Below are 57671 nucleotides of genomic sequence, written 5' to 3'. Positions count from 1 at the left end.
GAAAAAGAAGGTTATAAAACCTATATGGTAACACCAGATAAAGACTTTGCACAATTAGTAACCGATAATATTTTCATGTACCGCCCTGTTTTTGGAGGTGGTTATGAAACGTGGGGGATTCCTGAAGTTCAGAAAAAGTTTGAAGTAACAGACCCTCTTCAAGTTATTGACTTCTTAGGCATGATGGGAGACTCTAGTGATAATATCCCAGGACTTCCGGGAGTTGGAGAAAAAACTGCTAAAAAATTCATTGCTCAATTTGGTTCTATGGAAGGTTTACTAGCCAATACTGATCAGCTAAAAGGAAAAATGAAGGAGAAGGTTGAAGCCAATGGCGAATTAGGATTGCTTTCAAAAAAGCTAGCAACTATTATGCTAGATGTTCCAGTGACTTTTGACGCAAAAGATTTTGAATTGGATCACCCAAATATAGAGGCTGTAAAACAAATATTTCAAGATTTAGAATTTAGACGTTTAACCGAAAATTTCTTAAAAACTTTTGCAGGTAATGGAGAAACTGCGCCAACTGAAACTTCAGTTGCGCCAGCGGAAACCAAAACTACGCCAAAACCAACTTCTTCTGCAGGAGCAGGACAATTTTCCCTATTTGGGAATGAGGAAGAAGACACTGCAGAAGTTGTTTCAGAATACACAAGAAAAACATCAGAAACAGCACCTCATTTTTATCAATATATTAATACTCCATCCTCCAAAAGGTTGTTTATTAAAAGTCTTTTACAACAACCTAGCGTTTGTTTCGATACCGAAACTACGGGTCTAAATCCTTTAACTGCTGAATTGGTTGGCATAGCATTTTCATGGGAAACTGGTAAAGGGTTTTACCTGCCTTTTCCAGAGGATAAAAATGAATCTCAAAATCTTATAGAGGATTTAAGACCGTTTTTTGAAAACGAAAACATTGAGAAAATTGGTCAGAATTTGAAATATGATATCAAGGTTTTAGCAAAATATAATATTGACGTTAAAGGCAAGTTATTTGACACCATGTTGGCTCATTATCTAATTAATCCTGATATGAGACACAACATGGATGTTTTAGCTGAAACCTATTTGAATTACACACCAATTTCTATAACAGAATTAATTGGCAAAAAAGGGAAAAACCAACTCTCAATGAGGGAAGTAGATTTAGAAAAGCAGACTGAATACGCGGTTGAAGATGCTGATATCACCCTCCAGCTAAAAGAACATTTTCAAAATGAATTAGGCGAAGCCAACACTCAAAAGTTATTTGATGACATTGAAATTCCATTGCTTCGTGTTTTAGCGGCTATGGAAATAGAAGGCATCAATTTGGATAAAAAGTTCTTAAATTCTTTGTCTGAGGATCTAAACAACGACATTACAAATCTTGAAAAAAAGATTTATGATGCAGCTGGTGAGGAATTCAATATTGCCTCACCAAAGCAGTTAGGTGTCATTTTATTTGAAAAACTTAAATTAGTTGACAAACCTAAAAAGACTAAAACAGGACAATACGCAACCTCTGAAGATATCTTATCGTATTTAGCCAAAGAGCACGAGATTATTCAAAATATTTTAGACTTTAGAGGACTCTCAAAACTTAAAAGCACCTATGTAGATGCTTTACCAAAACAGGTAGAAGAAAGTACAGGAAGGGTTCACACAGATTATATGCAAACGGTAGCCGCTACAGGGCGTTTAAGCAGTAACAACCCTAATCTTCAAAATATTCCTATTCGTACTGAACGTGGTCGACAAGTTAGAAAAGCTTTTGTTCCGCGCAATGAAGATTATACGCTATTGGCAGCCGATTATTCTCAAATAGAATTGCGCATTATCGCTGCTTTGAGTAAGGAAAAAACCATGATTGAAGCTTTTAAAAACGGAGAAGACATTCATGCATCTACGGCTTCAAAAGTGTTTAATATTCCCATAAATGAAGTGTCTAGAGAACAACGAAGTAATGCCAAAACTGTGAACTTTGGTATCATCTATGGCGTTTCTGCTTTCGGTTTAAGTAATCAAACTAATCTTTCTCGTTCAGAATCCAAAGAACTGATTGACACCTATTATGCTACTTATCCTCAATTAAGAAATTACATTAGTGAACAAGTTGATTTTGCTCGCGACAATGGTTATGTACAAACTGTTTTAGGCAGACGTAGATATTTAAAAGATATTAATTCTAGAAACGCTGTGGTTCGTGGCGCTGCCGAACGTAATGCTGTAAATGCACCAATACAAGGTAGTGCAGCTGACATTATTAAAATTGCCATGATTAACATTTATAATAAATTGAATGAAGGTGATTTTAAAACTAAAATGCTATTACAAGTGCATGATGAATTGGTATTTGATGTTTACAAACCTGAATTGGAAACCATTAAAACTTTAGTTAAAACCGAAATGGAGAATGCTTATAAATTAGAAGTTCCTTTAGATGTTGATTTAGACATTGGAGATAATTGGTTAGAGGCGCATTAAAATAAATTAAAGATTTATGTTATCCTTTTTCAGAAAAATCAGAAAAAAACTTCTAGAGACAAGTCAAACTTTTAAATATATAAAGTATGCTATTGGTGAAATAATACTAGTTGTTATTGGTATTTTGATTGCTTTACAAATAAACAATTGGAATGAAAAACGCAAGGAGAAACTTGTGGAAACAAACTACCTTGAAAGGCTCTTATCTGATATAAAGAAAGACACTTCTATTTTAAGTGAAAAAATTGAATTATCTAACAATTTGAGTGAGGATTACCTTAATTACATTAAAAACATGTATGTGATTCAAAAAACAATTAAAGAAGTGTCCGAATTAACAACATCAGCCGATTTTTTTTCTGGCAAGGACAATTTGATACTCTCTGACGTTGCCTATTCTGAACTTCTTAATTCTGGAAAGCTAGATATTATATCAAATGAGCATTTAAAAACCCAAATTGTAACTTACTATAGAAACTATACTCTTGTTTCCACAAAAGAAAAGGGATTTAACGAACAAATCAATCAATCTGTTGAAGTTCTTATAGAAAATACTCCTATTTCAAAATATGTATTCAATGCTTCGGAACTATTTCCAAATAACAATAACATGTTTCGAGAATCTGATTGGGAATTTCTAAATAAACCTAGCACAAAAGAATTTAGAAATTGGGAGGAATGCATATATACTTATTATACCAAACATAGAATAATTGTTCCATATTATAAAGAATTAAAAAATAACGCGGAAGCTTTAATTATCTCATTAAAACAGTCCCTTCTTTAATCCCACAATAACTAACAAATTAAATTCTCGCAATAAGGAGGAAAGATAATTTAGATTACACGTCAGTATACTCAAATACCTCAACCGTTATATAATTATCTACCCTTCTTTTTAGACCTAAACTTAGCCTTATTCTTTCTTTGATTAAAAGGCACCGCATCATCAAAAGTATGTTTGGGCTTCCCTGGTTTATTCTTTCGCCATTTATCGTTTTCAGGTAAAAGAATTTTCAATAAATCTTGTCTCCCAAGTTTATTCAAAGTATTTTTTATCCAGTCTTTATTTTCTTGCTTATACCAAAAGAAAAAACGATGTTGTTCATCTTTTTCTTTACGTGTTTTAGGCGTCCTAACTTTTTGAAGTGTGTAAGGGTGATAACCACTATAAAAAATAACAGTTGCAACTGTCATAGGAGTTGGTGTAAAACCCTGAACTTGTTCTAATTGGAAACCTAAATCTTTAGTTTCAGCTGCAAGATTCGCCATGTCCTCAACTTCACATGCAGGATGATTGGATATAAAATATGGAATAAGCTGAAGTTTCAACTTGTGCTTAATATTAATCTTATCAAATCGCTCTTTAAACTTATGGAAGTAGGTAAATGATGGTTTACGCATCAGTTTTAAAACCGGATCACTGGTATGCTCTGGCGCCACTTTAAGGCGTCCAGACACATGTTTTGTCATAACCTCTTCAGTATAATCATCCAATTCTTTAGCATCAGCATTCTTATTGAATTCAGGTACTAACATATCATGACGAATACCGCTACCAATAAAAGATTTTTTAACTTTCGGATGACTATCAACCGCTTGATATAACTTGGTTAAAGGTTTATGCGAAGTATCAAGGTTACTACAAATAACAGGCGAAATACATGAAGGCGCTACACACTTATCGCATATAGATTGAATCTTTCCCTTCATTTTGTACATATTCGCGCTTGGGCCGCCGATATCAGATAAATAGCCCTTAAAATCTGGCATATTTGCAACGGTGTCTACTTCTTTTAAAATAGATTCCTGACTTCTAGAAGCAATAAACTTTCCTTGATGAGCAGATATAGTACAAAAACTACAGCCACCAAAACATCCTCTATGGATATTTATTGAAAACTTAATCATTTCAAACGCCGGAATAGGTCCGCGCTTGTTGTATTTAGGGTGTGGTAATCTGGTATATGGTAAATCAAAAGACGCATCTATTTCATCTTCAGTCATTGTTGGATACGGCGGATTTATCATTAATGTCTTTTCGCCTATCTTTTGAAAAATACGTCTAGCTTCCAGTTTATTACTTTCCTGCTCAATTACCTTAAAATTAGATGCAAAGGTTTTTTTATCTCTAAGGCAGTTTTCATGAGAAGCAATTTCAATATCTTCCCAATTACTATTCTTAGGAATTCTAGCTTCAGGACTTAAAAGAACTGCAGTTTGTTTTATAGTTGTGATACTAGAAAATGGCACACCCTTTTGTAATAACCGCACTACCTCTCTCAAAGGCTGCTCACCCATGCCGTAAACTAACATATCTGCTTTAGAGCTTTCTAAAATTGAAGGCATGAGCTTATCACTCCAATAATCATAATGTGATACTCGTCTTAAAGACGCTTCAATACCACCTATTAATACTGGAACATCAGGCCACTTTTCTTTTAAAATTTTAGAGTAAACCGTAGTTGCATAATCTGGTCTAAATCCAATATCCCCATTTGGCGTATAGGCATCCTTATCTCTACGTTTTTTATTCGCATTATAATTGCTAATCATGGGATCCATACAACCACCAGTAACACCAAAAAATAATTTAGGAGCACCTAGCTTTATAAAATCTTGAAGATTATCATTTACATTAGGCTGAGGCACTATAGCTACACGCAAACCATAGCTTTCTAAAATACGCCCAATTACTGCAGGGCCAAATGAGGGATGATCCACATAAGCATCTCCACTAAAAAGAATTACATCTAATTCTTCCCAACCTCGTATTTTAACCTCTTTGTTTGTGGTAGGTAACCAATTTGAAAGTCTTAACTCCTGCATAAGAGTGCAAAAATAGTCAAAATAAAACGCCCATAGTTTAAATTAAACCTGATGGTTTTGTTAATAGCTCTTTTATATGTTGAAAATCAAATAAAAAAGAAGCCTTAAATAAGTTTAAAAATAAGCATCTTCACTATTTGGTAATCAAATATTTAATCGTAAATTTGCAAACTCTTTTTGAGAGAGGAATGTTTAATAAATAAAAATAATTAGTTTGGACACATTAAGCTACAAAACTATTTCAGCAAACAAAGCTACTGTAAATAAGCAGTGGGTTTTAGTTGACGCTGAAGGTCAAACGCTTGGTCGTTTAGCTTCTAAAGTTGCAAAACTTTTAAGAGGTAAACACAAGCCAAACTTCACACCACATGTTGATTGCGGAGATAACGTAATTGTTATTAATGCAGAAAAAATCAACCTTTCTGGAAACAAATGGACAGATAAATCATATATCCGTCACACAGGTTATCCAGGTGGTCAAAGAAGTTTAACTGCTACTGAATTGTTTGGAAAAAACCCAGCAAGAATAGTAGAAAAATCAGTAAAAGGAATGCTTCCTAAAAACAAATTAGGATCAGCTTTATTCCGTAACCTTACAGTTGTTGTAGGTTCTGAGCACAGTCATGAAGCTCAAAAACCTAAAGCAATTAACTTAAACGAATTCAAATAATGGATGTAATTCACAAAATCGGTCGTAGAAAGACGGCTGTTGCTCGTGTTTATGTTGCCAAAGGAAAAGGTAACATATCAATCAACAAAAAAGACTTAGCGGATTACTTTACTACTGCAACTTTACAGTATAAAGTAAACCAACCTTTAGCTTTGACTAACAATGATGGCAACTTTGATATTACAGTAAATGTATATGGAGGTGGCATCACTGGTCAAGCAGAAGCTGTTCGTTTAGCAATTTCTCGTGCTTTGTGCGAGTTAGATGCTGAAAATAGAGCAATCTTAAAACCAGAAGGCTTATTGACAAGAGATCCAAGAATGGTTGAGCGTAAAAAATTCGGTCAGAAGAAAGCGCGTAAGAAATTCCAGTTCTCTAAACGTTAATGTATCCTCAACACGATTGAGATTTTGTTACGGCGTTATCTCAATCTTGTTGAAATTTAAAAAACAAAATTTTAAACAGTTATTGTTGTCCTAGTGTAAAAACAGGATTTAGTTTAGCATCTAAATGTTTATGGCGATTTGAAAAATGACCACTTAAGCATTGCTAATTCAACAGAACGTAAACTATTACAAAATGGCAGTAGAAGTAAAAGAATTACTTGAAGCAGGTGTACACTTCGGACACCTTACACGTAAGTGGGATCCAAACATGGCTCCTTACGTATATATGGAGCGTAACGGCATCCATATTATTAACCTTTACAAAACAGCAGCTAAAATTGATGAAGCTGGTGCAGCATTAGCAAAAATTGCAGCATCTGGTAGAAAAATTTTATTTGTTGCCACTAAAAAGCAAGCTAAAGATATTGTAGCTGAAAAAGCAGGATCTGTAAACATGCCTTACATCACTGAAAGATGGCCAGGTGGAATGTTAACTAACTTTGTTACTATTAGAAAAGCTGTTAAGAAAATGGCTTCTATTGATAGAATGAAGAAAGACGGAACTTTCATGACTCTTTCTAAGAAAGAGCGCTTACAAGTTGACCGTTTAAGAGCTAAGTTAGAAAAAAACTTAGGTTCTATTAGTGACATGACACGTTTACCAGGTGCATTATTTGTAGTTGATATTAAGCGTGAGCATATTGCAATTAAAGAAGCTCAAAAATTAAACATTCCAATCTTTGCAATGGTAGATACCAACTCAGACCCACGTCAAGTTGACTATGTGATACCATCAAATGATGATGCTTCTAAATCAATAGATAAAATATTATCATACGTATCGGATGCAGTTGCAGGTGGTTTAGCAGAACGTAAAGCTGAAAAAGAAGCGACAAGCGCTGCTAAGGAGGAAGCTCCAAAAGCTGCTGCTGAAGCTGAGGCGAAAGTTGAAGAAGCTGTAGTTGAAAAGGCTGCTCCTAAAGCTAAAGCTGCTCCAGTAAAAGAAGCAGTTTCTGAAGAAGAAGAATAAATAACATTAACACAATACAAATAAGTCGTTTAGTTCTTTTCTTAACAGAAAATTTATTGAACGACTTTTTTAAATTATAATAATTATGAGTACTACAGTAAAAGTAACAGCCGCTGAAGTAAATAAATTAAGACAAGCTACTGGCGCGGGTATGATGGATTGCAAAAAAGCTTTAGTTGAAGCTGAAGGTGATTTTGATAAAGCAATAGAAGTATTACGTAAAAAAGGGCAAAAAGTTGCAGCAAAAAGAGCTGACCGTGAGTCTAGTGAAGGTGCTGCAGTAGCAAAAGTAAACGCAGATAAAACTGCGGGAGTTGCAATTGTATTAGGTTGTGAGACTGACTTTGTTGGTAAAAACGAAAACTTTTTAGCACTTGCTAGCCAATTTGGTGAGATTGCTTTAAACTACGCTACTAAAGAAGAATTTTTAGCTGCCGATTTTGGTGGTATCACAGTTGCTGAAAAATTAGTTGAGCAAACTGGTGTAATTGGAGAGAAATTAGACATTAAAGCTTTTGAAAAAATAGAAGCTGCTTATGTTGGTTCTTATGTACACATTAACAAAATTGCAGCTGTTGTAGGATTCTCTAATGTTGTTGATAATATTGAAACTTTAGGTAAAGATGTAGCAATGCAAATTGCATCAATGGGTGCAACTACATTATCTTATAAAGATTTTGACCCTGCTTATGTTGCTTCTGAAACTGAAGCAAGAATAGCAGTTATTGAAAAAGATAATATTGAATTAGGACGTTTAGGAAAAACACTTAAAAATGTTCCTCAATACATTTCAATGTCTCAATTAACTCCAGAAGTTATTGCTCAAGCTGAAGAAAATGCAAAAGCTGAACTTAAAGCTGAAGGTAAACCAGAGCAAATTTGGGATAGAATTTTACCAGGTAAAATGCAACGTTTTATATCTGATAATACTACTTTAGACCAAGAGCAATGTTTATTAAACCAAAACTTTATTAAAGATGAAAAAGTTACGGTTGAAAAATATGTGTCTTCATACGGTGAAGTAGAAATTACAGGTTTCCAACGTGTAACTTTAGGATAAACAATATTCCTTTTAAAAGGAAATCCAATATATATTTAAACCACTACTCTAATTTAGAGTGGTGGTTTTTTTATTTTATAAACTAAAAAGAAGGTAAGTTGCTTGCTTTTTATCATAAAAAAAAATAAAAAATTTGTGTAGTTTTGCACAACTTCAAACTTTAAGATGAAATATAAAAGAATACTCCTCAAACTATCAGGCGAAGCCTTAATGGGAACCCGCCAATATGGTATAGACCCAGAACGATTAGCAGAATATGCAAATGACATTAAAACCATAACAGACAAAGGTGTTGAAGTGGCAATAGTTATTGGTGGAGGTAATATCTTTAGAGGTCTTTCTGGTGCTAGTAAGGGCATGGACAGAGTACAGGGTGACCATATGGGCATGCTTGCAACTGTTATAAACGGTCTAGCTTTACAAGGTGCTTTGGAAGATGCTGATATTGAAACTAGATTGCAAACAGCAATTAAAATTAATGAGGTAGCAGAACCTTTTATTAGAAGGAGAGCCATGAGGCATCTTGAAAAGGGTCGTGTTGTGATTTTTGGAGGTGGCACAGGAAATCCTTATTTTACAACAGATTCAGCAGCCGTTTTAAGAGCTATTGAAATAGAAGCCGATGTTATTTTAAAAGGAACTAGGGTTGATGGTATTTATAACGCAGACCCTGAGAAAGATGCATCTGCTATTAAGTTTAATTCTATCTCTTTTGATGAAGTTTTACGCAAAGGTTTAAAGGTTATGGATACCACGGCCTTTACTTTAAGTCAAGAAAACAAATTACCTATTATTGTTTTTGATATGAATAAAAAGGGTAATTTATTAAAAGTAGTTTCAGGAGAAGAAATAGGAACCGTAGTTAACGTATAAAACTTGGCGTAATTTTTGAATAATTACTGTCACAAAAATATAATACTATGAACGAAGACATACAGTTTATTTTAGACACAGCTAAAGAAGCCATGGATAATGCTATTAAGCATTTAGAAAAACAACTTTCAAATATTAGAGCAGGAAAAGCAAGTCCTGCTATGCTTGGGAGTGTGATGGTAGATTATTACGGATCTCAAACTCCGCTTAATCAAGTAGCAAATGTTAATACCCCAGATGGACGAACCATTACAGTTCAACCATGGGAAAAAACCATGTTACAAGAAATTGAGCGTGGAATTATGATTGCTAATTTAGGTTTTAATCCAATGAATAATGGCGAAAGCATTATTATTAATGTGCCACCTTTAACGGAAGAGCGTAGGCGTGATTTGTCTAAACAAGCAAAGCATGAAAGTGAAGAATCAAAAATTGGAATTAGAAACGCCAGAAGAGATGCCATGCATGATATTAAGAAATTAGAGGATGCATCAGAAGATCTTAAAGCTAATGCTGAGATAGACATACAAGAAATGACAGATTCTTACGTTAAAAAGTCAGATGAAATTTTCAGTAAGAAAGAAACTGAAATCATGACCGTATAAAACATAAAAAAAGCGACTTCAATTGTCGCTTTTTTTATCAACTCTTACTTCTGTTCAATCTATGCTAAAACAATGCCTTTTAATCGTTTTTGTTTTTTGTTTTAAAATATCAAACGGTCAATCTTCCATTGAAGTTATAAAGGTATCTGCTCAAGATTCTATTAAAAAAAGTTCTTTTGTTAAGCATTTAGGCAACGGATATTTACCAACAAAGTATTTCAACTTTGATCTTAGGTATTTAATAAAATTTAATCAATACGAAGGTGTTAGAACCGGTGTTGGTGGTATAACTAATAATGCTTTTTCAGAAAAGTTTAGAATTAACGCCTATTCAGTTTATGGTTTTAGAGATGATCAATTTAAATTTAGTTTTGGAGGTGGATTTAGAATTGCTCAAAAAACCAACACGTGGATTAATTTATCTTATACCGATGATCTGCAAGAAACGGGAAGTACTAAATTCATAACAGACGGCCGGTTTTTTCAATTTTTTGAACCAAGATTATTAAATATTGATTTGTTTCATAAGCATATAACAAAATCTATTACTTTGGAGCATCAATTACTTGATAACGTTTCTACTAAAGTAGAATTTTTAACAAGTAAAATTAGCCCAACCTATGCATATACCTTTAATTCTGATAATAAGTCATTAAGTGATTTCCGAATAAGCATGGCAATAGCTTCGTTTGATTGGAGTCCTTTTAGCAACTACTCCCCTTCAGAAAAAGGTCTTATAGAAACAAAAGTAGGCTATCCAAAATTTACTCTGCAATATTCAAAAAGTATAAAGGGTGCAATTAAAGGAGATTTCAACTTTTCTAAAATAGATTTTAAAACAATTCATAGAATTATTGTTGAAGAAAACAACTATTCAGAAATAACCCTCGTTTCAGGGCTAGCAAATGGTGATACACCTTTAACTCATATGTATCATGCTTATCCCAATAATATTTCAAAAGAAACGGTAATGCAACGTTTTTCGGTTGCAGGTCTAAATAGTTTTGAAACTATGTACTTCAATGAGTTCTTTTCAGATAAGCTTGTAGCTATTCAACTAAAGCACTACTTAAAACCATTTAATATTTCAACCCGTTATAAACCGCAACTTGTACTTATAACAAGGTATGCAATTGGTGATATGAAACAACCTGAAAAACATGAGAATGTTACTTTTGGATCACTAAATAAAGGGTTTACAGAATCTGGTTTTGAACTTAATAAACTACTGTTTGGTTTTGGTTTGAGCTTTTCTTACCGTTACGGAGGCTACCATTTACCAGAATTCACAGATAACATTGCATTAAAGTTCACATTTAACGTGACTTTATGAGGTAATACAAGTGTTTTTTCTACCTTTGCGCAGCTTTCATAAAAGGGTATGTTTAAACTGTTTAGCAAGGACTTTTGGGATATTACTGCAAGATTGATTTTACGCAATAAAATCATCATTCTTATTGGTATTATTATAGCTACTTATCTTTTAAGCACCCAATGGGATAACATGCGTTTTAGTAATACTGAAGCAAATTTACTTCCGGACGATCACGAAGAAAATATAACCTACAATAATTTTTTAAAAACCTTTGGTGAAGAAGGAAACTTAATTATAATTGGGGTTAAGGATAGCTCTCTTTTCGAAGTAAAAAAACTTAATGCCTGGAACAAGTTTTGCAATGAATTTAATAATTATGATGAAGTTGAATCTGTAATCTCAATCAAGGAACTTCAAAAACTTATAAAGAATACAAGTGAAGAAAAGTTCAATTTAGAGCCTTTTATCAAAGATTCTATTACAAGTATAGCTCAAATTGAAAAGCTTCAAAAAGAGCTATTCAATCAATACCCATTTTACGATAATTTTTTATTCAATAGCAAAACAAAAACTATTCGTACTGCTATATATTTTGAAAAATCTCTTGTAAATACATCGGCCAGAAAAGAATTTGTACTTAATGTTCTTGAGCCAAAAATAAAATCTTTTGAAACTGACTATAATCTTGATGTTCGGGTTTCTGGAATGCCCTACATTAGAACCAAGAATTCAGAAAATATAATTGGAGAAATAAGTAAGTTTGTTTTAGCAGCTCTTATAGTAACATCATTAATTTTCTTTTTCTTTTTCAGGTCTTTTAGAGCTACATTCATTTCGCTTATTGTGGTATGTATTGGTGTCATGTGGACTTTAGGCATCATTGGCATTTTAAATTATGAGATAACCGTTTTAACAGCTTTAATTCCGCCTTTAATTATAGTAATTGGAATTCCAAATTGTATTTTCTTAATTAATAAATATCAACATGAAGTTAAGCTTCATGGGAATAAAGTAAAATCGTTACAACGAGTAATTACTAAAATTGGTAATGCCACTTTAATGACCAATGTAACTACAGCATCTGGTTTTGCAACATTTATTTTAACCGAAAGTAAGTTATTAAAGGAATTTGGTATTGTAGCATCTTTAAGCATATTGGCGATTTTTATTTTGTGTTTGCTCATTATACCTATTATTTATACATTTTTACCTTTTCCAAAAGACCGTCATTTAGAGCATTTAAATAAACGATGGATTGGTGGTTTTGTAAATTGGATGGAATGGATGGTAAAACAAAAACGTATTGCTATTTATGCCACTTCTGTTATTCTTCTTATTGTGAGCATTATTGGAATTTATCAAATTAAAACTTCTGGTAATTTAATTGAAGACATGCCTCAAGAGTCTCCATTCGTAAATGATATTCGGTTTTTTGAAGAAGAATTTAATGGGATTATGCCATTAGAGTTTATGATTGATACTAAGCGTAAAAAAGGAGTTATGAAACTCTCTACGCTTAAACGAATGAATGAATTAGAGGACCTTATAATTGAAATACCGGAATTATCAAGACCAATATCGGTAGTTAGTTTGGTAAAGTATTCAAAACAAGCTTATTATAACGGTAACCCGAAATTTTATCAATTACCATCATCACAAGAAAACAGTTTTATTTTATCATATGCTAAAAACTCATCATCTAACGTAGATTTACTTAACAATTTTGTAGACAGTACTAGTCAATATGCAAGAATTACTACGTTCATGAAAGATGTTGGGACAGATAAAATGGAACGCATAGAAGAGAATCTTCAAAATAAAATAGATAAAGTATTCCCGAAAGAACGCTATAGCGTTACCATGACGGGAAAAGCTTTAATGTTTCAAAAAGGGACCAAGTATCTGGTTAAAAATTTAGCAATATCATTATCTCTCGCTATACTTTTAATCTCTCTTTTCATGGCATATATGTTCAGGTCTGGTAGAATGATCATTGTATCATTAATCCCTAACTTATTGCCATTATTAGTTACCGCTGGGTTAATGGGCTACATAGGCGTGCCTATTAAACCATCCACTATTTTGGTGTTTAGTATTGCCTTTGGTATTTCAGTTGATGATACTATTCACTTTTTGGCAAAATACAGACAAGAATTACAGGCAAATAATTGGAAAATAAAAGTCTCTGTTTATGGTGCTTTACGCGAAACAGGAGTTAGTATGTTTTACACATCTATAGTGTTATTCTTTGGTTTTTCTGTATTTACAATTTCTAGTTTTGGTGGTACTGTAGCATTAGGTGCTCTAGTTTCGGCTACATTACTATTCGCTATGCTATCAAATTTACTTTTACTACCTTCGCTTTTATTGTCTTTAGAACGCAGTATTGCTAACAAAGAAGTACTAAAAGAACCTTCAATAAATATCATTCCGGAAGAGGACGATTCAGAAGAAGATTTCAATAAATAACATTTTCACACTTTTTACTTATAGAATTTGATTTTTTAACTAATTTAATATTGGAAGTCGAAAGGCTTTTTTATATTTACAATCTAAATCCAATATAAATGCAGTCATACACCGTTTCTGAATTATTATCACAAGACATTGCTTTTAATGAAGTAGAAATAAAAGGTTGGGTTAGAACATTTAGAGCTAATAGATTTATAGCTTTAAACGATGGTTCAACCATAAATAATATACAGTGTGTAGTTGATTTTGAAAAATTTGATGAAGACCTATTAAAAAGAATCACAACAGGTGCAGCCATTCATATAATTGGAGATTTAGTAGAAAGCCAAGGAAAAGGACAAAGTGTTGAAATACAAGTCAAATCTTTAGAGATTCTGGGAGATTCTGACCCCGACACTTATCCTATTCAACCAAAAAAGCATTCGTTTGAATTCTTAAGAGAAAACGCCCATTTACGCACCAGAACAAACACTTTTAGTGCTGTTATGCGTTTACGTTCTGCCTTATCATTCGCCATTCATAAATATTTTAATGAACATGGCTTTTATTATATGCATGCTCCAATAATTACAGGTAGTGATGCGGAAGGCGCAGGCGAAATGTTTAAAGTTACAAGCTTAGATCATAATAATTTACCAACTAACGGAAACGGAAAGGTTGATTACTCTAAAGATTTCTTTGGAAAAGAAACTAACTTAACGGTTTCAGGACAATTAGAGGCCGAAACATATGCAATGTCCTTGGGAAAGGTGTATACTTTTGGACCCACATTTAGAGCTGAAAACTCTAACACATCAAGGCATTTGGCAGAATTCTGGATGATAGAACCGGAAGTTGCTTTTATGGATTTGGCGGGTAATATGGATCTAGCGGAAGACTTCATGAAATATGTTATTAAACATATTTTAGATAACAATAGCGAGGATTTAGAGTTTCTTGATAGGCGCCAACAAGATGAGGACAAAAGAAAACCTCAAGCAGAAAGAAACGGGATGACACTTATTGACAAACTTAAGTTTGTAACAGATAATCATTTTAAACGTGTAAGCTACACCGAAGCCATAGATATTTTACGAAACTGCAAACCAAATAAGAAAAAGAAATTTAAGTATTTAATTAATGAATGGGGTACAGATTTACAAAGTGAGCATGAGCGATTTCTTGTAGAAAAACACTTTAAATGCCCTGTGATTTTGTTTGATTATCCGGCCAACATCAAAGCGTTTTATATGCGCTTAAATGAAGACGGAAAAACTGTTCGTGCCATGGATATTTTATTCCCAGGTATTGGCGAAATTGTTGGTGGTGCACAGCGTGAAGAACGTTTAGAAGTTCTTAAAGAAAAAATGGCCGCTATAGATATTCCTGAAGAAGAATTGTGGTGGTACTTAGACCTTCGTAAATTTGGCACAGCGGTGCATTCTGGTTTTGGTTTAGGGTTTGAACGTTTAGTCATGTTTGTTACTGGCATGAATAATATTCGAGACGTAATCCCCTACCCTAGAACACCTCAAAATGCTGAATTTTAATTAAAAAATTGAAATTTTATTAGTTTGGTATGACTTTGGTAAGCTCATTGCTTTTTATATCTTTGATTAACAACCAGTAGCCAAATCATGCTTAAACAGTATCTACAATTTAAACTATCCCAAAAGCTATCACCGCAGCAAATTCAACTAATGAAATTGATTCAGCTGCCAACTCAAGCTTTTGAGCAGCGTTTAAAACAAGAATTGGAAGAAAATCCCGCACTTGAAGGTGGTAAAGAGGATAAGGACGAATTTGATGAATTTGATACTTCTGATGATTTTGATGATAATGAATCTATTAATGCTGAAGACATTAATGTGGATGAATATCTAAGTGATGATGAAATTCCAGATTATCGTACTCAAGCTAATAACTATAGTAGTGATGATGAGGAAAAAACAATGCCCTATGCGGCAGGCACTTCCTTTACACAGCATTTAATAAATCAACTTAACACTTATAGATTAAATGATGATGAACGTGACATTGCCGAATTTTTAGTAGGTAGTGTTGATGAAAGTGGTTACATCCGCAGATCGTTATCAGACATTATGGACGATCTTGCGTTTACACAAAACATCTATACAGAAGAGCATAAAATTGAAGGCGTTTTAAAAATTGTACATCAGTTAGATCCTGCTGGTGTTGGGGCTAGAAATTTACAAGAATGCTTGAGTATTCAATTACACAGAAAAGAAAAAACTCCTGATACAGAATTAGCAATAAATATTATTGATAATGCTTTTGAACAGTTTACAAAAAAACATTACCAAAAGCTCATTCAAAAATTTGACATTTCTGAAATTCAATTAAGAGATGCTATTTCTGAAATTGAACACCTAAACCCTAAACCTGGAGGTTCTTATGCTGGAAACAACAGAATAGTAGAACATATAGTTCCTGATTTTGCTATTAAAATTATTGATGGTGAATTAGAACTTACGCTTAATGGAAGAAATGCTCCGGAACTCCATGTATCAAGAGAGTACAACAATATGCTTAAAGGCTATAAAGACTCTAAAGACAAATCAAAATCGCAAAAAGATGCCGTTATATTTATTAAACAAAAATTAGACGCGGCCAAATGGTTTATTGAAGCTATAAAACAACGTCAACAAACGTTATTTGTAACCATGAGCGCCATAATGCATTACCAAAAAGAGTACTTCTTAACGGGTGATGAGCGTAATTTAAAGCCCATGATTCTAAAAGATATTGCTGATGAAATCAAAATGGATGTATCAACAGTTTCTAGAGTTGCAAATAGCAAATATGTTGATACGCCATATGGAACCAAGTTGATTAAAGAGTTCTTCTCAGAATCTATGAAAAACGATCAGGGTGAAGATGTTTCTACTAGAGAAATTAAAAAGATTTTAGAAACAGTTATTGAAGAAGAAGACAAGAAAAAACCCTTAACTGACGAAACTCTAGCAGGTATATTAAAAGAAAAAGGATATCCAATAGCTAGAAGAACTGTTGCCAAATATAGAGAACAATTAGATATACCGGTTGCAAGACTTCGAAAAAAAATATAGATGAATCATATTTTAAGAAGCATCTCATTTATATTTCACCCTCTATTGATGCCTTTATTAGGTGTTATATTTTATTTCTCCAAATCCCCTAGATATATTCCTATTGAAATAATTTGGGCTAAACTAATATCACTATTTATACTCATGGTGATACTGCCTGTTTTACTTTATTTTTTATTAAAAACTTTAGGGAAAGTAAAATCCATTTACCTTGAAACTACTACAGAACGAATTTTACCCTTAACACTTAACTGTTTGGTTGTTATTATTGTTATTCAACGCATATTAACACCTTCACAAATTATAGAATTATACTATTTTTTTATTGGTATTTTAATTTCTTCAATGGCTTGTTTAATACTTGCCTTTTTCAAGTTTAAGGCTAGTATACATATGATTGCTGTATCAGGAGTGTTTATGTTTTTTATAGCGCTCAGTATTCATTTCAGTATTAACATAAATGGAACCCTTGCCCTAATGTCCATAATAACTGGGTCAGTTGCCACTTCAAGACTTCATGTTAAAGCCCATACTTATAAAGAATTAATTACGGGGATTTTTGTAGGTGTAATTCCTCAAATAATTCTCATTCCTAATTGGTTATAGTAAATAAAAGATAAGTCCTATTTTTATGGCATTTATATTTAATGAATCCTCAACTAAATTGACATTATCAGAAAAAATAGAGTTTAAAGCATAATACAAATGTATATTCCATGTATTATAACCAACACTAAGCGTCACTCCATATTGAAATTTATTAAAATCACCAATGTCTGTATATTTAATACTTCCTAAATCGCCTCTATACTTTGAAGTATGTGCCAACATGTAACTTGCCTTAAATCCAGTGTAAATACGCCAGAAATTATATGAAATAGAGGTTGAAGTTCTCCACCTAAATTCCAACGGAACTTCTACTAGGTGCATAGAAAACTTATTTTTAGTATAGGCATTTGGGTCATCCAATATACTATAAACAAATCTGTTGTTATCACTTTTATCAATAAGAACATTTTGATTAAATGAATTAGCAGAATACCCTAAACCTAAACCAATGGCAAGGTTTCTCCTTTTATTTATAGGCATATCTTTTATAAAGCCTAAATGAAAACCTAGAGAAAATCCATTTTGAGACAATCTTTTAGGTTTATTACCCAAAAAATTATAAGTAATACCTACATACAACTGATCTTCTTTGTAAAGAGAATCTACATCTTTTATCTGCTGTTCTTGTCCAACACCAAAAAAACCAAATAAAAAAAATACGATAACAAGTAATAATCTCATCAAACCATTGTTTAATCTATTAACACAATTTAACTTAAAATTGTTTAGGCTGTAAAAACAAAAAGGCGTTCTGAAATTTCAAAACGCCCTTTATATAAAATTAAGAGTTTTAACTATCTTCCAAACACACTACCCTTTTTAGTAGTGTAATTTATTTTAAGCGCATTTACTTTTCGCAATTCTTGCTTAATATCTCCAATCAATCCCATATTAGCATCACTATCAACCTTTAAAGCTGTAGTTAAAAAAGGAATTAATTCTTCTCTTTTCGATTCTCTTTCGGCATAAATAAATGCAGCGATATCTTTTACATCTGCAAGCTTATCATTTAATTGAATTCTTGCTTCTGTACCATATTGCTTATAATTCTGACTTGGTTTTCCTGCATATATATACATAACCAAATCTTTCTTATCAAGCTTTTCAACTTGATCTGCAAATGGTAAGTTATTATCAATCATTAAGGTATTTTGCCTCATTACTGTAGCCACCATGAAAAAGAATAATAACATGAAAACAATATCTGGTAAAGATGCTGTATTAACAGCTGGCATATCGCCAGATTTTTTCTTTTTAAATTTAGACATATTTATAAATGTTAAATTATTGTACTTCAGAAAGTTTCTGAGGATAGTCCAATTTAATTTGATCTATCTTCTCCTTAAGTCTTTCTTTATTCCCTGGCCAATTTACATCTTTATAGTTAGCTTCCATTTCAGTAAAAGGTTGTCCATACTGAGCGACAGCCCTCGCGTCTCTCAACTCGTTGTAAGCCGCTACTAGTTCATTCTGAACTGCTATATAAGTCTTGTAAGTTGTTTCTCTTTCGTTCTTTAAAGAAATAATTGCTTTATCTGGGTTATCAGATGAGGCAGGATCCTTTCTACCTTTACAGTAGTTACATGAACCATCTCCTCCGTTATCTAAAAATTCCTTAGCCGCTTTCCTTAAATCTTTGAGTTCCATTAATTCGTCCTCTACAAGCAATTGGTCTTTTCCATTTAATAAAACAGTAAAGATGTTTTTTTGCTTGATAATAACATCTTCCTCAGACTCTTCCATTGGCGGAAGTTTACGGTTAATCCCCGAATCTACTTCAATAGTAGTTGTTACCAAGAAAAATATTAATAATAAGAACGCAATGTCGGCCATGGAGCCCGCATTTACTTCTGGTGCTGCTCTTTTTGCCATAGTATATTATTTATTAAATATTTTTTTAACTCCTGAGAAAGCCATTGATGCAATAGCTAAAAATCCTAAGACATAAAACGTATACAGTCCAGCTCCCACTTTTTTAGATGTTGCTTCAGTAACATCAGCACCCTTATCAATAAATGGTTGTAAGTTTAAATCTGTTCCAGAAGACATCGCATAAGATATAAATACAATGGCTAAAAAAGCTCCAACCGATATCAATGTTTTTTTTATGTCACCAGAAAACAATCCTTTTAAAACAAACAACAATACTATAGCTACTATCAAAAATAGTACCACGTATGCTATATACATAAATGTGTTTACAGATCCACCAGCTTCTCCTGCCTTAATGGCGTCATCACCAGCGCTTATTATCATAAACAGGAAAATGGCAGAAAGAACTCCCACGCCTCCTAATATGTAAGTTAATAATTTTTGTACGTTCATAATTCCTTAATTATTTAATTATTACTTTTTATTTCTAATCAATAGATCCATTAATGTAATAGAGGCATCCTCCATATCATTAACTATACTATCAATCTTAGCAATAATGTAATTATAAAAAATTTGAAGTATGATTGCCACAACAAGACCAAATACAGTTGTTAAAAGTGCTACTTTAATACCACCTGCCACAAGTGATGGCTGCATATCTCCTGCTGCTTCAATTTTATCAAATGCTTGAATCATACCAATTACCGTTCCCATGAATCCTAACATTGGAGCCAGAGCGATAAATAATGAAATCCAAGAAACATTTTTCTCTAACTGACCCATTTGAACACCACCGTAAGCTACAACAGCTTTTTCTGCAGCATCAATACCTTCATCAGTTCTATCTAATCCTTGATAGAAAATTGACGCGATAGGTCCTTTTGTGTTTCTACAAACTTCTTTTGCCGCTTCAACACCACCTGATGATAATGCGTCTTCAACATTTTGAGTTAATTTTTTTGTATTTGTCGTAGAAAGGTTTAAAAAGATAATTCTCTCAATAGCAATTGCTAAACCTAGAATTAAACATAACAATACAATACCCATAAATCCAGGGCCTCCTTCAATAAATCTCTTCTTTAATTCTTGATGAAATCCAAGAGTTTCAGCTGGTGCAGCTTCTTCTTCTTGAGTTGTTGTTACTACAGTTGTACTCGCATTTGTTGTAGTTGCAATTGCAGTTGCATTAGCAGTTCCAAATACCATCATTCCTGTAATGGCAAGGATAGAAAATAATCTTTTCATGTCTCGATCTTAATTTTATTAGTTAAAGTGTTAAAGATAAAAAAAAAAAGCAATTAATTAATATAAAATAACAGCAGAGAGGAAGGGATTCGAACCCTCGATACCCTTTTGAGGTATACACACTTTCCAGGCGTGCGCCTTCGACCACTCGGCCACCTCTCTTTAATTTATTTCAATCGTATTAATTACGGGGCATGAAATAACAAAAAAATCTTTAAACCTTAAAATTTTCCAGTGTTAATTTTAGGTCATTTCCCCTCTTAAAGACATTTCGTATGCAGATTTGAACATTTCAGCAGAAATATCTTGTCCAAGAAGGTACATTAATTTACCTATAGCAGCTTCCGTAGTAATATCCTTACCTGAAATTACACCTATTGTTTTTAAGCTATTACTGCTTTCATAATGTCCCATCATTACACTTCCACCAGAACATTGTGTTATATTTATTACATGAATTCCATTAGCAATTTTTTCTTTCACTAAATTAATAAACCAAGATTCAGTGGTGCAATTTCCGGCTCCGTATGTTTCCAAAATAACCGCCTTAAGATTTCTATTACTAAAAATACTTTCGATAACATTTTTAGTTATTCCCGGAAACAACTTTATTAGGGCTATATTATTATCTAAATTTTTATGAACTTTTAAAAGCTTATTCTCATCTGGTTTAAATAAATACTTCTTATTAACCTTCAAGTGCACACCAGATTCTGCCAAATCTGAATAATTTGGGGAGGCAAAAGCCTGAAAATGTTCTGCATTTATTTTAGTTGTTCTATTCCCTCTATATAGTTTATATTCAAAATATAAACAGACCTCTTTAATAATAGATTCATTATTCTTTTGTAATGAGGCTACCTGTATAGAAGTAATAAGGTTTTCTTTGGCATCGGTTCTTAAATCTCCAATGGGTAATTGAGAACCTGTTAAAACAACAGGTTTGGCTAGGTTTTCTAACATAAAGCTTAATGCCGAAGCTGTATAACTCATTGTATCACTACCATGTAATACTACAAATCCATCAAAACCATCGTAATTTGTTTCTATTATTTCCGCAATCTTCACCCAATATTTAGGGTGCATATTACTGGAATCAATGGGATGGCTAAATGACACAGTATCAATTTTACAATCTAACAACTGCAGCTCTGGAATTTTTTCTAAAAGAGTCTTAAAATCGAAAGACTTTAAAGCACCTGTTTCAAAATCTTTGACCATTCCAATAGTTCCGCCAGTATAAATAAGTAATATGTTAGGTTTTGAATGTGCCATCATTTAAATTTTAAAAACGTCTTTAGAGTTTTGTGTGGTTATTTCAGCTATGTCTTCAACAGGTAACCCATATATTTCAGACAACTTTTCTAACACCTTTAATATATAGACGCTTTCATTACGTTTACCCCTATAAGGAACAGGAGATAAATAAGGTGAATCTGTTTCTAAAACTATATGTTTTAAATCAATCTCGTTTAAAAACTTATCAATTTTACCATTTTTAAAAGTAGCTACACCACCAATACCTAACTTCATATTATAAGACATGGCTTGGTGGGCTTGTTCTAAAGTTCCAGTAAAGCAATGAAAAATCCCAAACAACTCATCGTGGTTTACATCTTCTAAAACTTCAAATATTTCATCAAAAGCTTCTCTACAATGAATAACGATTGGCAACTTATATTTTTTAGCCAATTCTATTTGATATTTAAAAGCTTCTTGTTGAATGCTCAATGTTGTTTTATCCCAATATAAATCAATACCAATTTCACCTACAGCATAAAATGATCGTTTTGCTAACATTTCCTCTACATGCTGCAACTCTTCTTTGAAGTTATCTTTTACATGTGTTGGATGCAACCCCATCATTAAAAAAATATTTTCAGGAAAATCTTTTTCTAGTTGAAGCATAGAATCGGTATATGTTGAATCTATAGCGGGAATAAAAAAACGAGATATATTTTCTTTTATAGCGCGCTCAATCATTTCGTGCCTATCTTCATCAAAAGCTTCGCTATATAAATGTGTATGTGTATCTGTTATAACCATTTTGTAAAAATAAAAAAGTCACCTGTAATCAAGTGACTTTCCTTTCTCTATTTTAAAACTGCTTAATCTAGTTTCTTAATAAGCGCCTGTGCATCTTCATAATCATCAGCATGTTCTGGAAGTGTTTTTAAAATATCCACACAAGCTTTATGGTCTTTTTGTTTTAATTTACTTAATCCGTGATACCAAGTGGCCTTATGCTTAAAAGCCGAATTTCCATTTTTTATGTCTTCCAATAAATTATCGGCAACATCAAACTTGTTTAACTCAATACTAGTTATGGCTTGATATAGTTTCAACTCTATATTTTCGACATCCTGTTTAATTAAATCGATTAGAGCTTCTTCGGCATTAATATAGTCCCCTGCATTAAAGGCTTCTTCAGCAATCTTTATTAAATCTTGTTGATTTTGTTCTCCTCTAACTGTTAAACTTATAGCGCCATGATTATCAAAATCACTATATGTTGGATTTGAAAATTGATTAAAGGTGAATAATCCTAAAAAGAAAATCACGCTAGCGGCAACGGCATATTTATAAAATTTGAAAACTTTTGATTTTTGTTTGCCCTCTGAAACTAATTCATCTTTGCTAAAATGTTTATCCGAAATCTTTTTAAGATTAGCTTCAAAAGCTGCCGAAGCCTCCTCATTTTCAAGCTTATTCTCTAAAAAAGAGGACAACTCTTTATAAGTATTGAAGGCTTGATTAAACTCTGGTTCGGTATTTAAGCGTAATTCAAAAGCAGCCACCTCATCAGATGATAATTCACCAGATAAATAAGATTCAAACAGTATGTAATTTTTATCTTCCATGACAATTAACTATTAAGTTGGTTAAATTTAGGTGACCCTTGAACCAGTTCGGTTAACTTACCAATACATAAAGATTTCTTTTTTCTGGCATAGGCATATGTAACACCTAAACTTTTGGCTACTTCTTCCATTGATTTAATCTTAAAAGTTGCCGTTAACAAATCTTTACAGGCTTTCCCCAAATTATTGAACATTTCTGAAAAAAGCGCTTGTTTTTCACCAAAAACTGATGTTTCAAAAGCTAGTTCTTGAGTCCCGTCATCTTTAGATAATACTTCCTCATTAATTGTTACCTCTTTATTAGAAGATTTTTTTAATTCGTTCAACCATTTCCGCTTACACAACAAAAAGAAATAGGCATCAAAAGGACAAGTTAATTGTAACTTCTTTTGACTTGCCTGATTGTAAATAGTTATTAGGGTTTCTTGAATAACATCTTGAGCTTCGTCTGCACTACCACTATTCTGCTTTATATAATTTACCACTTTAGGAACATACTTATCATAAATAGATTGAATAATAAACGAGTTATTCTGTAGTAATCCATCAATGTATTTCTGGTCTTTGTGAATTTTTTTTTCGCTCATTAACCCTTGTATTTGCTACTAAAGTAAAAAAAGTTTGAAATAAAAGGGTAACAAATTTTAAATGGTTTTGATATAAGGGTGTAACAGTCAAAAATTAAGACGAAACAAAATTTAATTAATCCATAAAAATTTAAAATCATGAGAAAATCAATTTTAATTATCGGAACCGTAGTGTTATCAGTATTAAACATAAATGCTACCAATGCAAACAAGAACCTTAACACTTTAAAAGAAGTGGTTGAAATTAAGAAAAACAACATTGCTCAAGTTTTTGAGTGGAAAGTTGAAACTACTAAAAGTACTTACTCTGGAACATCATTGTCTTTAGAACAAGCAAAAAAAATGATTGCATTATCTAGCTCTGGCGAAGTTGTAACCGGAAAAGAAATCAAAAGTTACTTTGTTTTAAAATCTGAAGTTAACAATACCGCAAAAAGAAATTATTTCTGGGAAGTTAAAACTGCAACAGGTTTTGCCAAAGGATATTCATCTACTGAAGCCTATGCACATAAAATGATAGAATTAGTAGCTTCTGGCGATGCTATTGTAGATAAAATAATCATTAGTCAACCTCAACAATAAAAAAATAATTACCAAAACAGGGTAACAAAATAGTTACCCTGTTTATATAACCTTGAATAACAATTAAAAATTAATATTATGAAAACTTATAACACATTTACAAAAAACAGAAAAAGCGTAATTGCTCAATTAAAAACTTTAAGTTATTTATTCGGTACATTTATTATAACAGCTTTATTACTTGCCAGCTGTACAAGCAATGATGATGGAGATGATTTCCCAATTGACCTAGCATCTGCAGAAGAATTCAAAGCTATTCAAGATGAAGTTCTTGAAGATTTAACACAGACTTTTCAATTTAATGCAGAAGATGGTTGGGTTAACCTAACTTCAGAAAAAGGAGTAAATATTGGTATTAATGCTAACTGTTTAACATTAAACGGTATTACAGTCACAGGAGCTATAGACTTAGATTTTGTTGAACTTTTTGACAAAGGAAACATGCTACTAACAAATAAGCCTACTATGGGTGTTTTACCTAACGGAGACAAAGCCTTATTGATTTCTGGTGGAGAATTCTTTATTGAAGCTACTCAAAACGGGCAGGCATTAGACACAAATTGTAATTTACAGTTATCTATTCCTTCTGCACTAACTGGAGGTACAGATAATGATATGATTCTTTGGAATGGTACTTTTGACGAAGATGGAAATTTAGCTTGGGAAGAAGATAAGCGCGACGGAGCTGGTGGACCTCAAGGTGAAGGTGGTCTTTTTGCTGAAGGAAACCAATACTATGCTTTTGTACATGACTTTGGGTGGAGTAATGTTGATAGATTTTACAATGACCCAAGGCCTAAAACAACTATTTTAGTAGATGCACCTGATGGTTATGACAACACAAACTGTGCACTTTATTTATCATATGATGGTGAAGAAACAGGGTTAGCAAATTTAGATACCTATAACACAGAAACTGGTTTGTTCTCTGAGCACTATGGTCAAATCCCAGTTGGTTTAGAATGTCATGTGATTTTTGTAACCGAAGAAAACGGAAACTGGAAATATGCTATTAAAGGAGTAAATATTGCTGAAAACGGAACTATTGTTATTACCGAGGATGACACCAACGTAGTAACCGAAGCTCAACTGATGAATTTGATTAACAATTTACCATAAGCATAGTTTTTTTTAATGACCTACTTTTAAATGGTTTACCCAAATTACTAACCTATTTATTTAAAGCCAGAAACCCCCAGTTTCTGGCTTTTATCTTTCATGGGTAACAAAACAACAACTAAGTTTATATAATAGTAGATAAATTAAACAGAGATGAAAAAAAGCATTTCCATATTAGCCGTAATTCTAACAATTATAATTTTATTGGTCATAATTGCCAACATAGTAATGATTGTAATTAACTGCAGTGATTAATAATAAATCTTACTTAAAAATAAGTCTTTGTATATTTAAACACCTAAACAATTTTGTTATGCCCAAAAGCTTACTTTTTTCATTATTTTTTTTACTTAGTATTTTTGGTTTTTCCCAGCAGACTATTGAAACAGATACGTTAACAAGGACAGCCAACATAAATTACAATACTCAAGGAAATTCTGTGGAGTTTAAACCAGAAACACCAGAATTAATTCAAATAGCAGGAGCACCAAAAGCTTTTTACACCTATCACTGGGAGTTTGGTGATGGAAAATACAGCAAAGAAAAAGAACCCAAACACATTTATAAAGACAAAGGCGAATACGAAGTGAAACTGTGGGCAACTAACAATTACGATAATGGAAAACCACCTACCACACGTCCCAAAAAAATTGCTGTCACAAATGTACCCGAAGATTATCAAGACGTAGCTTCTATGGATGAAGATTTCACTTTAAAACGGAATAGAGAACCTGTGCCAGACCAAGAAATGGTTACCATAGTAAGTTATAAAAACACCAAAGAATATATTACCAACGGGAAGCTATACTTATTTTACAACGAACTCAAATACAAGAATGACAATTTTGAACTAATCGAAACTAGAACCCATCATAATGAAAAAGATATATCTGATACTGGTTTTGCATACTCCCACAATATTGATGACGACCGAACGTATTTAGCTTCAATAAATAATGATATTATTGAAAGCTCTATAACAATACAAGATTCCACAGAAAAAATGAATCTTCCTTTAAGTATTCAAGAATCACAATCTATTTATAAAAACTGGAGTTTGTTGGAGTTTGATAATATGCAACCCAATGAAGAACGCAACATCTTTTTCAGTTTAAAAACCACCCCCGAAATGATAAAAGACACCAGCGCTATTATTTCGGTGCGAGGTATTTATGTGCCAGATTCTAATTATGATAATCATAAAGTGAAGGACATGGAAATGGAAATTGTCACATCACATGACCCAAATAAAATGTCTTCTAACGGTACTTTTATGAACTACAGATTTGTTCGCTTTAAAACCCTGAAATATAAAATCAAATTTCAAAACAACGGTGAAGGTCCCGCAAGAACCATTCGGTTAGAAACGGATATTCCTGAAATGCTGGATAAATCTACTTTAGAAGTAACAGACATGTACCCTAAATGTGATATTTGCCCAAAACGTGAGGTGCTATATAGTTGTTTAGACACAACCTTCACAGAGAAACAAGCCATATTCACATTTAAAAACATTTATTTACCCGGAAGTGAACAGAAAAACGTTAAAGAATATGATTCTACAAAGGGTTTTGTAAAGTATAAGATAAAGTTTGCTAAAGACTTCCATAAGAAAAAAACGAAAAGTAGAACCGCTATTATTTTTGATAAAAACGAACCGATTATTACCAATTACTCTACTACAAGGTTCTTACCTGGAATCTCTATTGGAGTAAAAACAGGTTATAATTCATTTAGTGATTTGAATAATTCTGACAGTTATTTCATTGGTGCAACAGTATCTCCTTATAAATCATACCGCTGGTATTGGCAAGTTGAACTTATGAATAATTTTCATAGCTATGATTCCGATATAAATGTTCTTGAAGAAATTATTGATGATGCCCAAGGATTTAGGTTCAGGCAACTAACCACTACAAGCTCAAGTTATGAAAACATAGATTGGGATATCCCTATTCTACTTAAGTATAATGTAAATAACTTTGTAGGTTTAGGTGTTGGTTTGCAGAATACCATTTCTATAAGCGAGAAACGAGAAAACGCAGTTTTAATTGAGCAGTTTGAAGGTGTTTTTCCTGATGCTCCAGTTATCAATACCATATCAGATAATACAAGTGAGTCCAATTCATTCACCAATTTAAGAACCGGATTGTTATTTGAGGCTACTGCCGGTTTCTCACGTATTGGCCCAAGCCTAGGCGCGCGTTATATTTTGAATTTTGAAGACAATTTTAATTACTGGCAATTCTTTGCCATCTGGAAATTCTAGAGGCTAGTGCCTATGGCGCATTTGGCAGGTCAATTTTGTGAATAAATTTTTTAATGAAAAAACTACTTTTCCTTTTTATCCTCATCCATGGCTTTTGCTTTTCTCAAGACCTTGAAGAATCCATTTATGTGGCTGCGGAAACGTTTATGGCCCAACCAAGTGAAGCTACATTTCAAACTTTAGCAAAACAAGAAGCACAATTTAAATCACAAGTAAAAACCAAAGATGAACAATTGGCTTTGGTTTTTTTACAGAGTCATAAAGGGCATTATTTAGATACCCATTCCAGATTAAAAGACGCCATTATCACCTATGAAGATGCCGTAAAACGTTTTAATGATTACGAGCTTTCAAAACTATCGGACTTTGACATTATTGAAAGCTGTCTCATTCCCTTAGGTAATTTATACACCAAAACCAATGATTACACCAACGCCGAAAGCACCATAAAGCAGTATTCTTATTTAGCTAAAAAGAACAATAAACCACAACACGAAATTAGTGGCGCCATTAATCTTGCCCAACTCTATTACGCTATCGGAAGGCATGAAACAGCTATTAAACTAACTTCCAGTTTTATTAATTACCCCAATATAACAAGCTCTCAAAAACAAAATCTAATTAATATCAATGCTGAAAGCCAAATTGCATTAGAAATTATCCCTACTTCTTTAGATAATAAACAGAATTACAAAATGGCCATTCAAGAAGGCCAATATGAAAAAGCCTTAACCCTATTTCAAAAGTTTAAAAAGAAAAGATTAGCCATTGAAAGTTTACAAAAAAGAGAAATAGCCCAAGTTTATATTGAAGAAGCGCAAATTTACCTTTTAAACAAAAATTCAAATAAAGCATTACAATCAATTCAAACAGCACTTAAAACATTAATTCCTAATGCCAATTTTAACAATTTACCTATCAAAGAACAGCTTTACGCCGAAAACAAATTCATTGATATTTTCGATTTGTATTCTGAGATTGAAACTAATTCTGATTTAGCTTTAAAAAGTTACGATTTAAGTTTTTATGTATCAGATTTATTAAAGGATACCTGGACCTCACAAGAAACAATAATATATAACCAATCCAACTATAGAAAACGAAGTGAAAAATGTATTGCTATTCTTTATAGTGCGTTTCAAAAAACAAAAGACACGACATATATATTAAAGGCTTTTGAATATTCTGAGAACAGCAAAGTGTTCACTTTAAAAGAAATGTTCCAAAAAAAACAACGTTTACAAAAACACCCGACAGACTCTTTACTCATTCAAGAATTTAACCTTTTGAAAGATCAAGAACACATTACAAGCAAATTGGTTCTTGAGCAATTAGATAAAAACCGAGCCTCCCAAATAACTACTTTGAGCAAACAGTTAAGTGATATAAGTCTTAAAATAAAATCCCTAAAAAACGCAATCTCAGATAAATATCCGGGATTAGAGAACCTCATTTCTATCAAAAATTTACAAAATAAATTACATGAAGATAATGCGGTTTTAGTAGAATATTTCTATGGCAAACATGCCATTTATCAATTTATAATTTCAAACTCCAATATTGAACTAAATAAAATTGATAATACAGATAAAACTGAAAAATCCATTGTTGATTTCATTTCTCTTTTTGATAATGTTTCTATCATAAACAACGATATTTCCAATTTCTCATCGCAGGCATTTAAGTTGTATAAGCTGTTAAATTTTGATGCCGTTTCCAGCTTTAACAAAATCATCATTATTCCTGATTGGTGGCTAAACTTTATTCCTTTTGAAACACTTTTAAAAGAAGAAACCAATACCACTGCATTCTCTAAAATGCCCTTTATTGTAAAATCTCAAAATATTATTTATAACTCTAGTGCTTATTTTTATACAACAGACAATAACTCTAAATCTAATAACAACTTATTAGGGTTTTTCCCTGTTTTCAAAAACTCAAACAAAACACTCACCTATTCTATAGACGAAGCAAATGCTATTAAAAAAGAAATGGCTTCGAAAATGTTAATGAACAAAGAAGCCACTAAAGCGAACTTCCTAAAGAATGCCTCAAATTATGGCATGTTACATTTATCAACTCATTCCAGTCATGGCGTTTCTGGAAAACCAGCCAACATAGATTTTTATGACGAGACTTTATATTTAAATGAATTATACAGTCTTAACTTGAACCCTAACCTTGTGGTTTTAAGTGCCTGCGAAACTGGCAAAGGCAAACTATATAAAGCTGAAGATGCCATGAGTATTGCCAGAGGATTTCAATACTCTGGTGCCAGAAATCTATTATTCTCATTATGGCAGATAAATGATTTATCAACCTCGAAAATCATGCAATCATTTTACGAAAATTATAGTGATACGCAATCTGCCCATTATTCTAATCAGTTATCTAAACTAGCGTATTTAGAAAATGAGTCCATCAGCAACACAAAAAAATCTCCGTACTATTGGGGTGCTTTTGTTTACTATGGCGAACTTACAAAACCTATCACCTCTTCCTATTTATTCTATGTTATAATTTCAGCATTAATCATTTTGATTATAGTATTTTTACGCACTAAATTTAAAAAGCCTCATGGATAAGACACTACAGGAATTTTTACTTGAAAGAGGTTACACCAAAGTAAAATTACACCTTACCAAAACCAATCATTTTGAAGTAAAGGCTTCTATAAATGGTCAAAAGGGACTATTTATATTAGACACTGGTGCTTCAAGTTCTTGCGTAGGGTTTGAAGGCGTTGAAACTTTCAAGCTTAAAGCAGAAGATTCCGAAATAAAAGCTGCAGGTGCTGGCGCAATTGATATGGAAACGAAAATGTCAAAAAAAAACAAAGTAAAAATCGGAAAATGGAGTCATAACAAGGTTGTTTTGGTTCTTTTCAATTTAACCCATGTTAACACCGCCCTAATTAACCACAATTCAGAACCAGTAGATGGTATTATTGGTGCAGACATATTAAAAAAAGGTAAAGGTATAATAGATTATCAAAAGAAATATCTATATTTAAAATTATAAATTCTTTTATAAATCACAATTAATAGCAATTCTTCTCTCTAAATGAATACCTCAATCGTAATTGCAGACGATCATCCTTTGATGCTTAGAGGGTTAACTGATTTTTTAACTTCAAAAGGTTTTAATATTATTGGAAGTGCTACTGACGGGAATGCTGCTTATAATTTAATAGTAAAGTTAAAACCTGAAATTGCTATTCTTGATATTAGAATGCCGCACAAAACGGGTTTAGAAATTGCTGAAGATTGTCAAAAAAATAATTTACCTACAAAAGTCATCCTTATCACTTTTGATAAAGAAGAAGAGGTTTTTGATCAAGCCAAAGCATTGAATGTTTACGGGTATATTTTAAAAGAATTTGCTGTAGAAGAAATTGAAACCTGCATAGAACATGTTGTAAACAACAAACCATATTTTAGTGAGGAAATAGCTGATTATTTAGAATCAAGCCCCTTAAATAGCCATTTGGACGCTATAGATCTTTTAACAAAGTCTGAACTGAAAATAGTGAAGCTCATTTCTGAAAATAAAACCAGTAACGATATTGCTGAAGAATTATCTATTTCAGTAAGAACTGTTGATAAACACCGTAGTAATATTGTGGCTAAATTAGGGTTAGATAACAAACCCACTTCACTATCAATTTGGGCAAACCTCAACAAGACTCATTTATAAAAATACGTAGAACTGCGTATTTTTTAAATCTCACTTATAACTTATCTTTACACTGCTATTAATTAGTTCTTAGGGAGAATTAAGAAAGCTCTAGTATCATTGTGATCTGGAGCTTTCATTTTTTATATACCTACCTCATCCCTGAAAAATACGTAGAAGTGCTTATTTTTTTTCTGATTCTTGAACACTAATTTTATATCTGCTATTAAGCTATTATATAATTCTTTTTTGAGAGATAGAATTATTTATAACTCTGCATCTTCATGGTGCAGAGTTTTTCCTCAAGTCTCCCTTTATAATAATTACGTTACCATGGAAAGTGAAAATAGACTTCTTGATAAATGCTGTATAGTTGGATTAACCATACTAGTTATTATCATAATTTCCATTAATCTTTTATTTGTTTTAGTTAGTTAGAAATATATGGTAACAAAAAAGGGGATGCTATTAATAGCATCCCCTTTTTCTACAAATTAATAATAATATTATAATTCTAAGGCTTTCTTAACATCGTTATTCATTAAGATTTCCACCGGATTTTCTAAAGCTTCTTTCACAGCTACCAAGAATCCTACACTTTCTTTACCATCAATAATTCTATGATCATAAGATAGTGCTACATACATAATTGGTCTAATTTCTACGTTACCGTTAACAGCAACAGGACGTTCTACAATATTATGCATACCCAAAATACCACTTTGTGGAGGGTTTATAATTGGCGTAGATAACATACTTCCAAACACCCCTCCATTTGTAATGGTGAATGTTCCTCCAGTCATTTCATCAACAGTAATTTGTCCTTCTCTAGCACGTATTGCTAAACGTTTAACTTCAGATTCTACACCTCTAAAACTTAAATTTTCTGCATTTCTAATTACAGGAACCATTAATCCCTTTGGTCCCGAAACAGCAATACTTATATCACAGAAATCATAGCTTAACATTTCTTTACCGTCAATCATAGAATTAACAGCTGGATACATTTTTAATGCACGAACCACTGCCAAAGTAAAGAAACTCATAAAACCTAGGCCAACACCATGTTTTGCTTTAAAGGTTTCCTTGTACTCACTTCTTAAAGCAAAAATTGGAGACATATCAACCTCATTAAAAGTGGTTAACATAGCCGTAGTGTTTTTAGCTTCAACAAGTCTTTCAGCTACCTTTCTTCGTAACATAGACATTTTACTTCTTGAAGTTCCTCTGCTTCCACCAGTTGGTGTTCCCATTGAAGGCACTACTTTAATAGCGTCTTCTTTAGTAACTCTACCATCCTTACCTGTTCCATTTATAGAGGCTGCATCAATACCTTTTTCGGCTAAAATCTTTTTGGCAGCAGGACTTGCACTACCTGTAGCATAAGTTGTTGGTTGTTGAGCTGGTGTACTTGCAGCTGCTTCAACTTTTGGGGCTTCCTCCTTAACTTCTGCCTTAACCGCTTCACCTCCTTCAGGTTTTTCTGCACTAGTATCTATATGACATACAACAGCACCAACCTCTACAGCATCTCCTTCTTCAGCTTTTAATGTTATAGTACCACTAGCCTCTGCCGGAAGTTCTAATGTTGCTTTATCACTATCTACTTCCGCAATAGCTTGGTCTTTTTCAACATAATCTCCATCTTCTACTAACCATGTAGCTATTTCTACTTCTGTAATAGATTCTCCTGGTGATGGCACTTTCATTTCTAAAATCATCTGTAATAATTTTAATTGTATTCTAAAATTTTTCTTTTTTATTCTTTTGTATCAAAAACGTCCATAATTACCTGACGCTGTCTTCTTTTATCTCTGGCGCTAGAACCTGGTGCTGGAACAGAGTTGTACGGTCTTGCACAAACTTCTAGTTTAACAATATCCAAGCGTTGTGCCATAAAGCCCCAAGCCCCCATATTTTTAGGTTCTTCTTGCGCCCAAATATATTTTTCTGCATTTGGATAACGACTGATAATTTCTTGAATTCTATCTAAATGTAGCGGAAACAATTGCTCCATTCTTATCAATGCAACATCCTTTCTATTAAGAACTTCTCTTTCTGCCAATAATTCGTAATAGAATTTACCAGTACAAAAAACTAGCTTTTTAACTTTATCAGGATTCATAGTATCATCAATTACTTCTTCAAACTTTCCGTTAGCCAATTCTTTAATTGAAGAAACTGCCTTAGGATGTCTCAATAAACTTTTCGGCGTAAATACTATTAGAGGTTTTCTATAGTCACGTTTCATTTGACGACGCAACAAATGGAAAAAACTTGCGGGTGTTGTACAATCTGCAACTATCATATTATCATTAGCACACAATTGTAGATAACGTTCCATTCTAGCTGATGAATGCTCTGAACCTTGTCCTTCATAACCATGAGGTAATAATACAACTACTCCATTTTGGGCTTTCCATTTATCTTCGGCTGCCGATAAATATTGATCGAAAATAATTTGAGCACCATTACTAAAATCTCCAAACTGCGCTTCCCAAATTGTTAGTGTATTTGGGTTTGCCATGGCATAACCATAATCAAAACCAAGAACACCATATTCAGAAAGAAACGAATTGTAAATAGACATTTCGCCTTTATTCTCTGGATTAGTATTTAAAAGATTGATGCGTTCTTCAGAAATTTCATCACGCAAAATAGCATGACGATGGCTAAATGTTCCTCGTTCAACATCTTGTCCAGAAATTCTAACATTAAAACCTTCTTCTAATAAACTACCATAAGCCAAGGTTTCAGCCATACCCCAATCAAGTTTATCAGTCTCAAAAACCATTTTTTCACGTCCATCTAAAATACGAACAGCTTTACGTAAAAACTTAACACCTTCCGGAACTGTAGAAACCACCTTTGAAATCTTCTTAAGATTTTCTTCCGGATATTTAGTGTCTATGGTTTTAAGCATAGCATCTAATCCTCTACGCGTAAAATCCGTCCAACGTTCTTGCATAAACTCTCTAACTTTGGAAGAATTTGATTCTTTAGCCTTAGCATATTCGCTTTCAAGAGTCCCTTTAAATTCTGCTACGATACCATCAGAATAAGCTTTATCAATAGCTCCTTCAGCAATAAGCTTTTCGGAGTATACCTTAAAAGGATTTGGGTGTCTTGCTATATTTTTATAAAGTTTAGGCTGAGTAAAACGCGGTTCATCACCTTCATTATGCCCGTACTTTCTATACCCTAACAAATCAATATAAACGTCTTTTTTGAAACGCATTCTGTAATCCAATGCCATTTCAATAGCATGTGCAACCGCCTCAGCATCATCAGCATTAACATGCAATACAGGTGACAGCGTTACTTTAGCAACATCTGTACAATAGGTGCTTGAACGCGCATCTAAATAATTGGTGGTAAATCCAATTTGGTTATTAACTACTATGTGAATAGTTCCTCCTGTCTTATAACCATTAAGCATACTCATTTGAGCCACCTCATAAGCTATTCCTTGACCAGCAATAGCCGCATCTCCATGTACTAATATTGGTAATATTTTAGAGTCATCACCATCATAATCATCATCAATTTTAGCTCTTGTAATTCCTTCAGCTACCGGACCAACAGTTTCTAAATGTGATGGATTTGGCACCAAATTCATCTTAATAGACTTTCCGTTTTGATAGGTTTTATCAAGCGTTAATCCTAAGTGATATTTTACATCACCATCAATATCTTGATCCTCAAAATCTTTACCTTCAAACTCGCTAAATAGTTCATGTAATGGTTTTCTAAAAATATTAACCAATGTACTTAATCGACCACGGTGTGCCATTCCTAAAACACATTCCTTAACTCCAAACTTTTCAACCGCATTATAAAGCGTATTACTAATAGCTGGAATTAAAGACTCTCCTCCTTCTAACGAAAAACGTTTTTGACCAACATATTTGGTTTGTAAAAAATTCTCAAACGTCACCGCCTGATTTAATTTTGAAAGTATATACTTTTTAGTTTCTGTTGAGTATTCTGGGTGGTTATCGTTAACATTCAGTTTATCTTGCCACCATTTAATCACATCTGGGTTACGCAAATACATATATTCAACGCCAATAGAATCACAATAAATTTGTTCTAAGTGCTTAATGATTTCGCGTAAAGGTTGTGCTTCTAAACCTAAAATCTCACCAGCAGAAAATACCGTATCTAAATCGTTTTCGGAAAGCTCGAAATTTTTTAACTCTAAAGTTGGGAAATATGCTCTTCTTGTTCTAACTGGGTTTGTTTTGGTAAATAAATGCCCACGCATTCTATAACCATCAATAAGCTTAACAACTTGAAACTCTTTATGAAGATGTTCTGGTATCTGGGTTGTAACGCCCTCAACAATCTCACCATCTAAACCGTAGTTCTCACTACCAAAATCATAACCTTGAAAAAAGGCTCTCCAACTAGGTTCAACACTATCAGGATTTTGCAAATATTGATCGTACAAATCAGCAAAATATGCTGTATGTGCTGTATTTAAAAATGAAAATTTATCCATCGCTATTTTTAGTCCCGTAAAGGTTAGTCAAAATATTTGCCAAAAATACAACTTTTGCCAAAAATAGATGATTCTTTGTCTATATTTATACCTTATAATAAGCATTTAGCGAATATGTTTGTTTTGTTGTTAATTTTTTAATAATATCTCATTTTGACTATGCAATTTTCTTCATTTTATAAAAAAACCCTCATTATTTTATTAGTTTCCCTTTTCTGTTTTCAGACAATTACTGCTCAGAAAAATAAAGATGATTTTTGGAATAATGTGAGATATGGCGGTGGATTAGGGCTAAATTTTGGAGATGGTTTTTTTAGTGGAACCATAGCACCTAGTGCCATATATGAGTTTAATCATAATTTTGCTCTGGGTTTAGGATTAAACGCTACTTTCAATAATCAAAAAGGACTTTACAAATCTAATATTCTAGGAGGTAGTTTAATTAGCTTATTCAATGTTATCAATGAAGTTCAAATTTCGGCTGAATACGAACAACTCCATGTTAACAGAAGATATGATGTTCACTTAAATTTGGCTGACGACAATTTTTGGTCTCCGGCATTATACCTTGGAGCCGGTTATAGAAGCGGCAATGTTGTTTTTGGTATAAGGTATGACTTGTTATATAATGAAAACAGAAGTATTTACTCAGATTCGTGGGTACCTTTTGTAAGGTTTTATTTTTAGAATTAAAGCGGGAGAAAAGCGCTACCTTCTTCCACAGAAAATGCTAATTCTTTAATAGTTCTATTTTCTAAATTATTTAAAATATCTTTTCTTGAGGCAACTAGTATATTATGCAACGGACAAGGTTTCTCTTCATTACATTTTTCTAAACTTAACATACAGGAATTAAGCTTCTGTTCGCCATCAATAACATGAATAATATCTATTACTGAATGATTCAAGTTTTCTTCGTTTAAATAAAACCCTCCTTTAGGCCCCCTAACAGAGGACACTAATTCTTCTTTCACCAATGGCTGTAGCAATTTTGCTAAATATGCTTGTGGCACATTAATAGGCACAGCTATATCCTTAACCATTACCCTTTTTTCCTCATCAGAATGTAAAGCTAAAAATAGAACTGCTTTTATGGCATATTTAGATGAATTTGAAAGCATATTAAATATCAGAATTAAATAACAAATATAAAAAAGATGAATACATCCTAAATATGATTTTTATCATATTTTTTGGTGTTTTTACTACCTAGTTTTGTTATTGGCAAAAAATCCACTTTTATGAAAACACCACTAAAACTAATAGCTATCTTATTTACTGCATTACTACTTAACTGTGGAGGTAAGGAAGAAAAAAAGAAAGAAGGTTTCAGTTATGAAAAAAAAGAAACCACAGTTAAAAAAGAAGTAAAAAAAGATGAATCTATACCACCATCTAAACAAATAGATCTTACTAACAAAGGTATTGGCCCCATAACATCATTAACTCTAGATGATAAAATAGACCAAAAAATGGCAACTCATGGTGGCGAGGTCTTTAAAAAATTATGTACTGCTTGCCATAGAGTGGATAAAAAATTTATTGGACCTGCCCCAAAAGGAATTACAGAACGTCGTTCTCCAGAATGGATTATGAACATGATTTTAAATCCGGTTGAAATGACCCAAAAAGACCCATTGGCCAAGGCATTATTAATGGAGTTTAACGGAGCTCCTATGGCTAATCAAAGTCTATCTGAAGAAGATGCCAGAGCAGTCTTAGAATACTTTAGAACCTTAAAATAACGCCAAAATATGAAAACCATTAAACAGATTCTTCTGTCTGTCTTATGCTTAATTGCATTCGCAGCATGTAAGAATGAAAACAAAGAAACCTCAACGACCTCTACAGTTTCTGAATCTGAAACTGCTACCACAAAAACTGGTCAAGCTTTTATTCAAGATGATGAAGCTACACCAAATTGCTTACAAATAGCCATTGGTTCTCCAGATCATAAAACCTTAGTAGCTGCTGTACAAGCTGCTCAAGTAGAAAACGCATTGGTAAACGTTGGACCTTTAACTGTTTTCGCTCCTACAGATGCAGCATTCGCTGCTTTACCGGAAGGCACTGTGGAAAACTTGGTAAAACCAGAAAATAAAGGCACCCTTGCAGATATTTTAAAATACCATGTTACTCCAGGTAATTTAAGCACAACTATTTTAACGAAACTTCCTAAACTTGGACAGGCAAACAACCAATATGTACAAGTCGAAGTAGTTGATGGTAAACCTGTAATTGGAGGCGCTAATATTCTTGCTAGTGTAAAAGCTGGTAACGGTATTGTTCATGTAATTGACAAAGTTCTTTTACCTCCAAGTAAATAAAAACTTAAACTAATCTAATATAACAATGAAAAATATTTTAAAATCAGCAGTTGCACTTTTAAGTGTTCTTGTAGCTTTTACAAGTTGTAATAATACTTCAAACTCTAATGCAGGAGCTTTGTCAAGTAGTGCTGCAGAAAAAGTTTATGTAAATCCGGGAGAGCACGATGAATTTTATGCGTTTATCTCTGGTGGGTTTAGCGGACAACTTTCTGTCTACGGATTACCATCCGGACGTTTATTTAAAGTGATTCCTGTTTTCTCTCAAGATGCAGAAAAAGCTTATGGGTATAACGAAGAAACTAAGCCTATGCTTAATACATCTCACGGGTTCGTTCCTTGGGATGATTCTCACCACCCAGACATTTCTCAAACAAACGGAGTTATTGATGGCCGATGGGTATTTATAAACGGTAACAATACACCACGTATTGCAAAGATTGATTTATCTACTTTTGAAACTACCGAAATAATTGAAGTACCAAATAGTGCCGGTAATCACAGTTCTTCTTTTGTAACTGAAAATACAGAATATGTAGTAGCAGGAACGCGTTTCTCTATTCCTATTCCTCAAAAAGATATGCCTATAAAAGATTACAAAGGTAACTTTAAAGGTGCTTTATCTTTTATTTCTGTTGATCCGGAACATGGCCATATGGATATTAAATTCCAATTAATCATGCCTGGTTTTGACTATGATTTATCTCACCCTGGTAGAGGAAAATCTCATGGATGGTTCTTCTTTAGCACTTATAATACCGAAGAAGCTAGTACGCTTATGGAGGTTAATGCCTCTCAAAATGATAAAGATTTTATTGCAGCTGTTAACTGGAAAAAAATTGAAGAATATGTTAACAATGGCGGCGGTACTATGATGCCTGCTAATTATGCTCATAACGTTTATGACGAGTCTACGCATTCTGCTACTTCAACCATGATAAAAGAGGTGCTTACTGTAAACCCATTGGATGTACCAGGTGCTGTATTTTTAATGCCAACACCAAAATCACCTCACGGATGTGATGTAGATCCAACTGGAGAATACATAGTTGGTAGTGGAAAATTATCTGCAAACTTAACAGTACATTCATTTACAAAAATGTTAGCCGCTATTGAAAACGAAAGTTTTGCAGGAGATGCTTATGGTATTCCTATCATAGATTTCGAAGCTTCTTTAGCCGGTGTAGTTGAGCAACCAGGTTTGGGACCTTTACATACAGAATTTGATGGAAAAGGAAATGCTTATACAACATTCTTTATTTCTTCGGAAGTTGTAAAATGGAAATTAGGTACTTGGGAAGTTGTTGATAGACAACCATGTTACTACTCTGTTGGTCACTTAATGATTCCTGGTGGAAATTCTCAAAAGCCTTTTGGCAAGTATGTTGTGGCCATGAATAAGATTACAAAAGACCGTTATTTACCTACAGGTCCAGAGGTAACACAATCGGCTCAACTATATGATATTTCAGGAGATAAAATGGAACTCTTATTAGATTTCCCAACTGTAGGTGAACCTCACTATGCAGCTGGATGTCCTGCTGATTTAATTAAGCCTCGTTCTAAAAAATTATTCAAGTTAGAAGAAAACAACCACCCTTACGCCACCAAAACAGAGGCGGATACAAAAGTGGTTCGTGAAGGTAAAGACGTGCATATTTATATGACAACTATACGTAGTCACTTTGCGCCTGATAATATTGAAGGTATTAAGGTAGGTGACAAAGTATATTTCCATATCACAAACTTAGAACAAGATTATGATGTACCTCACGGCGTAAGTATTATTGGAGCTAACACTTCAGAATTACTAATTATGCCAGGGCAAACAGAAACCTTTGTCTGGGAACCTAAACAAGTTGGTGTTTGGCCATTCTATTGTACAGATTTCTGTTCGGCACTACATCAAGAAATGCAAGGATATGTTCGTGTTTCTGCGGCCAATTCTAGTACGCCTCTTAGATGGTCATTAGGAGAAGACATAGAATAAAAAACTTAGGGAAATTTTGTTTTAGTGTTTATTTCCCTAAACAAGGCGAGAGTTATTCATTTCGCTCTCGCCTTTCTTTTTAAAACACAAAAAAATATCTCAAACTTCAAGATATATGAAATGAGCCATGGCAATTTAGTTACTGTCAACCAAAATGTTTAATGGCGCAATTACATCTGACAGATATAAAACAATAAAAAAATTACAGATGAAACGGCAAAATATCATTATGCTTATTGCAGCTTTATTACCTTTAGGGCTATTTCTTTTTCCCCTTTGGAAAATTACTTTAGAAGCACCGCAATACCCTACACCACTAGGAATGTATATTCATATTAATGATTTTTCCGATGCCAATCCGCACGACATTAAGAATATTAATATTATGAATCATTATGTCGGCATGAAGTATATCCCTGAAGCTATTCCAGAATTCAAAATCTTTCCCATAGGAATCATTATTACAACCATTATTGGTTTAATAATAGCCTTCAAAGGAAACTACAAATGGTTTTTATTTTGGTTCATTTTAATGATAGTCTTAAGTGCTGCTGGACTCTATGATTTTTACCTCTGGGAACATGATTACGGTCATGACCTAGACCCTAAGGCAATTATGAAATTCACTAACCCTGATGGCTCTATTATGGGCTTTCAACCACCATTATTTGGCACCAAAGACATTTTAAATTTTAAAGCGCATTCATACCCACAACTAGGTTCTTTATTCTTAGGTTTAGGAATTGCAGGATCATTTATTGCGCATCTAGTAGGAAAGAAAATCCACAAAAAAGCATTGCATATGTAGAAATCACAAACGACCAAAACACTAAAAAATGAAAACACTAAAACACTATTCAATAATTGTATTATTGCTGACATTTGTTGGCTGTAATATCTCACCCAAACCCATAGATTATGGAAATGATGGTTGTCATTTCTGTAAAATGACCATTGTAGACAAGGTCCATGCGGCAGAAGTAGTAACCAAAAAAGGAAAGGTTTATAAATTTGATGCCACCGAGTGTATGATTAATTTTATGGATGAATTTGATACCTTTACCATCAAATTATACTTATCAAACAACTATTTAGAACCAGAAGCACTTATTGATGCTACTGAATCCACTTTTTTAATAAGTGAGAATATCCCAAGCCCAATGGGAGCATTTCTTTCTGCTTTTAAAACCAAAACAGAAGCCGAAACTAAACAAGCTGAAAAAGGCGGTACGCTGTACTCCTGGGAAGAATTACTAGCTCATTTTAAAGACTAGCACCATGAAAAAACATTTTGTTTTTTTACTAGCCATTTTAATGGCATGCCTTAATAATGCACAAAATATTGAGGTGTGCAGCACGTGCCCTGTCACTACATTAAAATCAGCTATTAATCAGGCAAAAGATTTTGACACTATAATTGTAAAAAAAGGCACTTATAAAGAGCACGACATTGTAATAGACAAACCCTTAACTGTAGTCGGCAAAAACTACCCTATAATTGATGGTGAACTAAAAGGTGAAATCATCACCATCACATCAGATAATGTTACAGTGGACGGCCTCTTTATAATAAATGTTGGAACAAGTTACACAGAAGATTATGCTGCTTTAAGAGTTAGAAAAAGCAAGCATTTCGAGATTAAAAATTTAGTTTTAGAGAAACTGTTTTTTGGTATTTATATAGAAAAATCTAACCACGGAAAAATATTCCATAACAAGATTATTGGCGATGCGGTTGAAGAATACAACTCTGGTAATGGGATTCAACTTTGGTATAGTAACCACATTGAGGTAGAACACAACCATGTGCAAAATGTAAGAGACGGCATATACTTAGAATTTGCAGATAACTGTTTAATAAAAAACAATATAAGTACAAATAATCTACGCTACGGATTGCATTTCATGTTCTCAAATGATGATATTTATCAAGACAATACCTTTGAGAATAATGGTGCTGGAGTAGCCGTTATGTTTTCGAAAAAAATAAAAATGTATAACAATATTTTTCGAGAAAATTGGGGTACGGCTTCCTACGGAATGCTTCTTAAAGAAATTAATGATGCCGAAATTATTGGAAATACATTTACCGAAAACACCATTGGAATTAATATTGAAGGCTCCAACCGAATCGTGTATAAAAACAATAACTTTGAAAACAATGGTTGGGCTATAAAGGTAAGAGGTGCCTGTTATACCAATAGCTTCACCGAAAACAACTTTTTATATAACTCTTTTGATATTGCTTATAATAGCAAAGTGAATGATAATGTATTTGACAAAAACTACTGGAGTAATTATACTGGTTATGACTTAAATAAAGATGGTATTGGTGATGTGCCGTACAGGCCTGTAAAACTGTTTTCATATATTGTTAACCGAACCCCTGAAACTATCATTTTACTACGAAGCTTATTTATAGATATTATTGATTTTTCTGAAAAAGTGTCGCCTGTTTTTACACCAGACAATCTTTTAGACAACAACCCATTAACAAAAAGAATCATATGGTAAGTATTCAAAATCTACATAAAAAGTTCAATAAAAATGTGGTTTTAAGTGGCGTTGATTTAACCATTAATGAAGGCGGCATTTTTGCAGTATTAGGACCCAATGGCTCTGGAAAAACAACCCTCATTAAATCCATTTTAGGAATGGTAATTCCTAATAAAGGAGACATTTCTGTGTTAGGAGAAAACATAAAAAATAATTCTAAATATAGACATAAAATTGATTATTTACCACAAATAGCCAACTTTCCAAACAACCTTAAAGTCAAGGAATTGATAAAAATGATTAAGGATTTACGTGGGAATACCGAAGCTGATAAACATTTAATAGAAGTATTTACTCTAGAACCTTTTTTAGATAAAAAATTAGGAAACCTATCTGGTGGCACCAAGCAAAAAGTAAATATAGTTCTGGCGTTTATGTTTGACAGCCCACTAATCATTTTAGACGAGCCAACAACAGGCTTAGACCCTATTTCTTTAATAAGGTTAAAAGAGTTAATACAAACTGAAAAAGCTAATGGGAAAACCATCATTATTACATCTCATATTATGAGTTTTGTTGAAGAAGTGTCAGATGAGATTGTGTTTTTATTAGAGGGCAAAATTTATTTTAAGGGCAGTATTTCAGAATTAAAAACCAAAACCAATCAACCAGATTTCGAACATGCCATTGCGTCAATTTTAACTAATAATCATGCTTAAAATATTAAAATATAGTTTTTACGATTTAATGCGAAGCCGTTGGAGTTACGTGTATCTAGCATTCTATTTATTGTTAGGCATTGTCTTATTATTTCTTAATAATGATCTTTCAAAAGCAGTTATCACTTTAATGAATGTTATCATTGTATTAGTACCATTAATAGGAACCATTTTTGGTGTTATGTACTATTATAACTCAAAAGAATTTACCGAGTTATTATTAGCACAACCATTAAAACGCTCCTCTATTTTTCTTGGTCAGTACTTAGGTGTTGCCATATCTCTTTCCATGAGTTTAATTTTAGGATTGGGCATTCCTTTTATCTTATACGGACTGTTCAAATCATCAGCCATTTGGGATTTTTCTTTACTCCTAATTACAGGTGCTTTCCTTACATTTATATTCACAGCTCTAGCTTTTAATATTGCCTTATCAAACGAAAATAAAATCAAAGGATTTGGTTACGCCATACTGTTATGGTTATTCTTGGCTATTATTTATGATGGTATCTTTTTAATGTCATTAATTATTTTTGAAGACTACCCCTTAGACAAATTATCATTAGTTGGCACCATGCTAAACCCTATTGATTTGTCTAGAACACTAATCCTTCTTAAGCTAGATATTTCTGCCTTATTAGGATATACCGGAGCCATTTTTAAAAAGTTTTTTGGCACTAACTACGGATTAATAATCTCCTTTATTGCACTTGCTATTTGGGTTATTTTACCAATATTTAGAATAGTTAAAAAGTCTAGAAAAAAGGATTTTTAGCAGAAAACAAAGCCTAACAAAAGTCATGTTTTTTGGTTTGTCAAATCTATATTTTTGAATTATCATATAAAAGACAATAATATCCTTTTATTAAAAAAGACTATGAACTTAATAGAAAATAAAACGGTTGCTGAAGTTGTTGCGGAAAACATTAAAACGGCTCATGTTTTTAAAAAACATGGCATTGACTTTTGCTGTGGTGGTGGTATAACCATAGAAAAAGCTTGTGAGAGAAAAGCATTAGATTATGAGATTCTTAAAAATGAACTATTACAAGTTGACGATGCTCCAAAAGCATATGATTATAACTCATGGAACCTTGATTTCTTAATTGACCACATTATAAACATACACCATACCTATGTTGAAGAGTCTATTCCTTTAATTCTTCAATATTCTAACAGAGTGGCTGAGGTACATGGGCATCATTATACAGAAGTAGTTAAAATCAATCAACTTTTTACTGAAGTTGCCAATGAATTAGCGGCTCATTTAAAGAAAGAAGAACTTGTCTTGTTTCCTTATATTAAGAAGTTATTAAAGCTTAAATCAGAAGGTGCTCAACTGGAAACCCCTTCATTTGGAACAGTGAAAAATCCAATCCATATGATGGAAGAAGAACATGAATCTGCAGGAGATATTTTCAAAACCATTGCTGATTTAACAAATAATTATACGCCACCTGAAAGTGCATGTAATACTTTTAGAGCGCTTTATGCAAAACTGGAAGAATTTGAACAAGATTTACATCAGCATATTCATTTAGAAAACAATATTTTACACACAAAAGCAAAACAACTAGAACTAAGCTTTTTATAGCCCTAGCTAAATAGAGGTGTTATTATATAGAACGGTTAATAGCAATTGCGAAACCAGACTTTCTGCCATTCGCGCCTTAATATTAAAAATGACACCTCTTCAGCTAGCTTAAGTGTATCATCTCCTTGCAAAGATTTAACCGCTTTTTCAGAAACATCAATGATGTAGAGTAAATTAAGGTATTCCGCAAACTTTTCTTGAATGAGCTTGTAGATAATTTCATGCAACAATAACTTTAAACTAGAAGGCAAAATATCTTCATGAAAATCTAAATCTATATTAGCTAAAAGGAAGTCTTTATTTAGCTGAAGTATTAGTTTCTTGTACAAATCTAAATTGTTAGCCTCTTCAACTAAACTATCAAAAGTTGTGGGGAGTTGCATTATACAGTTCTGCTCATTAAACCGGTTCCAAAATCTTTTAACAGTTGTTTTCTCTCTTCAGAAACATCTAAAGATTCTAAAACGGAAAACGCCTTATTAGTATAATCTTTAACGGCTTGTTTGGTAGCCTCTGCGGCACCTGTAGATTTAAATAGTTCTTTAACTACAAATATCTTCTCTTCGTTTTTATCAGTCTCTAAGGTGTACAAGTTTTCCAAACGCTCTTGTTCTTGTACAGAAGAAAATTCAAGAGCCTTGAGATATAAATAGGTTTTTTTATTTTCAATAATATCCCCTCCAACTTGTTTACCAAAGGATTTAGGATCACCAAAAGCATCTAAATAATCATCTTGCAATTGAAATGCAATACCCAAGTTTCTTCCAAACTCATAAATACTATTCTGGTCTTTGTCTGTAGCTCTTGCAACTATAGCTCCCATTTTCATTGCTGCAGCAACTAAAACAGAAGTTTTGTATTCAATCATTTTTAAATACTCAGGAATAGTAACGTCAATCCTAGTTTCAAAATCTACATCGTACTGTTGACCTTCACAAACCTCAATAGCCGTTTTACTGAATAACTTTGCTAAAGCTTGAAATGCCTCAGCATTATAGTTTTCAAATAACTGATACGCCATAATCAACATGGCATCACCAGAAAGAATTCCCGTATTTATATCCCATTTTTCATGAACAGTTGCTTCGCCTCTTCTCAATGGTGCATCGTCCATAATATCATCATGAACCAATGAAAAGTTATGAAATACCTCAACACTTAGAGCCGCATTTAGAGCGTCTTTATAATTACCTCCAAAAATATCGGCAGTCATAAGAGTTAAAACTGGGCGGAGACGCTTTCCTCCTAAACTCAAAATGTACTGAATAGGATTATATAGTCCTTTAGGTTCTTTAACTACGGTGTAGTCTTCTAAGAAAGACAGAAACTCCTCTTGGTATTTTTCTATGGATAGCATTGAGCAAAAATAAATCAATTCAATTTATTAAAAAGCATTAATGCAAACTTAGTGTTAAAAAAAAGTAAAACTTTGGAAACTTTATTGGTTTTTAAAGTTTCCAGCCTATATTTGCACTCCATTATGAGAGAAAAAATTATACATAAAGCAACAGAATTGTTTTTAAACTTTGGATTTAAAAGTGTGACAATGGATGACATAGCTAACGAAATGGCTATATCAAAAAAAACCATTTACGTCCATTTTGCCAACAAAACAAAATTAGTAGAAGCTGTAACCTTTGCCGTTTTTGAGAATGTATGCGAAGGTATAGACGGAATTTGTAATACTTCCGTCAACCCTATTGAGGAGCTTTACGACATAAAAATGTTTGTATTACAATATCTGAAAAGTGAGAAATCATCTCCACAATTTCAATTAAAAAAATACTACCCTCAAATATATAATCAACTTCGAGTTAAACAATTCGAGAAAATGCATGAATCTGTAAAAGACAGTTTACAAAACGGCGTTGATACCAATCTATTCAGAGATACCATTAATGTAGATTTTATTTCCAGAATGTATTTTAATGGATTGATGGGTATTAAAGACGAAACCTTTTTTCCTTTAGATATCTATGATATGGAATACCTCATGGAAAGCTATTTAGAATATCATCTCAGAGCCATTGTAACAGAAAAAGGACTTCAAATTTTAAACAAGTTTATAAAATCAAATCAATCATAAAAAATGAAAAATAGACTAATCATATTTTTTAGTTTACTTAGCAGTCTCACACTTTTTTCACAAGAAAATCATAGTTTCTCGTTGCAAGAAGCCATAGAGTATGCTCTAGAAAACAATAGAAATATTAAAAATGCAGATTTAAATATTCTAGCTGCACAACAACAGGTATGGGAAACAACAGCTAGAGGGTTACCTCAAATTAGTGGAGCGGTAGATTACTCAATTAATATTAAAAGACCTTTAGATATTGAAATGTTTGAGGAAGACAACCCATTCCGGTTTTTGTTTCCAAAGCATAATTTAACACCTAGTGTTACCTTAAATCAGTTACTTTTTGATGGCGGTTATATTGTAGGACTTCAAGCTAACAAAGTGTTTTTAGAGATTTCAGAAAATGCAAAAAACAAAACGGTAAACGAAATTGAAACTAATGTGGTTAGCGCCTATAATAATGCTTTACTAACTAAAGAAAGTATAGGCATTACCAAAAACAACATTAAAGTGTTGGCTGAAAATTTAAAAGAAACTCAAAAGATATTTGAAAACGGGCTAACCGAAGAAGAAGATGTTGAACAATTACAATTAACACTTTCTAGTTTAGAAAATAATTTAAGAAGCCTAGAAACACTTCATGACCTTTCAAAAGGTGTTTTGAAAATTCTACTTGGTATTGACCAATTAAATACTATTGAACTAAAAGATACATTAGAGTCTTTGATCTTGGAAAATATCTCGTTAAACTTAATTGGTGACACTCATGAAGTCTCAAACAACATCGATTATAAAATTGCTGTTAACGATGTAGAAAGCAAGAGACTGGAATATAAATTGGAAAAATCTGAACAACTTCCAAAACTTAATGCCTTTCTTTCCTCTAGTTATTTAGGTTACAGTGATTCCGCCTCCAACTATTTTAATGGTGAGCAAGACTGGTTATTCACTGCCGTAGGCGGATTTAAATTAACCGTTCCAATCTTTAGTTCATTTGGCGGTAAGGCTAAAAGAGAACGAGCCAAAATCCAATGGGACATTGCGAAAAACAATCTTGTTGATACAGAAAATCAATTGTCAATAGAATTCAAAAATGCCAAGAATGAATATCAATTAGCTATAGATACATATGACAACAAACAAAAAAATCTGGCTTTGGCCGAAAAAATAGAAAAGAAAAACAATATAAAGTATAGAGAAGGAATAGCCAGTAGTTTCGACCTAAGACAAGCTCAAACACAATTATATAGTAGTCAACAAGAATACTTACAAGCTATTATTGATGTAATAAATAAAAAAGCAGCTCTTCAAAACTTATTAAACCTTAAACAATAATCCATCATGAAATATATTTATTTAACATTATTAAGCGCCATATTACTAACATCTTGTGGTGGAGATAAAAACAAATCTATTGACGATATTATAGCTTCAAAAGACATCACAAAAATAGAAGCTAAACGAAGTGAATTAAAAAAACAACAAAAAGAAATATCAGGCAATTTAGCTAAAATTGAAGCTGAATTAGATAAACTTAGCGGTAAAAAAGTTTTACCTCTAATTACAACTTTAACCATTAAAGAAGAGGCTTTTAATCATTTTTTAGAAATTCAGGGTAATGTAAAAACTAAACAAAATATTGTATTATATCCTGAGTTCTCTGGAACATTAACACGTGTTTATGTAAAGGAAGGGCAAAAGGTAAATAAAGGACAAACCTTGGCAAAAATAGATGACGGTGGGTTAAGCATGCAATTATCCCAGGCTAAAACACAAGCGGCTTTAGCCAAAACAACTTATGAACGTCAAAAACGTCTTTGGGATCAAAAAATTGGCTCTGAAATTCAGTTTTTACAAGCAGAAACAACATTTAAAGCCACTCAAGATGCGGTAAGACAATTAGAATCTCAATTAGGAAAAACTTTTGTGAAAGCCCCTTTTTCAGGAATTATTGATGATGTGATTTCTGACGAAGGTAGTGTTGTAGCTCCGGGGCAGTCAGCTTTATTAAGAATTGTGAATTTAAACAATATGTACATTGAAGCAGAAGTTCCAGAAAGCCATTTACCAAATGTAACTAAAGGCAAAACGGTTGAGGTTAGTTTTCCTGCTTTGGGTAAAACTATTCAAAATTCAATTCGTCAAGTTGGGCATTTCATTAATCCTAATAACAGAGCTTTTAAAATTGAAGTAGGTGTTCCAAATATTGATGGTGACATTAAACCTAATTTAACTGGAAAACTTAAAATTAATGATTATACAAATTCTAAAGCCATATTAATTCCTCAAAGTATCATTTCAGAAAACAGCATTGGAGAACAATATGTGTTTATAGTAGATGGCGTTAATGACAATAAAGTGGGGAAAGCTAAAAAAACCATTATTACTACCGGCAAAACTCAAGGCGATTTTATTGAAGTATTAACAGGTTTAGAAGCAGGCAACTTTGTGATTAAAGAAGGTGCCAGAAGTGTACAAGACGAGCAAGAAGTTGAAATTTCAAACTAAAAACAAATGAGTAAACTATATAAAGAATTCAAACCTTCATCTTGGGCAATAAATAACAAAACTGTTATTTATGTTATAGTAGCTATCTTCTTGTTTATGGGGATTTCGGCTTACTTTAGCTTACCGCGCGAAAGTTTTCCAGAAGTAAAAGAAACCAAAATATATATTAGCACACCTTATCCTGGTAATACTGCCGAAGATATTGAAAAGCTAATTGTAGATCCGCTCGAAGATAGAGTGAAAAATATTAGTAATGTTACTGAGGTCCTTTCAACATCTCAAGAAGACTATGGAATGATAATAGTTGAGTTTGATGAAAACATTACTGTTGAAACAGCAAGACAAAAGGTAAAAGATGAAGTTGATAGTGAAAAAGCTTCTGAAGATTGGCCAACGTTTAATGGTGCCAAAGTAGAACCAAATGTCTTTGACCTTAATTTATCAGAAGAATTACCAATTCTAAATATCAATATAACCGGAGATTATCCAGTTGATAAACTTAAAGAATTTGCAGAAATTCTTCAAGATGAAATTGAAGATTTAGAAGAAATTAAAGCTGCAGATATTCGTGGTGCTCAAGAAAAAGAAGTTGAAATAGCTGTAGACATATACAAAATGATGGCTGCAAAAGTAAGCTTTAACGATATCATTTCTGCTATTCAAAATGGCAACATGACTATGAGTGGTGGAAACCTTATAGCAAGTGGCCAACGAAGAACTGTACGCGTTATTGGCGAAATAGATAACCCAAGACAATTAGAAAATTTTGTAGTAAAGTCAGACAAGGGGGCTGTGTATTTGCGAGATGTTGCAACGGTTTCTTTTATTGATGAAGACCACACCACTTTTGCTAGAGACTTTGGTAAGAATGTAGTTATGCTAGACGTAAAAAAACGATCTGGTAAAAATATGGTTGCCGCTGCAGAAGCCATTTACAAAATCATAGAAAATTCGCAAGAAACCAATCATATACCAAAAGATATAAAAATAACGGCTGCCAATGATCAGTCTCAAATCACCTTAAATCAAGTTGACGATTTAGTAAACAACATCATTTTTGGTATAATTCTAGTAACCACAGTTTTAATGTTTTTCCTTGGGTTTAGAAACGCCCTCTTTGTTGGTTTTGCAATTCCAATGTCAATGGTAATGGCATTTATGATTGTACAACTATTAGGCTATACCATGAATACCATGATTCTTTTTGGTTTAATTATGGGTCTAGGAATGTTAGTTGATAACGGTATTGTACTGGTAGAAAACGTGTATCGTTTGATGGAAGAAGAAGGGATGAGTAGAATTGAAGCTGCCAAAAAGGGTATTGGTGAAATTGCAATGCCAATTATTATCTCAACCTTAACAACAGTAGCAGCATTTATTCCTTTAGGAATGTGGCCAGGAATGATGGGAGAATTTATGATTTATTTTCCAATTACCCTATCTATAGTTTTAGGATCTTCGTTATTTGTTGCGGTGTTTATAAACTCTGTTATGGTATCACAGTTCATGAAACTTGAAGAGGAAACCATGCCAATAAAGAGTTTAATAAAAACCACTGTTGTTTTAGTTGTTTTAGGATTGTTAATATATTTTGTTGGAGGCAGGCTCCGCGGCTTAGGTTCTTTACTCATTTTTAGTGCAGCATTACTTTGGGGTTACAAATACATTATTAAAAACTTAACTTATACTTTTAAAGACCAATTCTTACCCCGTCTAGAAAACTGGTACGAAAGGCGCTTAAGAAATGCCTTAAAAGGAAGAATGCCTTATGTCTATATTGGTGCAACTATTTTTATCCTCATTATTTCATTTGTGGCCTTTGGTATATCTGTAGACCAGAAAAGAACAAATATTGAGTTTTTTCCGGACAATACACCTAAACAAATTATGGTGTATATAGAATATCCTGAAGGAACTGCCATTGAAAAAACCAATGAAATTACAAAGAGTATTGAAAATCGTGTTTATGAAGTTATACGAAGTGATAAATATTCAAACTCTAATGATGACAGCAAGAATTTCTTGGTAGAATCTGTTGTGTCCCAGGTGGGTGAAGGAGCTGGTAATCCATTTACTGATGGAGGTTCAGCTGCAGAAATGCCAAATAGAAGTAAAATCACAGCTACTATGCGTGAGTTTAAATTTAGAAGAGATGCAGACAATAATATTATAGATAGTGAAGAATTACGTAAAGACATTCAAAATGCTTTAAAAGGTATCTATCCTGGTGTTTCAGTATCGGTAGAAAAAGACCCAGTAGGCCCACCAGCAGGTTACCCAATTAATATTGAAATTGAAGGTCAAGACTATGATGAATTAATTAGTGTTGCAGAAAACATTAAGAAATTTATTGATAGCAAAAATGTGCCAGGTATTGACCAATTGAAAATTGATGTAAATAGAGGTAAGCCTGTTACTAGGGTTGATATTGACAGAGAAAAAGCAGGGGAACTAGGAGTCTCTGCAGGTCAAGTAGGTCAGCAATTACGTAATTCAATTTTTGGTGCAAAAGCAGGTGTTTACAAAAAGGAGGGCGAAGATTATGATATTAATGTTCGATTTAATGAAGATTTAAGATATAACACAAGTGCACTTTTTAATCAAAATATCATTTTTAGAGACCAAGCTAGTGGGCAGATAAAAGAAGTCCCAATTTCTGCAGTGGCAAGACAAGTAAATACATCTTCATTTAGCTCTATAAAGCATCGAGATTATAAACGTGTGGTAACCGTCTATTCAGCCTTAGCGCCTGGGTTTATAGATGCTAATGTTGTGGTTGATCAAATTAAAGCAGAAATGGAATCTTATAACAATACTTATGGTGAACTTCCAAGTGATATTAAAGTAGATTATACTGGACAATTAGAAGAACAAGCAAAAGAACAAGCTTTCTTAAATAAAGCTCTTTTAATTGGTTTAGGTTTAATTATGCTTATTTTGATTTTCCAGTTTGGCTCAATTTCTAAACCTTCAATTATTATGGCAGCCATCTTTTTAAGTTTTGCTGGTGTATTTTTAGGTTTGGTATTCACAGGGTGGTCTTTTGTAATTATGATGACCATGATGGGAATTATTTCATTAGCAGGAATTGTAGTTAATAATGGTGTTGTTTTACTTGATTATACACAGTTACTTATAGATAGAAAACGTGCCACAATGGAGGGAGTTGATGTTACAGAACGTTTACCTGTTGAAGATATTAAAGAAGCTATTATAAAAGGCGGTAGAGCGCGTTTAAGACCTGTATTATTAACAGCAATTACGACCGTTTTCGGATTAATTCCATTAGCTATAGGGTTTAATATTGATTTCTTTTCACTATTCAATAATTTCAATCCAAACATTTATATGGGTGGAGATAACAAAGTATTTTGGGGGCCTTTATCTTGGACAGTAATTTTTGGGTTATTATTTGCCACATTCTTAACCTTAATAATAGTTCCTGTATTATTCTTTTTAGTGAATAAACTAAAACGGAAAATATTTTTGAAGAAGCTTAAATAATATTTTAATTGGTGACTAATTCAATTAATAGCAGAAGAGAGCCGTATTTATTGCAGCTCTTTTCATTTTTTTAGTAATCAAAAAACCTCTTGAATTTAACTTCAAGAGGTTTTTTCTTTAATAATTTTTTAATATTATTTCGTTTACCTATTAATTAGCCCCAGTTTCAGTAAAAGGAGTTGGGAAGGCATCAATAACATTATCACCTGATCTATCCAAAGGTATCTCATTTAATCTTCCTAAACGTCTCAAATCAACCCAACGATGGCCTTCTGCAAACAATGAATAACGTCTTTGGTTTAAAACTTCGTCTAAAAGAGATGCATTATCTGTAGCTCCAGCATAATCAGCTAATCCTGCCGCATTCCTAACAGTATTTATTGCGGTTATTGCTTCCGTATTATTAGTCCCTATTTGAGCTTCTGCATACATTAAAACTAATTCTTCATTTCTAATTAAATAAACCGGATCTACATTACTTTTATAAAGAGCAACCTGATAATCTGCAGAAAGCCCATCAAAAGTAGTTGTTCCTCCTGTTAACATAAATGATTTAGCCGTAACTCTACTATCACCCGCTTCAGCATCATTCATCCAGGAATCATGAATCATAAATTCCTCACCCGATTGGTCAAGCACATGAAACTGTGCATTTAAAATATCATTTCCAGTAGCTCCAAAAATATGTGCTGGTCCAGTCCATAAATTACCGCTAATATCAAAAAATGAACCTGCCAATTCAGAGAGCACTCCAGACATGTCATCTTGATATAAAGCAACTCTAGCTGCTAAAGCTCTATTAAATTGTCTAAAAGTAGCCGGTGTATCAAACCCTGTAAAACCTGTGCTTATTGAGAAATCAAAACTACTCCCTCCACTAGAAAGTTCAGAAGCAGCAGTATCCAACATACTTCTAACACCTGTTAATGCTTCACTATAACCAACATTTGGCCCAAGGTTATTAGGATCAGCAACGTCTAAACGAATCCCGTTAGTATACTGACGACTAGATAACATCAATAAAGCATAAGCTTTTAATGTTTTCGCATAACCATAATAACTGTTTTTAACCTGATCTGAGAACCCAGCTTCAGAGTTTTCAACTGCTTCAATCAAAATATTCGCAGACTTAACAATTTTATACCATGCCGCATAAGACCTTGTAGTTAAAAATCCATTACTATCAAGAGGACCTTTCAACATTTCTCCAGTATATCTTGGATCAACGCCTGTTAAATCATAATAATCTCTCCCTAAAATGCTTACTGTATCATAATGATACTCTAAATCATTTCTCATTACAGCCTCTAAACCAACCGCCAGTAATTGAATATCTGCCTGTGAAGCTCCATTCTGAACACTATCAACAGTTGCTGCATTAGGGTTAGTAACCTCATCCAATTCGCAACATGTAAACGTTAATGCCGCAAATAATAAAATGCTTTTTATTAATATATTTTTCATAATATTTTTTTTAGAAGTTAACGTTTAAATGAAAGTTAATAAACTTGGATGCAGGGTAAGGAGTTACCTCTACATTATTACCTAATTCATTATTTCCAAAGTTTGACACTTCAGGATCATAACTATTATAATCGAAAATATTAATTAAGTTTCTTCCTGATAAGCCCACTCTTACTTTGCTAGCATATTTTATCAATCCTTCTGGCAAAGTATAATAAAGCCCTATCTCACGTAGTCTTAAATAACCGGAATCCTCAATAACTGGATCGGGATTAACAAAAGCTTGACTTGCTCTATATGGTCCATTTGTTAAAGTTCCAGAGGGGTCTAAACCTGTATCATCATAATCCCAAGTGGTTCCTGCTAAATCATATAATAAAGTAGTAAGGTTGATATTTTCACCTCCTTTTTTCCAGTGCCATAAAAAAGACAAATCAAAATCTTTATAGCTTATTTGATTAGACCATGACAATTGGAAATCTGGTTCTGCATTGCCATATACAAAGAAACCATCACCTTCCGGATCTCGCTCGGCAATTTCAGCCGCTGAATAAGCCGTTGCATCATAAGTACCCACTATTTGAGTGACACTTTTCCCTTCCTGAATTAAAAAGGTTCCTAATGATGCTGCAAAACCTCCCTCAGTAAAACTTGGAACATCCAATCTAGTTACCTCAGATTTGTTTTTCCACCATCTAAAGTTTGTATCCCATGTCAATTCTCCACTATCAATAATGTTAGCACTAATTCCTATTTCAACTCCCTTATTTTCGAGTTCAGCCGCATTTTGAATTTTAGTAGTGAAACCAGAAGATGTTGGATAATCAACCTCCAATAAAACATCTTCAACACTTTTGTTATAAATAGTAAACTCAACATTTATTCTATTATCCAGTAACCCAAAATCAAGCCCATATTCCAGCTCCTTTTGACGCTCAGGACCAACATCACTATTACCTAACAATGCATTTGGTGATAATCCAGAGTTTCCTCCAATTAACTCTCCATCAAATACGGTAAACCTGTCACGGAAATTAGAAAAACTTCCTGCTTCACCATAAGCAACTCTAGGCTTAAAATAGCTAAATGCATCAATATTCCAAAAATCAAACTTATGAAGATTAAGAGCCAAATTAGCTTTAGGATAGTAATAAAACTTACTAGAATCTCCATTATTAGTAGATTTATCTGCCCTTATACCAACAGTTCCAATAATTTTATCTTCAAAGTTTATCTCAGTTTGACCAAAAAATCCGGTATCCTGTTGAGGGATGATATTCTGGTCTGTTGAAACATTTGTAGATTGATCTAAATTTGTTTGGGAACCATTCAACCCTGTTGCAACAGTAACAACGGTATTTCTATCAAAATCTTGCAAGAAGTTACCTAATTGCGTAGTAAAACTAAGGCCATTATCTAAATTCAAATTATGAACTAAGAAAGAAGATAATTGGTAGTTAGTATTAACCGTCGTACCCTGTATAGCTACACCTCTTAAAGAAGTTGGTGATCTAAAGTATGATAAGGCCTGTGGGAATATACTTCTCGTACGTAAAGTATATTGATCAAACCCTCCTTGTAAAACTAATTTTAATTGTTGGTTTTCAGTATCCAATAATCTAATATTAGTGGTTGCACTAGCTATAAAACGATTTACTTTTTCTTCATTAGTGGTTAAGGCTACCGTTTCTAAAGCATTTGAACCTGCTCCCCCTGAAGGGTAAATACCATCAACAGGCGAAAGATCCTCCCAAGGGTTAGTGAATGCTAACGCATAACCTATGGTTCTATTTGCGTTACCATTATTAAAGAAACCTCTGTCAGCATCAGAATTGATATAGTTAGAAGTAATATACAAATCTAACCAATCATTAAATTTTTGTCCTATATTTAACCTAAGAGAACTCTTCTTATAACCCGTATTATCAACTAATCCAGGTTCATTCTTGTGAGTTACACCAAAGAAATAATCTGTTTTATCGTTAGCCCCAGAAGTAGTAAATCTAGTTGTAGAAGACACTCTAGTATGATCAAAAATTTCTGCTTCATAATCTCTTAACGGTGCATTTGGGTCTCCACCAGCTGCCGTAATCTCACTAGCGTCCCAATCTCTTAAACCTAATAATTGAGTAGGACTTCTTAAACCAACTGTTTGAGAAAAAGTAACTTTAGGTTTTCCCTTTTTTCCTCTTTTTGTTTTAATCAAAACAACTCCAGCCGCTGCCCGTGAACCGTAGATGGCAGCTGCAGATGCTCCTTTAAGTATTTCTACACTTTCAATATCCTCTGGATCAATATCAGCAATTCTGTTAGAAGCATCATCCTGAGTAGAAGATGTATTCCCTCCTCCAGAAGCTTCACTAACCACATTATTACCTAAACCTATTGAAGAGTTATCTACATAAACTCCATCAACAATGAAAAGCGGTTGCTGATTACCAAAAATAGAAGTTACCCCTCTAAGTCTCATTGAGATACCTCCACCAGGTGCCCCAGAATTAGCCTTGATTTCCGCACCAGTAAATTTTCCAGAAAGCGAACTCCCAAACTCAGATTGAGCAGTGACCCCTGTAAGATCTCCTGCAGAAATTGATGCTACTGTGTTTGCTAAATTTGCTCTCTTTGTTGAACTTGCTAAACCTGTTATAACAACTTCTTCAAGTGAAGTAGCTGATTCTTGTAATGTGACATTAACAGCTCCTGCCGAGTTTACAACTCTTTCAAGAGTCTCATACCCTAAGGACGAAAACACCAAAGTAGTTGGAAAACTGTTCACATTTAAACTAAAATTCCCATCAAAATCAGAGGTTGTTCCAGTTGTAGTTCCTTTAACAAACACATTTGCCCCAGGCAAAGGAAGATTGTTTGTTCCGTCTGTTACTGTCCCCG

General features: G+C 33.1%; 50 protein-coding genes and 1 tRNA gene (2 of these 51 only partly in view). 33 read left to right on the top strand and 18 right to left on the bottom strand.

All coding sequences use genetic code 11. The features are described 5' to 3' along the window. Positions 1 to 2469 carry the 3' portion of a DNA polymerase I gene (gene polA / locus FUA22_RS12960; protein ID WP_147768980.1) on the top strand. Its footprint begins 375 nt before the window's first position, so only the last 2469 of its 2844 coding nucleotides appear in the window; the start codon falls outside the window, past its left edge; its stop codon occupies positions 2467 to 2469. A gap of 16 nt (positions 2470 to 2485) precedes the next feature. Continuing rightward, positions 2486 to 3256 carry a DUF6090 family protein gene (locus FUA22_RS12955; RefSeq protein WP_147768979.1) on the top strand — a complete coding sequence of 257 codons (771 nt, stop codon included), beginning with the start codon at positions 2486 to 2488 and terminating at the stop codon, positions 3254 to 3256. A gap of 95 nt (positions 3257 to 3351) precedes the next feature. Here the strand turns inward: FUA22_RS12955 and FUA22_RS12950 are convergent, their stop codons facing one another. Beyond that, positions 3352 to 5298 (bottom strand): YgiQ family radical SAM protein, encoded by a 1947-nt coding sequence (locus FUA22_RS12950; RefSeq protein ID WP_147768978.1) that lies wholly within the window; start codon positions 5296 to 5298, stop codon positions 3352 to 3354. 214 nt (positions 5299 to 5512) lie between these two features. Here FUA22_RS12950 and rplM point away from each other — a divergent pair, with 214 nt between their 5' ends. The 11 genes from rplM (at position 5513) to FUA22_RS12895 (ending at position 17383) form a co-directional block, all read left to right on the top strand. After that, positions 5513 to 5968: a 50S ribosomal protein L13 gene (rplM, locus tag FUA22_RS12945; protein ID WP_147768977.1), complete on the top strand. Its 456-nt coding sequence runs from the start codon at positions 5513 to 5515 to the stop codon at positions 5966 to 5968. Next, complete coding sequence (rpsI, locus tag FUA22_RS12940; RefSeq protein WP_147768976.1) at positions 5968 to 6354, top strand: 30S ribosomal protein S9; 387 nt, start codon at positions 5968 to 5970, stop codon at positions 6352 to 6354. The genes rplM and rpsI overlap by 1 nt, the downstream gene beginning before the upstream one ends. A 193-nt stretch (positions 6355 to 6547) precedes the next feature. Beyond that, positions 6548 to 7384, top strand: coding sequence for a 30S ribosomal protein S2 (rpsB, locus tag FUA22_RS12935; RefSeq protein ID WP_147768975.1), 837 nt, complete (start codon positions 6548 to 6550; stop codon positions 7382 to 7384). Positions 7385 to 7469: 85 nt separating this feature from the next. Continuing rightward, a complete protein-coding gene (gene tsf / locus FUA22_RS12930; RefSeq protein ID WP_147768974.1) occupies positions 7470 to 8444 on the top strand; it encodes a translation elongation factor Ts in 975 nt (324 codons plus the stop codon). 165 nt (positions 8445 to 8609) lie between these two features. Next, the gene (gene pyrH, locus FUA22_RS12925) at positions 8610 to 9317 is read left to right on the top strand and encodes a UMP kinase (protein ID WP_147768973.1); all 708 of its coding nucleotides are present in this window, start codon (positions 8610 to 8612) and stop codon (positions 9315 to 9317) included. A gap of 47 nt (positions 9318 to 9364) precedes the next feature. Beyond that, positions 9365 to 9922 (top strand): ribosome recycling factor, encoded by a 558-nt coding sequence (frr, locus tag FUA22_RS12920; RefSeq protein WP_147768972.1) that lies wholly within the window; start codon positions 9365 to 9367, stop codon positions 9920 to 9922. Between the two features lie 61 nt (positions 9923 to 9983). Continuing rightward, on the top strand, positions 9984 to 11255 hold the full coding sequence (locus FUA22_RS12915; protein ID WP_241664822.1) for a hypothetical protein: 1272 nt from the start codon (positions 9984 to 9986) through the stop codon (positions 11253 to 11255). Between the two features lie 48 nt (positions 11256 to 11303). Beyond that, entirely contained in the window at positions 11304 to 13706 is a 2403-nt protein-coding gene (locus FUA22_RS12910; RefSeq protein WP_147768971.1) for an efflux RND transporter permease subunit, read from the top strand. Positions 13707 to 13804: 98 nt separating this feature from the next. Then, a complete protein-coding gene (gene asnS, locus FUA22_RS12905) occupies positions 13805 to 15238 on the top strand; it encodes an asparagine--tRNA ligase (RefSeq protein ID WP_147768970.1) in 1434 nt (477 codons plus the stop codon). An 87-nt stretch (positions 15239 to 15325) separates the two neighbouring features. Further along, a complete protein-coding gene (gene rpoN / locus FUA22_RS12900) occupies positions 15326 to 16777 on the top strand; it encodes an RNA polymerase factor sigma-54 (RefSeq protein ID WP_147768969.1) in 1452 nt (483 codons plus the stop codon). Continuing rightward, on the top strand, positions 16778 to 17383 hold the full coding sequence (locus FUA22_RS12895) for a hypothetical protein (protein ID WP_170309910.1): 606 nt from the start codon (positions 16778 to 16780) through the stop codon (positions 17381 to 17383). On the opposite strand, the gene FUA22_RS12890 is transcribed toward FUA22_RS12895, so the two are convergent. The 10 genes from FUA22_RS12890 to FUA22_RS12845 all read right to left on the bottom strand — a co-directional run bounded on the left by FUA22_RS12890 (position 17378) and on the right by FUA22_RS12845 (position 23954). Continuing rightward, positions 17378 to 18067 (bottom strand): porin family protein, encoded by a 690-nt coding sequence (locus FUA22_RS12890; RefSeq protein ID WP_147768968.1) that lies wholly within the window; start codon positions 18065 to 18067, stop codon positions 17378 to 17380. The genes FUA22_RS12895 and FUA22_RS12890 overlap by 6 nt on opposite strands. A 113-nt stretch (positions 18068 to 18180) precedes the next feature. After that, the gene (locus FUA22_RS12885) at positions 18181 to 18654 is read right to left on the bottom strand and encodes an ExbD/TolR family protein (RefSeq protein WP_147768967.1); all 474 of its coding nucleotides are present in this window, start codon (positions 18652 to 18654) and stop codon (positions 18181 to 18183) included. A gap of 16 nt (positions 18655 to 18670) precedes the next feature. Continuing rightward, complete coding sequence (locus FUA22_RS12880) at positions 18671 to 19258, bottom strand: ExbD/TolR family protein (protein ID WP_147768966.1); 588 nt, start codon at positions 19256 to 19258, stop codon at positions 18671 to 18673. Positions 19259 to 19264: 6 nt separating this feature from the next. Continuing rightward, the gene (locus FUA22_RS12875) at positions 19265 to 19711 is read right to left on the bottom strand and encodes a hypothetical protein (protein WP_147768965.1); all 447 of its coding nucleotides are present in this window, start codon (positions 19709 to 19711) and stop codon (positions 19265 to 19267) included. Between the two features lie 21 nt (positions 19712 to 19732). Continuing rightward, complete coding sequence (locus FUA22_RS12870) at positions 19733 to 20506, bottom strand: MotA/TolQ/ExbB proton channel family protein (RefSeq protein WP_147768964.1); 774 nt, start codon at positions 20504 to 20506, stop codon at positions 19733 to 19735. A gap of 74 nt (positions 20507 to 20580) precedes the next feature. Further along, a tRNA-Ser gene (locus FUA22_RS12865) sits at positions 20581 to 20668 on the bottom strand. A gap of 81 nt (positions 20669 to 20749) precedes the next feature. After that, on the bottom strand, positions 20750 to 21781 hold the full coding sequence (locus FUA22_RS12860; protein WP_147768963.1) for an asparaginase: 1032 nt from the start codon (positions 21779 to 21781) through the stop codon (positions 20750 to 20752). 3 nt (positions 21782 to 21784) lie between these two features. Beyond that, positions 21785 to 22552, bottom strand: a complete 768-nt coding sequence (locus FUA22_RS12855) for a TatD family hydrolase (protein WP_147768962.1) — start codon at positions 22550 to 22552, stop codon at positions 21785 to 21787. A 62-nt stretch (positions 22553 to 22614) separates the two neighbouring features. After that, the gene (locus tag FUA22_RS12850; RefSeq protein ID WP_147768961.1) at positions 22615 to 23367 is read right to left on the bottom strand and encodes a tetratricopeptide repeat protein; all 753 of its coding nucleotides are present in this window, start codon (positions 23365 to 23367) and stop codon (positions 22615 to 22617) included. Between the two features lie 5 nt (positions 23368 to 23372). Next, positions 23373 to 23954: an RNA polymerase sigma factor gene (locus FUA22_RS12845; RefSeq protein WP_147768960.1), complete on the bottom strand. Its 582-nt coding sequence runs from the start codon at positions 23952 to 23954 to the stop codon at positions 23373 to 23375. Between the two features lie 138 nt (positions 23955 to 24092). Here FUA22_RS12845 and FUA22_RS12840 point away from each other — a divergent pair, with 138 nt between their 5' ends. The 6 genes from FUA22_RS12840 (at position 24093) to FUA22_RS12815 (ending at position 31620) form a co-directional block, all read left to right on the top strand. Beyond that, on the top strand, positions 24093 to 24536 hold the full coding sequence (locus FUA22_RS12840) for a hypothetical protein (RefSeq protein ID WP_147768959.1): 444 nt from the start codon (positions 24093 to 24095) through the stop codon (positions 24534 to 24536). A gap of 78 nt (positions 24537 to 24614) precedes the next feature. Beyond that, positions 24615 to 25655, top strand: a complete 1041-nt coding sequence (locus tag FUA22_RS12835; protein WP_241664821.1) for a hypothetical protein — start codon at positions 24615 to 24617, stop codon at positions 25653 to 25655. Between the two features lie 313 nt (positions 25656 to 25968). Then, a complete protein-coding gene (locus FUA22_RS12830; RefSeq protein WP_147768958.1) occupies positions 25969 to 27924 on the top strand; it encodes a DUF7849 domain-containing protein in 1956 nt (651 codons plus the stop codon). 53 nt (positions 27925 to 27977) lie between these two features. Beyond that, positions 27978 to 30509 (top strand): CHAT domain-containing protein, encoded by a 2532-nt coding sequence (locus FUA22_RS12825; RefSeq protein WP_147768957.1) that lies wholly within the window; start codon positions 27978 to 27980, stop codon positions 30507 to 30509. Next, positions 30502 to 30945 carry a retropepsin-like aspartic protease family protein gene (locus FUA22_RS12820; RefSeq protein WP_147768956.1) on the top strand — a complete coding sequence of 148 codons (444 nt, stop codon included), beginning with the start codon at positions 30502 to 30504 and terminating at the stop codon, positions 30943 to 30945. Before FUA22_RS12825 ends, FUA22_RS12820 begins: the two co-directional genes overlap by 8 nt. 42 nt (positions 30946 to 30987) lie before the next feature. Further along, the gene (locus tag FUA22_RS12815; RefSeq protein ID WP_147768955.1) at positions 30988 to 31620 is read left to right on the top strand and encodes a response regulator; all 633 of its coding nucleotides are present in this window, start codon (positions 30988 to 30990) and stop codon (positions 31618 to 31620) included. 485 nt (positions 31621 to 32105) lie between these two features. On the opposite strand, the gene odhB is transcribed toward FUA22_RS12815, so the two are convergent. After that, the gene (gene odhB / locus FUA22_RS12810; RefSeq protein ID WP_147768954.1) at positions 32106 to 33320 is read right to left on the bottom strand and encodes a 2-oxoglutarate dehydrogenase complex dihydrolipoyllysine-residue succinyltransferase; all 1215 of its coding nucleotides are present in this window, start codon (positions 33318 to 33320) and stop codon (positions 32106 to 32108) included. A gap of 38 nt (positions 33321 to 33358) precedes the next feature. Beyond that, positions 33359 to 36103, bottom strand: a complete 2745-nt coding sequence (locus FUA22_RS12805) for a 2-oxoglutarate dehydrogenase E1 component (protein WP_147768953.1) — start codon at positions 36101 to 36103, stop codon at positions 33359 to 33361. A 159-nt stretch (positions 36104 to 36262) separates the two neighbouring features. Here FUA22_RS12805 and FUA22_RS12800 point away from each other — a divergent pair, with 159 nt between their 5' ends. Continuing rightward, positions 36263 to 36790, top strand: a complete 528-nt coding sequence (locus FUA22_RS12800) for an alpha-ketoglutarate decarboxylase (protein ID WP_147768952.1) — start codon at positions 36263 to 36265, stop codon at positions 36788 to 36790. 2 nt (positions 36791 to 36792) lie between these two features. On the opposite strand, the gene FUA22_RS12795 is transcribed toward FUA22_RS12800, so the two are convergent. Next, positions 36793 to 37224 carry an RrF2 family transcriptional regulator gene (locus tag FUA22_RS12795; protein WP_147768951.1) on the bottom strand — a complete coding sequence of 144 codons (432 nt, stop codon included), beginning with the start codon at positions 37222 to 37224 and terminating at the stop codon, positions 36793 to 36795. A gap of 120 nt (positions 37225 to 37344) precedes the next feature. Here FUA22_RS12795 and FUA22_RS12790 point away from each other — a divergent pair, with 120 nt between their 5' ends. The 9 genes from FUA22_RS12790 to ric all read left to right on the top strand — a co-directional run bounded on the left by FUA22_RS12790 (position 37345) and on the right by ric (position 45229). Then, on the top strand, positions 37345 to 37848 hold the full coding sequence (locus FUA22_RS12790) for a c-type cytochrome (protein WP_147768950.1): 504 nt from the start codon (positions 37345 to 37347) through the stop codon (positions 37846 to 37848). Positions 37849 to 37857: 9 nt separating this feature from the next. Then, entirely contained in the window at positions 37858 to 38430 is a 573-nt protein-coding gene (locus FUA22_RS12785) for a fasciclin domain-containing protein (RefSeq protein ID WP_147768949.1), read from the top strand. Positions 38431 to 38455: 25 nt separating this feature from the next. Then, positions 38456 to 40420: a Sec-dependent nitrous-oxide reductase gene (gene nosZ, locus FUA22_RS12780; RefSeq protein ID WP_147768948.1), complete on the top strand. Its 1965-nt coding sequence runs from the start codon at positions 38456 to 38458 to the stop codon at positions 40418 to 40420. A 208-nt stretch (positions 40421 to 40628) separates the two neighbouring features. Next, entirely contained in the window at positions 40629 to 41228 is a 600-nt protein-coding gene (locus FUA22_RS12775) for a hypothetical protein (RefSeq protein WP_147768947.1), read from the top strand. 28 nt (positions 41229 to 41256) lie between these two features. Beyond that, complete coding sequence (locus FUA22_RS12770) at positions 41257 to 41694, top strand: nitrous oxide reductase accessory protein NosL (protein WP_147768944.1); 438 nt, start codon at positions 41257 to 41259, stop codon at positions 41692 to 41694. A gap of 4 nt (positions 41695 to 41698) precedes the next feature. Then, entirely contained in the window at positions 41699 to 42934 is a 1236-nt protein-coding gene (locus FUA22_RS12765) for a nitrous oxide reductase family maturation protein NosD (protein WP_147768942.1), read from the top strand. Next, entirely contained in the window at positions 42928 to 43635 is a 708-nt protein-coding gene (locus tag FUA22_RS12760) for an ABC transporter ATP-binding protein (RefSeq protein ID WP_147768940.1), read from the top strand. The genes FUA22_RS12765 and FUA22_RS12760 overlap by 7 nt, the downstream gene beginning before the upstream one ends. Continuing rightward, complete coding sequence (locus tag FUA22_RS12755) at positions 43628 to 44410, top strand: ABC transporter permease (RefSeq protein ID WP_147768938.1); 783 nt, start codon at positions 43628 to 43630, stop codon at positions 44408 to 44410. Before FUA22_RS12760 ends, FUA22_RS12755 begins: the two co-directional genes overlap by 8 nt. Before the next feature lie 102 nt (positions 44411 to 44512). After that, a complete protein-coding gene (gene ric, locus FUA22_RS12750) occupies positions 44513 to 45229 on the top strand; it encodes an iron-sulfur cluster repair di-iron protein (protein ID WP_147768935.1) in 717 nt (238 codons plus the stop codon). A gap of 35 nt (positions 45230 to 45264) precedes the next feature. Here the strand turns inward: ric and FUA22_RS12745 are convergent, their stop codons facing one another. Together FUA22_RS12745 and FUA22_RS12740 are read right to left on the bottom strand one after the other, a co-directional pair. Continuing rightward, positions 45265 to 45612, bottom strand: coding sequence for a hypothetical protein (locus FUA22_RS12745; RefSeq protein ID WP_147768933.1), 348 nt, complete (start codon positions 45610 to 45612; stop codon positions 45265 to 45267). Beyond that, entirely contained in the window at positions 45612 to 46586 is a 975-nt protein-coding gene (locus tag FUA22_RS12740) for a polyprenyl synthetase family protein (protein ID WP_147768931.1), read from the bottom strand. Before FUA22_RS12740 ends, FUA22_RS12745 begins: the two co-directional genes overlap by 1 nt. A 123-nt stretch (positions 46587 to 46709) precedes the next feature. Between FUA22_RS12740 and FUA22_RS12735 the strand changes: the two genes are divergently transcribed. Genes FUA22_RS12735 through FUA22_RS12720 form a run of 4 tightly spaced genes read left to right on the top strand, consistent with a single transcriptional unit; the run spans position 46710 to position 53318 of the window. Next, positions 46710 to 47315, top strand: a complete 606-nt coding sequence (locus FUA22_RS12735; protein ID WP_147768929.1) for a TetR/AcrR family transcriptional regulator — start codon at positions 46710 to 46712, stop codon at positions 47313 to 47315. 3 nt (positions 47316 to 47318) lie between these two features. Continuing rightward, positions 47319 to 48641: a TolC family protein gene (locus FUA22_RS12730; protein ID WP_147768927.1), complete on the top strand. Its 1323-nt coding sequence runs from the start codon at positions 47319 to 47321 to the stop codon at positions 48639 to 48641. Between the two features lie 6 nt (positions 48642 to 48647). Continuing rightward, complete coding sequence (locus FUA22_RS12725; protein WP_147768925.1) at positions 48648 to 49814, top strand: efflux RND transporter periplasmic adaptor subunit; 1167 nt, start codon at positions 48648 to 48650, stop codon at positions 49812 to 49814. 6 nt (positions 49815 to 49820) lie between these two features. After that, on the top strand, positions 49821 to 53318 hold the full coding sequence (locus tag FUA22_RS12720; protein WP_147768923.1) for an efflux RND transporter permease subunit: 3498 nt from the start codon (positions 49821 to 49823) through the stop codon (positions 53316 to 53318). Between the two features lie 150 nt (positions 53319 to 53468). Here the strand turns inward: FUA22_RS12720 and FUA22_RS12715 are convergent, their stop codons facing one another. Together FUA22_RS12715 and FUA22_RS12710 are read right to left on the bottom strand one after the other, a co-directional pair. Beyond that, positions 53469 to 54782: a RagB/SusD family nutrient uptake outer membrane protein gene (locus FUA22_RS12715; RefSeq protein WP_147768921.1), complete on the bottom strand. Its 1314-nt coding sequence runs from the start codon at positions 54780 to 54782 to the stop codon at positions 53469 to 53471. 10 nt (positions 54783 to 54792) lie between these two features. Then, positions 54793 to 57671, bottom strand: partial view of a TonB-dependent receptor domain-containing protein gene (locus FUA22_RS12710; RefSeq protein ID WP_147768919.1) — the 3' portion only. It continues 82 nt past the right edge of the window; the window shows 2879 of its 2961 coding nt (coding positions 83–2961); its start codon lies beyond the right edge, outside the window — the gene reads right to left on this strand; its stop codon occupies positions 54793 to 54795.

This window comes from Seonamhaeicola maritimus (genome assembly GCF_008056315.1).
Classification (GTDB): domain Bacteria; phylum Bacteroidota; class Bacteroidia; order Flavobacteriales; family Flavobacteriaceae; genus Seonamhaeicola; species Seonamhaeicola maritimus.
The sequence above is the reverse complement of the archived record's forward strand: the minus strand, read 5'-3'. Positions and strand labels throughout refer to the sequence as shown.

Excerpts from the sequence above, each read along its gene's own strand:
- FUA22_RS12955 (WP_147768979.1), top strand. The coding sequence starts at position 2,486 with ATGTTATCCTTTTTCAGAAAAATCAGAAAAAAACTTCTAGAGACAAGT.
- FUA22_RS12950 (WP_147768978.1), bottom strand. The coding sequence starts at position 5,298 with ATGCAGGAGTTAAGACTTTCAAATTGGTTACCTACCACAAACAAAGAG.
- rpsI (WP_147768976.1), top strand. The coding sequence starts at position 5,968 with ATGGATGTAATTCACAAAATCGGTCGTAGAAAGACGGCTGTTGCTCGT.
- rpsB (WP_147768975.1), top strand. The coding sequence starts at position 6,548 with ATGGCAGTAGAAGTAAAAGAATTACTTGAAGCAGGTGTACACTTCGGA.
- tsf (WP_147768974.1), top strand. The coding sequence starts at position 7,470 with ATGAGTACTACAGTAAAAGTAACAGCCGCTGAAGTAAATAAATTAAGA.
- pyrH (WP_147768973.1), top strand. The coding sequence starts at position 8,610 with ATGAAATATAAAAGAATACTCCTCAAACTATCAGGCGAAGCCTTAATG.
- frr (WP_147768972.1), top strand. The coding sequence starts at position 9,365 with ATGAACGAAGACATACAGTTTATTTTAGACACAGCTAAAGAAGCCATG.
- FUA22_RS12915 (WP_241664822.1), top strand. The coding sequence starts at position 9,984 with ATGCTAAAACAATGCCTTTTAATCGTTTTTGTTTTTTGTTTTAAAATA.
- FUA22_RS12910 (WP_147768971.1), top strand. The coding sequence starts at position 11,304 with ATGTTTAAACTGTTTAGCAAGGACTTTTGGGATATTACTGCAAGATTG.
- asnS (WP_147768970.1), top strand. The coding sequence starts at position 13,805 with ATGCAGTCATACACCGTTTCTGAATTATTATCACAAGACATTGCTTTT.
- rpoN (WP_147768969.1), top strand. The coding sequence starts at position 15,326 with ATGCTTAAACAGTATCTACAATTTAAACTATCCCAAAAGCTATCACCG.
- FUA22_RS12895 (WP_170309910.1), top strand. The coding sequence starts at position 16,778 with ATGAATCATATTTTAAGAAGCATCTCATTTATATTTCACCCTCTATTG.
- FUA22_RS12890 (WP_147768968.1), bottom strand. The coding sequence starts at position 18,067 with ATGAGATTATTACTTGTTATCGTATTTTTTTTATTTGGTTTTTTTGGT.
- FUA22_RS12885 (WP_147768967.1), bottom strand. The coding sequence starts at position 18,654 with ATGTCTAAATTTAAAAAGAAAAAATCTGGCGATATGCCAGCTGTTAAT.
- FUA22_RS12880 (WP_147768966.1), bottom strand. The coding sequence starts at position 19,258 with ATGGCAAAAAGAGCAGCACCAGAAGTAAATGCGGGCTCCATGGCCGAC.
- FUA22_RS12875 (WP_147768965.1), bottom strand. The coding sequence starts at position 19,711 with ATGAACGTACAAAAATTATTAACTTACATATTAGGAGGCGTGGGAGTT.
- FUA22_RS12870 (WP_147768964.1), bottom strand. The coding sequence starts at position 20,506 with ATGAAAAGATTATTTTCTATCCTTGCCATTACAGGAATGATGGTATTT.
- FUA22_RS12860 (WP_147768963.1), bottom strand. The coding sequence starts at position 21,781 with ATGGCACATTCAAAACCTAACATATTACTTATTTATACTGGCGGAACT.
- FUA22_RS12855 (WP_147768962.1), bottom strand. The coding sequence starts at position 22,552 with ATGGTTATAACAGATACACATACACATTTATATAGCGAAGCTTTTGAT.
- FUA22_RS12850 (WP_147768961.1), bottom strand. The coding sequence starts at position 23,367 with ATGGAAGATAAAAATTACATACTGTTTGAATCTTATTTATCTGGTGAA.
- FUA22_RS12845 (WP_147768960.1), bottom strand. The coding sequence starts at position 23,954 with ATGAGCGAAAAAAAAATTCACAAAGACCAGAAATACATTGATGGATTA.
- FUA22_RS12840 (WP_147768959.1), top strand. The coding sequence starts at position 24,093 with ATGAGAAAATCAATTTTAATTATCGGAACCGTAGTGTTATCAGTATTA.
- FUA22_RS12835 (WP_241664821.1), top strand. The coding sequence starts at position 24,615 with ATGAAAACTTATAACACATTTACAAAAAACAGAAAAAGCGTAATTGCT.
- FUA22_RS12830 (WP_147768958.1), top strand. The coding sequence starts at position 25,969 with ATGCCCAAAAGCTTACTTTTTTCATTATTTTTTTTACTTAGTATTTTT.
- FUA22_RS12825 (WP_147768957.1), top strand. The coding sequence starts at position 27,978 with ATGAAAAAACTACTTTTCCTTTTTATCCTCATCCATGGCTTTTGCTTT.
- FUA22_RS12820 (WP_147768956.1), top strand. The coding sequence starts at position 30,502 with ATGGATAAGACACTACAGGAATTTTTACTTGAAAGAGGTTACACCAAA.
- FUA22_RS12815 (WP_147768955.1), top strand. The coding sequence starts at position 30,988 with ATGAATACCTCAATCGTAATTGCAGACGATCATCCTTTGATGCTTAGA.
- odhB (WP_147768954.1), bottom strand. The coding sequence starts at position 33,320 with ATGATTTTAGAAATGAAAGTGCCATCACCAGGAGAATCTATTACAGAA.
- FUA22_RS12805 (WP_147768953.1), bottom strand. The coding sequence starts at position 36,103 with ATGGATAAATTTTCATTTTTAAATACAGCACATACAGCATATTTTGCT.
- FUA22_RS12800 (WP_147768952.1), top strand. The coding sequence starts at position 36,263 with ATGCAATTTTCTTCATTTTATAAAAAAACCCTCATTATTTTATTAGTT.
- FUA22_RS12795 (WP_147768951.1), bottom strand. The coding sequence starts at position 37,224 with ATGCTTTCAAATTCATCTAAATATGCCATAAAAGCAGTTCTATTTTTA.
- FUA22_RS12790 (WP_147768950.1), top strand. The coding sequence starts at position 37,345 with ATGAAAACACCACTAAAACTAATAGCTATCTTATTTACTGCATTACTA.
- FUA22_RS12785 (WP_147768949.1), top strand. The coding sequence starts at position 37,858 with ATGAAAACCATTAAACAGATTCTTCTGTCTGTCTTATGCTTAATTGCA.
- nosZ (WP_147768948.1), top strand. The coding sequence starts at position 38,456 with ATGAAAAATATTTTAAAATCAGCAGTTGCACTTTTAAGTGTTCTTGTA.
- FUA22_RS12775 (WP_147768947.1), top strand. The coding sequence starts at position 40,629 with ATGAAACGGCAAAATATCATTATGCTTATTGCAGCTTTATTACCTTTA.
- FUA22_RS12770 (WP_147768944.1), top strand. The coding sequence starts at position 41,257 with ATGAAAACACTAAAACACTATTCAATAATTGTATTATTGCTGACATTT.
- FUA22_RS12765 (WP_147768942.1), top strand. The coding sequence starts at position 41,699 with ATGAAAAAACATTTTGTTTTTTTACTAGCCATTTTAATGGCATGCCTT.
- FUA22_RS12760 (WP_147768940.1), top strand. The coding sequence starts at position 42,928 with ATGGTAAGTATTCAAAATCTACATAAAAAGTTCAATAAAAATGTGGTT.
- FUA22_RS12755 (WP_147768938.1), top strand. The coding sequence starts at position 43,628 with ATGCTTAAAATATTAAAATATAGTTTTTACGATTTAATGCGAAGCCGT.
- ric (WP_147768935.1), top strand. The coding sequence starts at position 44,513 with ATGAACTTAATAGAAAATAAAACGGTTGCTGAAGTTGTTGCGGAAAAC.
- FUA22_RS12745 (WP_147768933.1), bottom strand. The coding sequence starts at position 45,612 with ATGCAACTCCCCACAACTTTTGATAGTTTAGTTGAAGAGGCTAACAAT.
- FUA22_RS12740 (WP_147768931.1), bottom strand. The coding sequence starts at position 46,586 with ATGCTATCCATAGAAAAATACCAAGAGGAGTTTCTGTCTTTCTTAGAA.
- FUA22_RS12735 (WP_147768929.1), top strand. The coding sequence starts at position 46,710 with ATGAGAGAAAAAATTATACATAAAGCAACAGAATTGTTTTTAAACTTT.
- FUA22_RS12730 (WP_147768927.1), top strand. The coding sequence starts at position 47,319 with ATGAAAAATAGACTAATCATATTTTTTAGTTTACTTAGCAGTCTCACA.
- FUA22_RS12725 (WP_147768925.1), top strand. The coding sequence starts at position 48,648 with ATGAAATATATTTATTTAACATTATTAAGCGCCATATTACTAACATCT.
- FUA22_RS12720 (WP_147768923.1), top strand. The coding sequence starts at position 49,821 with ATGAGTAAACTATATAAAGAATTCAAACCTTCATCTTGGGCAATAAAT.
- FUA22_RS12715 (WP_147768921.1), bottom strand. The coding sequence starts at position 54,782 with ATGAAAAATATATTAATAAAAAGCATTTTATTATTTGCGGCATTAACG.